General features: G+C 65.7%; 52 protein-coding genes, 1 tRNA gene and 1 rRNA gene (1 of these 54 only partly in view). 18 read left to right on the forward strand and 36 right to left on the reverse strand.

Translation table 11 applies throughout. The annotated features are described in order from the left end of the window. The 17 genes from O5O53_RS09615 to O5O53_RS09695 form a co-directional block, all read right to left on the reverse strand. Nucleotides 1-121, reverse strand: a 16S ribosomal RNA gene (locus O5O53_RS09615); the annotation flags it as partial. A 617-nt stretch (nucleotides 122-738) separates the two neighbouring features. Continuing rightward, nucleotides 739-2001, reverse strand: a complete 1263-nt coding sequence (gene tyrS / locus O5O53_RS09620; RefSeq protein ID WP_269511691.1) for a tyrosine--tRNA ligase — start codon at nucleotides 1999-2001, stop codon at nucleotides 739-741. A gap of 12 nt (nucleotides 2002-2013) precedes the next feature. Continuing rightward, complete coding sequence (locus O5O53_RS09625; protein WP_181888369.1) at nucleotides 2014-2193, reverse strand: Trm112 family protein; 180 nt, start codon at nucleotides 2191-2193, stop codon at nucleotides 2014-2016. Further along, a complete protein-coding gene (locus O5O53_RS09630) occupies nucleotides 2190-2840 on the reverse strand; it encodes a hypothetical protein (protein ID WP_269511693.1) in 651 nt (216 codons plus the stop codon). Before O5O53_RS09630 ends, O5O53_RS09625 begins: the two co-directional genes overlap by 4 nt. Continuing rightward, a complete protein-coding gene (locus tag O5O53_RS09635; protein WP_269511694.1) occupies nucleotides 2827-4419 on the reverse strand; it encodes a vWA domain-containing protein in 1593 nt (530 codons plus the stop codon). The genes O5O53_RS09630 and O5O53_RS09635 overlap by 14 nt, the downstream gene beginning before the upstream one ends. Next, the gene (locus O5O53_RS09640) at nucleotides 4416-5603 is read right to left on the reverse strand and encodes a hypothetical protein (protein WP_269511696.1); all 1188 of its coding nucleotides are present in this window, start codon (nucleotides 5601-5603) and stop codon (nucleotides 4416-4418) included. The genes O5O53_RS09635 and O5O53_RS09640 overlap by 4 nt, the downstream gene beginning before the upstream one ends. A 49-nt stretch (nucleotides 5604-5652) precedes the next feature. After that, on the reverse strand, nucleotides 5653-7089 hold the full coding sequence (argH, locus tag O5O53_RS09645; protein ID WP_269511697.1) for an argininosuccinate lyase: 1437 nt from the start codon (nucleotides 7087-7089) through the stop codon (nucleotides 5653-5655). A gap of 2 nt (nucleotides 7090-7091) precedes the next feature. Next, nucleotides 7092-8306, reverse strand: coding sequence for an argininosuccinate synthase (locus O5O53_RS09650; RefSeq protein ID WP_269511698.1), 1215 nt, complete (start codon nucleotides 8304-8306; stop codon nucleotides 7092-7094). 80 nt (nucleotides 8307-8386) lie between these two features. Further along, entirely contained in the window at nucleotides 8387-8884 is a 498-nt protein-coding gene (locus O5O53_RS09655; RefSeq protein WP_181888364.1) for an arginine repressor, read from the reverse strand. Next, on the reverse strand, nucleotides 8881-9822 hold the full coding sequence (argF, locus tag O5O53_RS09660) for an ornithine carbamoyltransferase (RefSeq protein ID WP_269511699.1): 942 nt from the start codon (nucleotides 9820-9822) through the stop codon (nucleotides 8881-8883). Before argF ends, O5O53_RS09655 begins: the two co-directional genes overlap by 4 nt. Nucleotides 9823-9826: 4 nt before the next feature. Continuing rightward, on the reverse strand, nucleotides 9827-11005 hold the full coding sequence (locus O5O53_RS09665) for an acetylornithine transaminase (protein ID WP_269511701.1): 1179 nt from the start codon (nucleotides 11003-11005) through the stop codon (nucleotides 9827-9829). Then, on the reverse strand, nucleotides 11002-11937 hold the full coding sequence (gene argB, locus O5O53_RS09670; RefSeq protein ID WP_302471114.1) for an acetylglutamate kinase: 936 nt from the start codon (nucleotides 11935-11937) through the stop codon (nucleotides 11002-11004). Before argB ends, O5O53_RS09665 begins: the two co-directional genes overlap by 4 nt. Before the next feature lie 12 nt (nucleotides 11938-11949). Then, the gene (argJ, locus tag O5O53_RS09675) at nucleotides 11950-13110 is read right to left on the reverse strand and encodes a bifunctional glutamate N-acetyltransferase/amino-acid acetyltransferase ArgJ (protein ID WP_269511705.1); all 1161 of its coding nucleotides are present in this window, start codon (nucleotides 13108-13110) and stop codon (nucleotides 11950-11952) included. Between the two features lie 51 nt (nucleotides 13111-13161). Continuing rightward, nucleotides 13162-14217: an N-acetyl-gamma-glutamyl-phosphate reductase gene (argC, locus tag O5O53_RS09680; protein ID WP_269511706.1), complete on the reverse strand. Its 1056-nt coding sequence runs from the start codon at nucleotides 14215-14217 to the stop codon at nucleotides 13162-13164. Nucleotides 14218-14271: 54 nt separating this feature from the next. Next, nucleotides 14272-16779, reverse strand: coding sequence for a phenylalanine--tRNA ligase subunit beta (gene pheT / locus O5O53_RS09685; RefSeq protein ID WP_269511708.1), 2508 nt, complete (start codon nucleotides 16777-16779; stop codon nucleotides 14272-14274). Nucleotides 16780-16794: 15 nt separating this feature from the next. After that, nucleotides 16795-17865, reverse strand: coding sequence for a phenylalanine--tRNA ligase subunit alpha (gene pheS / locus O5O53_RS09690; RefSeq protein ID WP_269511710.1), 1071 nt, complete (start codon nucleotides 17863-17865; stop codon nucleotides 16795-16797). A gap of 134 nt (nucleotides 17866-17999) precedes the next feature. Further along, nucleotides 18000-18812, reverse strand: a complete 813-nt coding sequence (locus O5O53_RS09695; RefSeq protein ID WP_269511712.1) for a TrmH family RNA methyltransferase — start codon at nucleotides 18810-18812, stop codon at nucleotides 18000-18002. Between the two features lie 37 nt (nucleotides 18813-18849). Here O5O53_RS09695 and O5O53_RS09700 point away from each other — a divergent pair, with 37 nt between their 5' ends. From O5O53_RS09700 to O5O53_RS09715, 4 genes are all read left to right on the forward strand, one after another. Continuing rightward, nucleotides 18850-19995: a histidine kinase gene (locus O5O53_RS09700; RefSeq protein ID WP_269511714.1), complete on the forward strand. Its 1146-nt coding sequence runs from the start codon at nucleotides 18850-18852 to the stop codon at nucleotides 19993-19995. Between the two features lie 135 nt (nucleotides 19996-20130). Further along, nucleotides 20131-20298 (forward strand): hypothetical protein, encoded by a 168-nt coding sequence (locus O5O53_RS09705; RefSeq protein ID WP_269511716.1) that lies wholly within the window; start codon nucleotides 20131-20133, stop codon nucleotides 20296-20298. A gap of 10 nt (nucleotides 20299-20308) precedes the next feature. Next, on the forward strand, nucleotides 20309-21001 hold the full coding sequence (locus O5O53_RS09710) for a response regulator (protein ID WP_269511718.1): 693 nt from the start codon (nucleotides 20309-20311) through the stop codon (nucleotides 20999-21001). Nucleotides 21002-21163: 162 nt separating this feature from the next. After that, complete coding sequence (locus O5O53_RS09715) at nucleotides 21164-22606, forward strand: hypothetical protein (protein ID WP_269511720.1); 1443 nt, start codon at nucleotides 21164-21166, stop codon at nucleotides 22604-22606. A gap of 140 nt (nucleotides 22607-22746) precedes the next feature. On the opposite strand, the gene rplT is transcribed toward O5O53_RS09715, so the two are convergent. The 4 genes from rplT to uvrA form a co-directional block, all read right to left on the reverse strand. Continuing rightward, nucleotides 22747-23130, reverse strand: coding sequence for a 50S ribosomal protein L20 (rplT, locus tag O5O53_RS09720; protein WP_070473163.1), 384 nt, complete (start codon nucleotides 23128-23130; stop codon nucleotides 22747-22749). A gap of 51 nt (nucleotides 23131-23181) precedes the next feature. Then, complete coding sequence (gene rpmI, locus O5O53_RS09725) at nucleotides 23182-23376, reverse strand: 50S ribosomal protein L35 (RefSeq protein WP_034999913.1); 195 nt, start codon at nucleotides 23374-23376, stop codon at nucleotides 23182-23184. Nucleotides 23377-23409: 33 nt separating this feature from the next. Continuing rightward, on the reverse strand, nucleotides 23410-23982 hold the full coding sequence (infC, locus tag O5O53_RS09730; protein ID WP_082855650.1) for a translation initiation factor IF-3: 573 nt from the start codon (nucleotides 23980-23982) through the stop codon (nucleotides 23410-23412). Between the two features lie 250 nt (nucleotides 23983-24232). After that, nucleotides 24233-27091, reverse strand: coding sequence for an excinuclease ABC subunit UvrA (uvrA, locus tag O5O53_RS09735; RefSeq protein WP_269511723.1), 2859 nt, complete (start codon nucleotides 27089-27091; stop codon nucleotides 24233-24235). Nucleotides 27092-27176: 85 nt separating this feature from the next. Here uvrA and O5O53_RS09740 point away from each other — a divergent pair, with 85 nt between their 5' ends. From O5O53_RS09740 to O5O53_RS09750, 3 genes are all read left to right on the forward strand, one after another. Next, the gene (locus O5O53_RS09740) at nucleotides 27177-27770 is read left to right on the forward strand and encodes an MBL fold metallo-hydrolase (protein WP_181888352.1); all 594 of its coding nucleotides are present in this window, start codon (nucleotides 27177-27179) and stop codon (nucleotides 27768-27770) included. An 88-nt stretch (nucleotides 27771-27858) separates the two neighbouring features. Next, entirely contained in the window at nucleotides 27859-28899 is a 1041-nt protein-coding gene (locus tag O5O53_RS09745) for a DoxX family membrane protein (RefSeq protein WP_269511725.1), read from the forward strand. A gap of 67 nt (nucleotides 28900-28966) precedes the next feature. Then, nucleotides 28967-31120, forward strand: a complete 2154-nt coding sequence (locus O5O53_RS09750) for a HelD family protein (protein ID WP_269511727.1) — start codon at nucleotides 28967-28969, stop codon at nucleotides 31118-31120. A 4-nt stretch (nucleotides 31121-31124) separates the two neighbouring features. Here the strand turns inward: O5O53_RS09750 and O5O53_RS09755 are convergent, their stop codons facing one another. The 6 genes from O5O53_RS09755 to rpsA all read right to left on the reverse strand — a co-directional run bounded on the left by O5O53_RS09755 (nucleotide 31125) and on the right by rpsA (nucleotide 36849). After that, nucleotides 31125-31568 carry a universal stress protein gene (locus O5O53_RS09755; protein ID WP_181888349.1) on the reverse strand — a complete coding sequence of 148 codons (444 nt, stop codon included), beginning with the start codon at nucleotides 31566-31568 and terminating at the stop codon, nucleotides 31125-31127. A gap of 59 nt (nucleotides 31569-31627) precedes the next feature. After that, the gene (locus O5O53_RS09760) at nucleotides 31628-32086 is read right to left on the reverse strand and encodes a universal stress protein (RefSeq protein ID WP_181888348.1); all 459 of its coding nucleotides are present in this window, start codon (nucleotides 32084-32086) and stop codon (nucleotides 31628-31630) included. 15 nt (nucleotides 32087-32101) lie between these two features. Then, nucleotides 32102-34201, reverse strand: a complete 2100-nt coding sequence (gene uvrB, locus O5O53_RS09765) for an excinuclease ABC subunit UvrB (protein ID WP_269511729.1) — start codon at nucleotides 34199-34201, stop codon at nucleotides 32102-32104. Nucleotides 34202-34267: 66 nt separating this feature from the next. Next, nucleotides 34268-34618 carry a DUF4259 domain-containing protein gene (locus O5O53_RS09770; RefSeq protein ID WP_269511731.1) on the reverse strand — a complete coding sequence of 117 codons (351 nt, stop codon included), beginning with the start codon at nucleotides 34616-34618 and terminating at the stop codon, nucleotides 34268-34270. Nucleotides 34619-34686: 68 nt separating this feature from the next. Beyond that, nucleotides 34687-35280, reverse strand: a complete 594-nt coding sequence (gene coaE, locus O5O53_RS09775) for a dephospho-CoA kinase (protein WP_269511733.1) — start codon at nucleotides 35278-35280, stop codon at nucleotides 34687-34689. Between the two features lie 105 nt (nucleotides 35281-35385). Next, entirely contained in the window at nucleotides 35386-36849 is a 1464-nt protein-coding gene (gene rpsA / locus O5O53_RS09780; protein ID WP_194990089.1) for a 30S ribosomal protein S1, read from the reverse strand. Between the two features lie 304 nt (nucleotides 36850-37153). Between rpsA and O5O53_RS09785 the strand changes: the two genes are divergently transcribed. Then, nucleotides 37154-38386: a YkvI family membrane protein gene (locus O5O53_RS09785; protein ID WP_269511735.1), complete on the forward strand. Its 1233-nt coding sequence runs from the start codon at nucleotides 37154-37156 to the stop codon at nucleotides 38384-38386. Between the two features lie 412 nt (nucleotides 38387-38798). On the opposite strand, the gene polA is transcribed toward O5O53_RS09785, so the two are convergent. Then, complete coding sequence (gene polA, locus O5O53_RS09790; RefSeq protein ID WP_437177856.1) at nucleotides 38799-41402, reverse strand: DNA polymerase I; 2604 nt, start codon at nucleotides 41400-41402, stop codon at nucleotides 38799-38801. A gap of 152 nt (nucleotides 41403-41554) precedes the next feature. Between polA and O5O53_RS09795 the strand changes: the two genes are divergently transcribed. From O5O53_RS09795 to O5O53_RS09835, 9 genes are all read left to right on the forward strand, one after another. Continuing rightward, nucleotides 41555-41628, forward strand: a tRNA-Leu gene (locus O5O53_RS09795). Nucleotides 41629-41905: 277 nt separating this feature from the next. Continuing rightward, nucleotides 41906-42115, forward strand: coding sequence for a helix-turn-helix transcriptional regulator (locus tag O5O53_RS09800; RefSeq protein WP_239357263.1), 210 nt, complete (start codon nucleotides 41906-41908; stop codon nucleotides 42113-42115). After that, the gene (locus O5O53_RS09805; RefSeq protein WP_239357262.1) at nucleotides 42115-42618 is read left to right on the forward strand and encodes a hypothetical protein; all 504 of its coding nucleotides are present in this window, start codon (nucleotides 42115-42117) and stop codon (nucleotides 42616-42618) included. The genes O5O53_RS09800 and O5O53_RS09805 overlap by 1 nt, the downstream gene beginning before the upstream one ends. A gap of 82 nt (nucleotides 42619-42700) precedes the next feature. Next, nucleotides 42701-43156: a MarR family winged helix-turn-helix transcriptional regulator gene (locus tag O5O53_RS09810; protein ID WP_239357261.1), complete on the forward strand. Its 456-nt coding sequence runs from the start codon at nucleotides 42701-42703 to the stop codon at nucleotides 43154-43156. 38 nt (nucleotides 43157-43194) lie between these two features. Further along, nucleotides 43195-44364: an MFS transporter gene (locus O5O53_RS09815; RefSeq protein ID WP_269511739.1), complete on the forward strand. Its 1170-nt coding sequence runs from the start codon at nucleotides 43195-43197 to the stop codon at nucleotides 44362-44364. A gap of 22 nt (nucleotides 44365-44386) precedes the next feature. Then, nucleotides 44387-45022: a hypothetical protein gene (locus O5O53_RS09820; RefSeq protein ID WP_269511741.1), complete on the forward strand. Its 636-nt coding sequence runs from the start codon at nucleotides 44387-44389 to the stop codon at nucleotides 45020-45022. 116 nt (nucleotides 45023-45138) lie between these two features. Continuing rightward, on the forward strand, nucleotides 45139-46044 hold the full coding sequence (locus O5O53_RS09825; protein WP_269511743.1) for an ABC transporter substrate-binding protein: 906 nt from the start codon (nucleotides 45139-45141) through the stop codon (nucleotides 46042-46044). After that, a complete protein-coding gene (locus O5O53_RS09830) occupies nucleotides 46041-47006 on the forward strand; it encodes an amino acid ABC transporter permease (RefSeq protein WP_269511745.1) in 966 nt (321 codons plus the stop codon). Before O5O53_RS09825 ends, O5O53_RS09830 begins: the two co-directional genes overlap by 4 nt. After that, nucleotides 47006-47779: an amino acid ABC transporter ATP-binding protein gene (locus tag O5O53_RS09835; RefSeq protein ID WP_269511747.1), complete on the forward strand. Its 774-nt coding sequence runs from the start codon at nucleotides 47006-47008 to the stop codon at nucleotides 47777-47779. Before O5O53_RS09830 ends, O5O53_RS09835 begins: the two co-directional genes overlap by 1 nt. Nucleotides 47780-47867: 88 nt before the next feature. Here the strand turns inward: O5O53_RS09835 and O5O53_RS09840 are convergent, their stop codons facing one another. From O5O53_RS09840 to O5O53_RS09870, 7 genes are read right to left on the reverse strand one after another with little or no spacing between them, the layout of a single operon-like run. Then, complete coding sequence (locus O5O53_RS09840; RefSeq protein ID WP_269511749.1) at nucleotides 47868-48605, reverse strand: TSUP family transporter; 738 nt, start codon at nucleotides 48603-48605, stop codon at nucleotides 47868-47870. Then, a complete protein-coding gene (gene coaD, locus O5O53_RS09845; RefSeq protein WP_269511751.1) occupies nucleotides 48605-49081 on the reverse strand; it encodes a pantetheine-phosphate adenylyltransferase in 477 nt (158 codons plus the stop codon). The genes O5O53_RS09840 and coaD overlap by 1 nt, the downstream gene beginning before the upstream one ends. Beyond that, on the reverse strand, nucleotides 49082-49666 hold the full coding sequence (rsmD, locus tag O5O53_RS09850) for a 16S rRNA (guanine(966)-N(2))-methyltransferase RsmD (RefSeq protein WP_181888329.1): 585 nt from the start codon (nucleotides 49664-49666) through the stop codon (nucleotides 49082-49084). An 18-nt stretch (nucleotides 49667-49684) separates the two neighbouring features. Beyond that, complete coding sequence (locus tag O5O53_RS09855; RefSeq protein ID WP_269511753.1) at nucleotides 49685-51787, reverse strand: ATP-dependent DNA helicase RecG; 2103 nt, start codon at nucleotides 51785-51787, stop codon at nucleotides 49685-49687. Then, nucleotides 51788-53320, reverse strand: coding sequence for a DAK2 domain-containing protein (locus tag O5O53_RS09860; protein WP_269511755.1), 1533 nt, complete (start codon nucleotides 53318-53320; stop codon nucleotides 51788-51790). 24 nt (nucleotides 53321-53344) lie between these two features. Further along, nucleotides 53345-53986, reverse strand: coding sequence for a uracil-DNA glycosylase (locus tag O5O53_RS09865; protein ID WP_269511757.1), 642 nt, complete (start codon nucleotides 53984-53986; stop codon nucleotides 53345-53347). Beyond that, entirely contained in the window at nucleotides 53986-54948 is a 963-nt protein-coding gene (locus tag O5O53_RS09870; protein ID WP_269511759.1) for a thiamine-phosphate kinase, read from the reverse strand. Before O5O53_RS09870 ends, O5O53_RS09865 begins: the two co-directional genes overlap by 1 nt. Nucleotides 54949-54982: 34 nt before the next feature. On the opposite strand from O5O53_RS09870, the gene O5O53_RS09875 reads away from it, so the two are divergent. Continuing rightward, nucleotides 54983-55918 carry a DUF3515 domain-containing protein gene (locus O5O53_RS09875; protein WP_269511761.1) on the forward strand — a complete coding sequence of 312 codons (936 nt, stop codon included), beginning with the start codon at nucleotides 54983-54985 and terminating at the stop codon, nucleotides 55916-55918. A gap of 11 nt (nucleotides 55919-55929) precedes the next feature. Here the strand turns inward: O5O53_RS09875 and O5O53_RS09880 are convergent, their stop codons facing one another. Next, nucleotides 55930-56886, reverse strand: the 3' portion of a protein-coding gene (locus O5O53_RS09880; RefSeq protein ID WP_269511762.1) for a D-alanine--D-alanine ligase family protein. 84 nt of this gene lie beyond the right edge of the window; the window shows 957 of its 1041 coding nt (coding positions 85-1041); its start codon lies beyond the right edge, outside the window; the stop codon is at nucleotides 55930-55932.

Raw genomic sequence — 56886 nt, forward strand, 5'->3', positions numbered from 1 at the left:
ACGTGTTACTCACCCGTTCGCCACTCGAGTACCCCTGCAAGCAGGAGCCTTTCCGTTCGACTTGCATGTGTTAAGCACGCCGCCAGCGTTCATCCTGAGCCAGGATCAAACTCTCCACAAAAACGTTTCAGCAGAAACAGGCCGTGAAAAGCCCAAACCCAACCAAAAACAAACCAACCAACACAAAGTGCTGGACTGGCAAAATCCAAAAATTACAAAGGTTCACACCAACCCCCAACCCGACGGGGCACAAAGGAGGCTGGCCAAAAAAATACGTGAAACATGTTCAACCACACCCCACGCACACCGAACCAAACAGATGACGCGATCCATCATTGGAATTCAACCACGCCACCACCGGCACACACCCACACAGGGCACACACCACACAGTGCACAAAACGAGGCAGGCAAACACACCCACGCAACAAAAGTACATTGGCACACTATCGAGTTCTCAAACAACACCAGCACACCCACCAACCAGAACCCAACACGATCCCAGCCGGAAAAAGCGACTTGATCAGAAGCTACACAACCAACCAACCAAAAGTCAAACTCACGTTAAACCCCGGTTAACCAGAACGTAACCCCTATTCACTTAAACCATTCCCTCCAAGCGGCCCAACCGCTCGGAAGCAACGGATGGATATATAACCACGAAGCCAAGCACAACACAAAACGCCCAGGCCAGATGGGAAATCCGGGCCTGGGCGGTAGCTCGTCGTAAAGCTGGGTGCTACACGCGCTTCGCTCCCGCGAAGTTCTTTTTGCCGCGGCGAAGCACCAGCCAGGAGCCGTGAAGGAAGTCGTCCTCGGTGGGCACCCACGTCTCGTCCTCGATGCGGACGTTGTTCACGTACGCGCCACCTTCCTTGATCGAGCGGCGGGCGGCACCCTTGGAGTCCGCGAGGCCAGCGCCCACGAGCAGATCCACGATGGTGGTCTCGCCGGAGAACTCGAAGATGTCGGTCTCGGAGACGGAGGCGGCGAGGGTCGCCTCGTCCAGGTCCGCAAGCTCGGCGCGGCCGAACAGCGCCTGGGATGCGAGCTCGACTGCCTCACGCGCCTCGACGCCATGGACCAGGTCCGTCATCTCCTGCGCGAGGCGACGCTGCGCCTCGCGCTTGAACGGGCGCTCCTCCACCTCGACCTCGAGGCGGGCGAGCTCCTCCTGGTCCAAGAAAGTGAACCAGCGCAGGTAGCGGATCACGTCGGCGTCCGCGGTGTTCACGAAGTACTGGTACCAGGTGTACGGGCTGGTCATCTCCGGGTCGAGCCACAGGGACCCGCCGCCGGTGGACTTGCCAAACTTCTTGCCCTCGGAATCCGTGACAAGCGGAACGGTCAGCGCGTGGGTCTGCGCGCCGTCGATGCGGCGGTTCAGGTCGACGCCGGCCACGAGGTTGCCCCACTGGTCGCCGCCGCCGATCTGCAGAATGCAGTCGTGCTCGCGGCGCAGCTGCACAAAATCGTTGGCCTGCAGCAGCATGTAGGAGAACTCGGTGTAGGAGATGCCGTCGTTTTCCAGGCGTCGCTTCACCGTCTCGCGGCCCAGCATGGTGGACAGGGAGAAGTGCTTGCCGATGTCGCGCAGGAACTCGATCGCGCTGAGGTCCTTGGTCCAGTCGTTGTTGTTGACCAGCTTCGCGGCGTTGTCGCCGTCGAAGTGCACGAAGCGCTTGAGCTGGCCGGAGATGCGCTCGGCCCAATCCTTCACGGTGTCCGCGGAGTTCATGGACCGCTCCCCTACGTCGCGCGGATCGCCGATCATGCCGGTGGCGCCGCCGGCCAGCACGATCGGTGTGTGGCCGGCCTCCTGGAAGCGGCGCAGCATCAGAAGCGGCACGAGGTGGCCGGCGTGCAGCGACGGGCCGGTCGGGTCAAACCCGCAGTACAGGGTAATCGGCGCTTGCGCGGCTTCGCGCAGGTTGTCTAGGTCGGTGGACTGGTTGATCAGCCCTCGCCAGGTCAGCTCATCAATGATGTTGGAGGAAGTCATGGTCGCTTTCTTCTAGTTCGCGGGGGTGTAGGGCTCTGCTTCGTCGATGAGCAAAACCGGGATGCCGTCGTCGATGCGATAGGCAATTCCGAGGCGTTCGTTGACCAAGAGCTGCTTTTCCTGGTTGTACTCCAGCGGGCCCTTGTCCTTGGGGCACGCGAGGACGCTGAGAAGCTTCGGATCCAGACTCATGGTTTCGGATCGTACCCGTCGCCGCCGCGGTAGCTGTCGTCGAGTCCGGGCAACTCCCCCAGCTCCTCCCGCAGGAACTGCGCTTGGGAGTCCATCGCACGCAGGTTGTCGTCCAAGATGCCCTGCCGCACCCTTCCTGCCGCGCGCGTGAGCGTGGTCAGCGAGTCCACGACAACCCGCACTGCGGAGGCGTCGCGGTACTGCGGGGCATCGAGATACGTATCGACGACCTCCGGGTAGTACACCTTCACCACATTCCATATCGTTTGGCGGTGCTCCGGAGTCGGTTCCAAGTGCTCCCACTCCGAGAGCACGAACCGGACAGTGTCTTCGAGCGCACGCGCCTGGGCCATCACCTGCCGCGGCGGGCGGGCGCCGCCCAAACGCCTGGAGGTCTCCTGCAGCGACCGCTCCAGCACCACCGGGGTGGGCTCCGCCGGCGCCACGGGCAGCTCCTTTGGGGTGCGCGCGGGAGTCAGCGCCGCGCCCGCGCCGTAGGCCGCCAGCGCCGCCACCGGCCAGTAGATGCCGATGCCCACCACCAAGTGCAGAACAACCACCAGGATGGCAAGCACCAGCCCGACCTGGTTCTTCTGCGACGCGAAGTAGCGGGCGAACGCGTTGCCTGAAACATTATTGGAATCCACGGATCTCCTTAAACGCCGCCGCGAGGTCGCCGCCGAGCGCGTCGAACACTTCGCCGCCGGTCAGCTCCGCCAGCTCGCGCATCTCCGACTCGCTGGCGTCGCCGTAGAGGATCACAAACACCGGCACGGACCGCTGTGCGGCCGGCAGCTGCTCGTATTCCTCCTTGAACTTGGAAAAGCGGGGCCCGACGGTGTCTTGGCCGTCGCTGAGCAGGACTATCGACGGAATCCCGCCGGCCGGATCCGTCTCGCGCAGTGCTTCAAGCAGCGTCTGGTACATCGCGGTGGAGCCGCTGGCGCTGAGCCCGTCGACGTACTTCGTCAGCTCCGCGACCGCCGCCGGGTCCTCGTGGGAGAACCGCGCCGTCACGGGGTCGTTCGGCCTGCTGTCGAAGGACTGCAGCGTGACGTTCTCCCGGTCGCGCAGGGAGACGTCGCCGGTGAGGGTGGAAGCGGAGCCGTCGATAAGCGAATGCATGATGTCTTTCAGCGACGCGATGCGCTGGCCCTCCATCGAACCCGAGGTGTCCAGCACAAACGTGGTGGTGCCGGGCTGGCGGTAGGAGTTGTCGTAGGCGTACAGCAGCTCGTCCACCACACTTTCGTTCGCGGGGAACGGCAGCTCGATGACCTGCTGGTCCGCGATCTCCGCGGGCAGGTTGTCCACCTGCGTCACCGGCCTGCGGAAGGTGTCCGCGATGTCGGGCTGGTGCTCCAGGAGCCAATTCGCAAGCTTTTCGACGCGCTCCCGTGCGTCCGTATTCGCCGGCTGCGCGAGCGCGGACAGCGGGTAATCCGCGGAGATCACGCCGTCCGCCGGGACCACGACCTCAATGGGCTGGCCCTGCTGGCGCATCTGGTGCAGCGTGGACTCGTAGTTGACGATCGCGTCCGCGCGCTCCGGGTCGTCGGCGAACGCCTCGGCCAACCACCCGGAGGACCCGGAGACCATGGTTTGGGCCTGGAACAGCTGCTCGAGGCGCGGGCCCACGCGCTCCAGGTCCGCCGGCGCGATGGCGTCGCCGGTGTCCGCCAGCGCGGTGGCAACGGCGACGAGCGCGGAGAACCCGGAGTTGGACGCCTGCGGGTTGGTCATGCCGAAGCTGAACTCCCCGGCCTCCGCGGCTGCGGCGAACTCCGCCCACGTGGGCTGCTTGGCGTCCCAGCCGAGGCGCTTGGCGCTGTCCTCCCAGACGCCGAACGCTATGGGGCTGGTGGCGATCTTCGTCTCGCCGTCGAGCTTGTCGGTGGCGCCGATGAGGTTGACGTAGCGGTTGGTGGCGAACCAGGTGGCGTCCACTTTTCCGTCGAAGTCGCCGCGCTTGAGCGTCTGCGAGTTGTCCAGGGTGCCGCCGGGGAATTGCATGTCGATGGAGAAGCCGAGGTCCTTGGCGGCCTGGTCGACCAGCCCCTCCAGGTCCTTCAGCTCGGTGGCGGCGACGATGGTCAGGTCCGCCGGCTTGCCGGAACCGGAGCCAGCGCCGGAGCCCGAGGAACCGGAGGTGTCGCCGCCGAGCGAGATGCACGACGCGAGCATGAGCGACATCAAGGCGGCGATGGCCGCGTAAAGGCGTTTCACTGGTCGTCCTCCTTCACCGGCGCGGGTGCTCCGGCGTAGCGTTGTCCCACTCCGTCGATGAGCTGCTCGAGCCTGTCGTAGGAGGGCGGGTCGATGGAATTGACGTAGTCGGATGGAGCGTCGAGACCGCGGTCCTCGAGTTCCTGTGCCAAGCTGCCGGAGTTCGCGGGCCGGAAGCCGTGTCGGGCGGCGAGCTGCTGCAGCTGCGGATCATTCGACAGCAGGCGCCCGAGCTCCTTGCCGCCTTCCGAGACGCCGACGATGCCGTGGTTCGCGAGCACGGTGGGGCTCAAGTGCAGCAGCACCATGTCGTCGCGGATGCGGGAGTGCGGGCGCATCTGCTCGCCCAAGAACTGCGCCTCGTAGACCATCACCATTGGCGCTGCACCCATGCCCTGGCTCAGGTAATCGGTGAACGGACCCGACGAGGACGCCTCGCTATATCCTTGCGCGGTGAAAAACGGTGCGATCTCGTCGATGAGGTACCCGACGTCGTCCCTGCGCTCCGGGTCGCGCTCGGCCACCTCCCACGCCAGCAGCGACAGGTACATCGCCGCTGAGTTGGAGGTGCGGATGTCCGTGGAGCGGATCTGCACATTGCGTGGCGACGGGTACGCCTCGCCCAGATCACGCCAACGTTTGCCGGAGCGGGCTAGGTCCATGTACTTGTTCACGTCCAGGGTGTAGGTGCCGTTTTGCTCGCTGACCACGCCTTCCGCCACGAGCAGGTCGGCGATCGGCTTCCAGCTCGCCACCGCCATCGGCGTAAAGAACGGGAAGTCCACGGAGTAGCCGCTGCCCTGTTCGCGCACCTTCTGTGTCGCGGGCGCCGACGACGGAAAGACGAAGTCCTGCTCCGCAATATCCGTGGTGGTGGCGATCTGGCGCGAGCCGGCGGTGGTGACGCTGACGCTGTACCCCAGCTCCTCCAGCCGAGCCACCACGTCGGGGTCTTCGAAGTAGGCCCGCTTCTCCGATCCGATGACGCCGTGCAGCTGCGTCAACTTGCCGCCGGAACCGCCGGCCGCTCCCCCGCCTCCGCCGTCGCCGTCACCGTCACCGAAGGGCAGCAGCCCCCGTCCCAGCGCGACGGCGGCGATAACCACCCCAACTAAAATGACGCCAAGCACCACGGAGACTTTCCGTCCCCGGGGCTTGGCGTCATGGCTGCTCGGCACACTCATATCTCACATGCTAAATGGCCGGGCCGACATGCGCGCCGCAATCGACGAACTACTGCGCGCGCACCGGCTTTGCCGCCCACTCGCGCGCGGCCTTGTTCGCCTCGCGCACGCGCTCGCGCTGCTCCTCCACGCGCGGGCGGGCGGTGCCGCCGCGGGTGTCGCGGGAGGCGACCGCGCCGTCGACGGTGAGCACTTCGCGGACCTCAGGGAGCAAACGCTTATCGACGCTTTGCAGTTCCTCGTCCGTGAGGTCGACCAAATCCACGCCGCGGGACTCCGCGATGCGGACGCAGGCGCCGGACGCCTCGTGGGCCTCGCGGAACGGCACCCCCTGGCGCACCATCCACTCGGCCAGATCCGTCGCCAGCGTGAAGCCCGCCGGGGCGAGCTCGCGCATGCGGTCCTCGTGGAACGAAAGCGTGGACACCAGGCCGGTGAACGCCGGCAAGAGAATCGACAGCTGGGTCACCGAGTCCACCAGCGGCTCCTTGTCCTCCTGCAGGTCGCGGTTGTACGCCAGCGGCATGGCCTTCAGCGTGGCCAGTAGCCCGGTGAGGTTGCCAATCAAGCGTCCAGCCTTGCCGCGGGCGAGCTCCGGGACGTCCGGGTTCTTCTTCTGCGGCATGATCGACGAGCCCGTGGACCACGCATCGTGCAGTGTGACGTAGCCGAACTCCGGCGTGGACCAGGCGATGATCTCTTCGGCGAAGCGGGAGACGTCGATGGCGATCTGCGCCAGCACGTACGCCGACTCGGCGGCGAAATCGCGCGAGGCGGTGCCGTCGAGCGAGTTGTCTGTGGCGGAGGCGAAGCCGAGCTCCTCGGCGATCGCCTCCGGGTCCAGGTGCAGTGAGGAGCCCGCCAGCGCACCGGAGCCGTACGGCGAAACGGCCAGGCGCTTGTCCGCGTCCTGGATGCGCTCCAGGTCGCGCAGCAGCGACTGGGCGTGCGCCAGAAGAGAGTGCGCGAGCAGGATCGGCTGCGCGGCCTGGAAGTGGGTCTTGCCCGGCATGATCGCGTCCGGGTGGGCCTCGGCCTGCTGGACAATCGCGTCGATCAGGTCAGAGACGTCCTGGGCCACGCCGCGGAGTGCGTCGCGCAGCCACATGCGGAACATCGCCGCGACCTGGTCGTTGCGGGACCGGCCCGCGCGCAGGCGGCCGCCAACCTCGGGGCCGACGCGGTCGATCAGGCCGCGCTCCATCGCGCCGTGCACGTCCTCATCGGTGGGCAGCGGGCCGAACGAGCCGTCGGCGACATCGCGGCCGAGCTTGTCGAGGCCGTCGAGCATCACCGTGAGGTCTTCGTCGCTAAGCAAACCCGCCCTGTTGAGCACCTTCGCGTGCGCCTTGGAGGCGAGCACGTCGTAGGGTGCGAGCACCCAGTCGAAATGGGTGGACACGGACAGGGCGAACATCGCCTCCGAGGGGCCGCCGGAGAAACGGCCTCCCCACAGCGCGCCCTCGTTGGTCTTGTGCTGTTCCATCCCTACTTCTCCTGGGAGGCGGCAGCCGCCCTGTCGCGCTTGTTCGCGATTTGCGACGACAGGCCGTGCAGGCGCACAAAGCCCTTAGCCAGGGTCTGGTCGAAGGTGTCGCCGGTGTCGTAGGTGGCCAGGTTGAAGTCGTACAGGGAGTGGTTGGAGCGGCGGCCGTTGACGGTGGCGGTGCCGGCGTGCAGCACCATGCGGATGTCGCCGGTGACGTGCTCCTGGGTGGACTCGATGAACGCGTCCAGGGAGCGCTTCAGCGGGCCGAACCAGAGGCCGTCGTAGACCTCCTCGGACCAGCGGGCGTCGATGACGCGCTTGTAGCGGGCCAGCTCGCGCTCGACGGTGACGTCCTCAAGCGCCTTGTGCGCGGTGATCAGGGCCACTGCGCCCGGGGCCTCGTAGACCTCGCGGGACTTGATGCCCACGAGGCGGTCTTCCACCATGTCCAGGCGACCGATGCCCTGGGCACCGGCGCGGCGGTTCATCTCCTCGATGGCCTCGAGGACGGTGACCTTGCGGCCGTCGATAGCCACCGGCTTACCGGCCTCGAAGGAGATGATCACCTCGTCCGGGGCGTTGCCCAGGGCCGGGTCCTCGGTGTAGGCGTAGAGGTCCTTTGTCGGCGGGTTCCACAGGTCCTCCAGGAAGCCGGTCTCAACCGCGCGGCCCCAGACGTTCTGGTCGATGGAGAATGGCGAAGCGGCAGACTGCTCGATGGGCAGGTCCTTGCCCTCGGCGTACTCGATAGCCTTGTCGCGGGTCCAGGCGTAGTCGCGGGCCGGGGCGATGATTTCCAGGTCCGGGTCCTGGTTGAGGAAGCCGACCTCGAAGCGGACCTGGTCGTTGCCCTTGCCGGTGCAGCCGTGGGCGACGTGGGTGCCGCCGTACTTGTGACCGGCTTCCACCAGGTGCTTGACAATCAGCGGGCGGGAAATGGCGGAGACCAGCGGGTACTCGCCCTGGTACATGCCGTTGGCCTTGATGGTGGGCAGGCAGTACTCCTCGGCGAACTCGTCCTTGGCGTCCACCACAATGGACTCCACAGCGCCGCAGTCCAGCGCGCGCTGACGCACGGACTCCATGTCCTCGCCGCCCTGCCCGAGGTCCAGGGAGACGGCGATGACCTCGCCGCCGGTCATTTCGGCGAGGTAAGGGATGGCGACAGAGGTGTCAAGGCCGCCCGAGTACGCGAGCACAACGCGGTTAGTCATGGTGAAAGATCTCCTTCGAATTCCAGGACGATTCAGAATTATTCAGTGTATGTAAAATTATGCGATCGGCGCAGCGATGTCTATTCGCCGACGTTTTCCTTCAGCCCGAACAGCTGCTGCGCCAGCTCCTTGCCGCTGATCGGTTCGCGGGCGAGCACGAACACCGTGTCGTCGCCGGCGATGGAACCGACCACTTGGTCCAGACCCACGCGGTCGATGTAGCTGGCCAAGTACTGGGCCGCCCCGGGCGGCGTGCGCACCACGGCCAGCTGCCCGGAGTAGTCCACGGAGACCACCAGCTCCTCGATCATGCGGCGCAGCTTCTCGCGCGGGCCGGAGTGCGCCGCTTCGAGCGAATCTGCCTCGCCGCCCACGGTGTAGTAGGCGCGCCCGCCTGCGCGCGGGCGCACCTTCTTCGCGCCGAGCTCGTCGAGGTCGCGCGAGAGGGTGGCTTGGGTGATGTCGATGCCCTCGTCCAACAGCAGCTCGGACAGCTGCACCTGGGAGGACACGCGGGTTGATTCGAGCAGCTCGAGGATTCTCGCCTGCCGCGCAGTGCGGGATACAGGTTGGGTCATACTTGGTGCTCCAAAAGCCAGGCCAGCAGCGCCTTTTGGGCGTGCAGGCGGTTTTCCGCTTCATCAAAGACGCGCGATTGCGGCCCGTCGATGACGTCCGCGGCGACTTCGCTCCCGCGGTACGCGGGAAGGCAATGCAAGAATATTGCATCCTCCGCCGCGCGCGACATCAGGGCAGCATCCACCTGGTACGGCAAAAACGGCGTGCGGCGGTCCTTGCCGTCTTCCTCCATGCCCATGGACACCCACGTGTCCGTGATGACCACGTTCGCGCCCTCCGCAGCCGCGATATCCGAGGTCACGACGACTTTCGCCCCGGTTTCCTCGCCGCGGCGCCGTGCGCGTGCGACGAACTCCTCGCGCGGCTGGAAGCCGTCCGGAGCGATGACGGTGATGTCCACGCCGGCGGTGGCGAACCCGATGAGGTAGGAGTTGGCCATGTTGTTGTCGCCGTCGCCCAGGTAAACGGCCTTGAGCCCCCTCAGCCCAGCCGGGCCCTCATCCGGGCAGAAGTTCTCCACCACGGTCTGCAGGTCGGCGAGGATCTGGCACGGGTGCAGGTCGTCGGAAAGCGCGTTGATGATCGGCACGGTGGCCGTTTCCGCCATTTCCCGCAGGTTGTCGTGGGCGTAGGTGCGCCACACAATCGCTTCCACGAAGCGCGACAGCACCGCGCCGGTGTCCTGGTAGTTCTCCTTCGTGCCCATCTGCGAGTTGCCGCTTTCGGTGACAATCGCGTGCCCGCCGAGCTGCGCGATGCCAGCGTCGAAGGAGTAGCGGGTGCGGGTGGAGGTTTTGTCGAACAGCACGGCGACGGATTTCGGCCCCTCCAGCGGGCGGCGCGAGAAGGGGTCCCGCTTCAGCTCCGCGGCGAGTGCGAGCACCTCGGCCTGCTCTTTCGGTGTGAGGTCGTCGTCTGCCAGGAAGTGTCTGACCATCGGTTTAGCTCCTTTCTTTCGCTGCGTCGATTGCACGGGCGAGGCGCTTCATCGCTTCTTCAATCTCATCATCGGTGATCACCAGCGGCGGTGTCAGGCGGATGACGTCGTCGCCCGGTGCGTTCACAATCAGGCCTTTTTCGAGCCCATGCTTGACGACGAGCTTCGCCACCGCCTCATCCAGCACCACCCCGAGCATCAGCCCGCGCCCGCGGACCTGGGTGACACCGGGGATCTGCGAAGCTGCGTCGCGAAGCAACTGCCCCTTACGGCGCACCTCGGCGAGGAAGTCCTCGTCGATGGCCCCAAGCACGGCCCCCGCGGCGGCGCAGGCGACGGGGTTGCCGCCGAAGGTCGTGCCGTGCGAGCCCGGGGTAAACAGCTCGGCCGCCTTGCCGCGGGCGATGGTCGCGCCGATGGGAAGTCCCCCGCCCAGTCCCTTGGCCATGGTGATCACGTCCGGCATGACGCCTTCGTGCTGGAAAGCGAAGAAGTCGCCGGTGCGGCCGACGCCGGTTTGGACCTCGTCGACGATGATGAGGATGCCGTGGGCGTCGCAAAGATTGCGCACCGCTGTGAGGAAACCTTCTGGAGCGGGGATGACTCCCGTCTCCCCCTGGATGGGCTCCAGGATGATCGCCGCGGTGTTGCCCGGGTCCTGCTGCACCAGGGCCTCGAGCGCCTCGATGTCGCCGTACGGGAAGAACTCGACGCCCGCCGGCATGGGTTCGAACGGCGCGCGCTTGTCCGGCTGGCCCGTCAGCGCGAGCGAGCCCATGGTGCGGCCGTGGAAGCCACGCTCAGCTGCGAGGATGCGGCGGCGGCCGGTCAGGCGCGCGAGCTTGAAGGCGGCCTCGTTGGCCTCGGCGCCGGAGTTGCAGAAAAACACCCGCGCGGTCTCGTCGCCGACGCGGGCACGCAGCGCTTCGGCGACCTCCACCACCGGCTGGGAGCCGAAGATGTTGGACACGTGCCCCAGGCGCGCCACCTGCGCGCTCACCGCCTCGACGACGGCCGGGTGCGCGTGGCCGAGCGCGTTTACGGCAATGCCGGCGAGCATGTCGATGTAGGTGTTGCCGTCTGCGTCGGTGACCGTGGAGCCTTCGCCGGAGACAAGCTCCACCGGCGGCGCGGGGTAGGTGTCTAAAAGCGCGGAAGTCCAGCGCGAAGAAAACTCGCTCATGCGTCGTCCTTTCTAAAGATCGTTCCGTCCGGGTAGTGCGCGCGGTCGTAGTCGTCCGGCAGCACCATGGTGCCAACGCCGCCCATGGTCAAAAGCTCCAGCAGCACGGAGTGTGCCACGCGGCCGTCGATGACGTGCGCTGCCTTCACCCCGCCCTGGACCGCGGTGAGGCAGGCCTCCATCTTCGGGATCATGCCGGTGTCCAAGCCGGGCAGCATCTTGGCCAGCTCGCCCGCCTCAATCTTGGACAGCAGCGAATCCTTGTTCGGCCAATCCGTGTAGAGCCCTTCGACGTTGGTGAGCACCACGAGGCGCTCGGCGCCGATCGCAGCGGCGAGCGCACCCGCGGCCTCGTCGGCGTTGATGTTGTACACCTCGCCGTGCTCCCCCGGTGCGATGCCGGAGACCACCGGGATCCGGCCGGCCTCGATGATGTCCATCACTGCCTCCGGGGTCACGTCCGTGATCGTGCCCACCAGGCCGATGTCCTGCGGCTCACCGTCAACGACCACCTCGCGCTGCTTAGCGGTAAACAGCCCGGCGTCCTCGCCCGAGGTGCCCACCGCGTAGGGCCCGTGGGAGTTGATCTTGCCCAGCAGGTCCCGGCCCACCTGGCCAAAGAGCACCATTCGCACCACGTCCAGGATCTCCGGGGTGGTCACGCGGAACCCGCCGATGAACTCCCCGCCGTCCAGCCCTAAGCGGGCGAGCATCTGGGTGATCTGCGGCCCTCCGCCGTGCACCACTACAGGCTTCGCGCCCACGGTGCGCAAAAACACCATGTCGGCGGCAAAGGCGGCCTTCAAGTCCTCGTCGATCATGGCGTTGCCGCCGTACTTGACCACCACGATCTTGTCGCGGTAATGCTGCAGCCACGGCAGCGCCTCCGCCAGCACAGTGGCGCGCTGCTCGTTGGTCAAGTTCGGCATCATCTCTCCCACCTCCTAGCTGCTGTAGGCCGAGTTGATCTCAACGTAGGCGTGCGACAGGTCCGTCGTGCGCACCGTCGCACGCCCCTCGCCGCCGGTGCCCAAATCCACCACCACCGCAATGTCCGACCCGCTCAGATCCACGTCCCGCGCGCCGGGCACTGCACCGGAGTACTCGCAGACAGTGTGCCCGTTGAAGGTCACCGAGATGGTGTCCGCGTCCATCTCCGCGTCCGCCATGCCCACGGCGGCGAGCACGCGGCCCCAGTTCGGGTCGGAACCGAACATCGCGGTCTTGACCAGGCTGTCGCGGCCGATGGTGCGCGCGGCGTTGAGCGCTTGGTCGTCGTCTGCGGTGCCTTCGACGGTGATGCTCACGCGCTTGGTCACACCCTCGGCGTCGGATTGCATCATCGCCGCCAGCTGCGCGCAGGCCTCGTACACCGCGGCGTCCAGCTCGTCCTGGTCCGGGCTCACCCCGCTTGCGCCGTTGGCCATCGCGATGACGGTGTCGTTGGTGGAGGTGGATCCGTCGATGTCCAGGGTGTTGAAGGTGGTTGCCGTGGCGCGCTCTAACGCGGTCTGCAGCGCCTGGGCCTCCACCTTCGCGTCGGTGGTCAGGCACACCAGCATCGTCGCCAGCGACGGCGCCATCATGCCGGCACCTTTGCCCATGCCGCCGACAGTCCAGCCGTCGCCTTTGACTAACACTTCCTTGGCGACGGTATCGGTGGTGCGGATGGCTTCGGCCGCGTCCGCACCGTGGTCACCGAGCTGACCGACGACGTCCGCGATGCCGCTTTCCACCTTCTCCATCGGCAGCAGATCGCCGATGATGCCGGTGGAGCAGACGGCCACCTGGGCGGGCTCTGCGCCCACGCCTTCGGCCGTGAGCCGGTGCATAGTTTGCGCGTCATGCAGCCCCTGCTCACCGGTGCAGGCGTTGGCGTTGCCGGAGTTGAACACCACCGCCTTCAGCTCGCCGGCGGACACCGCCGAGCGGCTGACTTTCACGGGCGCGGCGAAGACCTTGTTTCGCGTGAAAACGGCGGCCGCGGTGTATTCGGGGCCGTCGTTGACCACGACGGCCATGTCCGGGTTTCCGGATGCTTTCAGGCCCGCGCTGGTGGCGGCGGCGGAGAAGCCTTGCGGTGCGGTGACTCCAAGAGTGCTCATGATGGAGGGGGTCCTTTCAGGGAAAAGAGGTAAGGGGTGTCTCGTCGGCGGTTACGGAGCCACCGCGGCTCGCGACAGACCCGCCCCCTCGTTGAACCCAAGCGCAAGGTTCATGCACTGCACCGCCGCTCCCCCAGTACCCTTGGTCAGGTTGTCAATGGCGCTGGTGGCCACGACCTTGCCCGCCGCCTGGTCCACCTCAACCTGGACGTGGCACATGTTGGAGCCCACCACGTGCTGCGTCTGCGGCTGCTGGCCGGCAGGCAGCAGGTGCACGAACGGCTCCACGGCGTAGGCGTTTTCGTATGCCGCGCGCACCGCCTCCGCGTCCGCGCCCTGTGCCAGTGGCGCAGTAACGGTGGTGAGGATGCCGCGCGGCAGCGGCGCGAGCACCGGCGTGAAACTCACGGCGACTTGGCCGTCCGCTACTTCCTCGAGGTTCTGCGCGATCTCCGGCGTGTGCCTGTGCGCGCCGGCGACGCTGTAGGCCTTCAGCGAGCCCATCGTCTCCGCGCCGAGCATGTCAACCTTGGCCTTCTTGCCTGCCCCGGACACGCCGGTAATGGCCACCACTGTCAGATCCGGCTCCACCAGGCCCGCCTGCACCGCCGGCCATGCGGCAAGGGTGGCACCCGTGGGAAAGCACCCGGGAACAGCGATGCGCGTTGCCTTTGCGACGTCCTCCCGGTGCCCCGGTAACTCCGGCAGCCCGTAGGGCCACGCTCCCGCGTGCTCCGAGCCGTAGTAGGCGCGCCAGGCTTCGGCATCGCGTAGGCGGAAGTCGGCGGCGCAGTCGATGACGGTCACGTCCTCGCTAAGCGCGGCGCCGATGGCCGCGGAGTGTCCGTGCGGCAGCCCCAAAAAGACCACGTCGTGGCCGGAGAGGACCTCGACGGTGGTCTCTTCGATAACCCGGTCGGCCAGCTCCGGCAGGTGCGGCATGAGCTCGCCGACACGCTGGCCGGCGTTGGACGCGCCGGTGAGCGCGCCGATCTCCAGCTCGCCCGCAAGATACGCCGGGTGGCCCAGCAGCAGGCGGAGAATCTCACCGCCCGCATAGCCCGTGGCCCCCGCGACCGCTACTTTGACAACCTTGCCTTGTGACATGGTCGCAAGTGTAACAGTTATGCAGTCGCGTGGAAGTTATTCACGGAAATATTTTTAGCCGCGCATTTCTGCGCCGAAGCGCTCCTTGGCCAACTCAGCTGCCTTCAGGCGCGCCTCGGAGGCTTCTTCCTCTGTCAGCGTGCGGTCCGGGGCGCGGAACGCCAGGCCGAACGCGAGCGACTTCTTGCCTTCGCCGAGGTTGTCGGAACGGTAGACGTCGAAAAGCGTCACCGCTTCGACGAGCTCGCCGGCACCCTCCTGGACCGCGCGGCGCACGTCCTCGGCTGCCACCGCCTCGTCCACGACCAGGGCGATGTCCTGGTTGAGCAGCGGGAACGCAGACAGACGCGGCGCAGGCAGGCGCTCTGCCAGCGGGATGGCGGTCAGATCGATCTCCATCGCGCAGGTGCGCGCCGGCAGGTTCAGCTTCTCCAGGATCTGCGGGTGCAGCTCGCCGGCGTGGCCGACAACCTCGCCGTCAACCTTGAGCGCAGCGCAGCGGCCCGGGTGCCACGGCAGGTACTCGGCAGCCTCAACATCCAGGTCAACGCCGCAGACACGGGCGACGAGCTGGGCTGCCTCGATAGCGTCGGACCACTCGTAGGCGCGGCCCTTGCCCCACGGGCCCTCCAGCTCCGTGTTGCCCAGCGCAACCGTCGCGGTGTGGAGGTGCTGCTTCGGCAGCGACTCGACAAGCTCTGCGACAACCTCGTCAGCCGGGCGCTCGGACACGTCCGGCAGCGGCGAGGCGTCCGCGCGCTTCTCCGAAGTCTGCGCCACGGAGTAGATGGCCACATCCCCGCGGCCGCGCGCGACGTTTCGGCCCGCGGCCTCCAGCATCGGCGGCAGCAGCGTGGTGCCCAGGATGCCGTAGTCCGCATCGAGCGGGTTCTGCACCTTGACGGTGTTGCGGCGCGGATCGTCCGCGTCGAGGCCCCAGGCGTCGAAGGTGTTGTTGGCGATAAACGGCGTGGGGATGATCTCCGCGTAGCCGGAGTACGCCAGAGCGTGGGTCACTGCACGGCGGCGGCGCTGCAGCGGGCTCAAACCGCGGCCGCCACGGGGCGTGGGCAGGATCGACGGAATGTCGTCCAGGCCCTCCAGGCGCACGACCTCCTCGACCAGCTCCACCGGCACGGTGATGTCGGTGCGCCAGGTCGGCGGGGTGACCTGCAGCTCCTCGCCGTCGCCGGCGACCTCGCAGCCGACCTCTTCCAGACGGCGCACCACGTTCTCGCGTGCGTAATCCACACCGATCAGCTCGGCCGGGCGCGTCGCGCGCATCGCGATCGCATCACGCTTTTCGACGTCACCGACCAGCGTCCTGCCCGCATGAATCGTGCCGCCGGCGATGTCCACCAGCAGTGCGCACGCGATGTTCAAGGCGTTTTCCACCAGCTGTGGGTCCACGCCGCGTTCGAAGCGACGCGAGGCTTCCGAGCTCAGCTTCAGCCGGCGCGCGGTACGCGCCACGGTCAGCGGGTCCCAGGTTGCTGCCTCGAAGTGGACATTGACCGTCTCATCCGAGATCTCAGAGGTGGTGCCGCCCATGACACCGGCCAGGGACTGAATGCCGTTGTCGTCGCTGATCACCACATCTTCTGCTGTCAGCGTGCGCTCGACATGGTCGAGCGTTTCAAACTTCTCGCCGTCGGAGGCGTTGTGCACGCGCAGGCCGCCGGAGATCTTGTCGGCGTCGAAGGCGTGCATCGGCTGGCCGGTCAACAGCATGACGTAGTTGGTCACGTCCGTCGCGGCGTTGACCGAGCGCACACCAGCGAGCATGAGCTCGCGCTGCATCCAAAACGGCGCGGTAGCGTTCGGGTCGATGCCCTCGACGGTGCGCACGCCGAACCGCTTGGCCTTGGTCGATTCTTCCACGGTAACCGCGATGGTCTCGCCTGCCGGGGCTGGAACACCAGAGATGTCGATGCCGGCGATCGCCGGATCCCGCGCCACGTCGGCGAACTCGAGGTCGAAGGCCGAGGCGATCTCGCGGGTTAAGCCGCGGGCCGACAGCGCATAGCCACGGTCCGGAGTGACGTTGACCTCGAAGACTGTGTCGTCCGAGCCTAAAATCTCGCGGGCGTCCTGGCCGGGGGTAGCGGAGCCGTCGTGAAGAGTAATGATGCCCTCGCTTTTCGCGGTGAGCCCGAGCTCGGCCGCGGAGGCCATCATGCCTGCGGAGATGTGGTCGTAGGTCTCGCGCGCGGAGATCTCGAATCCGCCCGGCAGCACCGCGCCAGGAAGCGAGACGACGACCAGGTCGCCCTGCTTGAAGTTGCGGGCGCCGCAGATGATGCCCTGCGGCTCGCCGGTGCCGTTGGCCTGGCCCACGTCCACCTGGCAGTAGCGGATGGGCTTCTTAAATCCAGTCAGCTCCTCGATCTCGGCGACGCGGCCGATGACCAGCGGGCCGGTGACCTCCGGCAGCGGCTCGTAGCCCTCTGTTTCGAAGCCGACGCGCACGAAGCCCGCGTCGAGCTCCTCGTCGGTGGGGTTGAAATCCTTGTTACCTGCGTTCTGCAGCAGGCGGACGATCCAGTTTTTGGAAATGAGCATTATCGAGAGTCTCCTTTACGCCTGCACGCCGAACGGGATGGTGAAACGAACGTCGCCTTCGACCATGTCGCGCATGTCCGACAGACCATTGCGGAACTGGAGGGTGCGCTCCAAGCCCATGCCGAATGCGAAGCCGGAGTAGACCTCCGGGTCGATGCCTACGGCACGCAGCACGTTCGGGTTGACCATGCCGCAGCCGCCCCACTCGATCCAGCCCGCGCCGCCCTTCTTGTTGGGGAACCACACGTCCACCTCAGCGGACGGCTCGGTGAACGGGAAGTAATTGGTGCGCATGCGCGTCTTCGTCTCCGGGCCGAACAGCACCTTGGCCAGGTGGTCGAGAGTGCCGCGCAGGTGCGCCATGGTCAGCCCCTTGTCCACGGCCAGACCCTCCACCTGGTGGAACACCGGGGTGTGGGTGGCGTCCAGCTCGTCGGTGCGGAACACGCGCCCTGGGCACGCGATGTAGATGGGCACGTCGCGCTCAAGCATGGTGCGCACCTGCACCGGCGAAGTGTGGGTGCGCATGACCTGCTTGGAGCCTTCCTCACCGATGTAGAAGGTGTCCTGCAGCGTGCGGGCCGGGTGGTCCGGGATGAAGTTCAGCGCGTCGAAGTTGAAGTACTCCGCTTCCACCTCCGGGCCTTCCGCGACCTCCCAGCCCATGCCGATGAAGATGTCCGCGATGTGCTCGGACAGCGTGGTAAGAGGGTGCATCGCGCCAGCCTGCGTGCGGGAGGTGGGCAGGGTAACGTCCACTTTCTCCTCGCGCAGCTGACGCTCCCGGTGCTCCGCCTCGCGCTGCACGCGCAGTTGGGCGTACGCCTTTTCTGCGCGGCCGCGGGCCATGTTCACGAACCGACCGGCATCTTTGCGCTGGTCCTTCGGCAGCGTCCCGAGCGCGCGGCGGGCCTGCAGGATCGGGGCCTTCTCCCCCAGGTGCGCGCGGTGCGCCTCCTCCAGCGCAGCGAGGTCCTCGGCCGCCTCAAAGGCAGCGATCGCCTCGTCCGCTGCCTTGTTCAGGGCGTCCTCGGTCAGTTCAATTTCCGGAGTTGGGTTTGCGTTGTCGGCCACGCTCGTGTTCACCCGCACCTTTCCACAAGTGCGCTGCGCTGTTCATACAGACCGCAGCGGTGTTGGTTCAAAAGCGTCCACCACTTTACCTATCGGCCGACACAGCGACCGCGCGAGGGCGGGCGCTGCAAACCCAGCCGATAAAGCTAGTCCTCCGCGAGCGCCTTCGACGACTCCCACAGGCAGATACTCGCCGCAGTGGCCAGGTTCAACGACTCCGCCCCGCCCTGAATCGGAATGGAGGCGCGGTGGTCGGCGGTCGCGAGGATGTCGTCGCCAAGCCCATGCGCCTCGTTGCCGAACAGCCAAGCGGTCGGCTGCGCGAGCGTCTCCCCCGGCTGCGCCAGGTTCACCTCCCCGTTCATGGTGGTGGCGAAGGTGGACAGCCCGGCGTCTTCAAGCTGCCCGATGACGCGGCGCACGTCGCGGTCGCGCGCCACGGGGATGTGAAACAGCGAACCAGCTGTCGAGCGCACTACCTTCGGCGACTCTGGGTCGACAGTGTCACCAGCAAAAATCACCGCGTCCGCGCCCACAGCGTCCGCGATGCGGATGATCGTGCCGGCGTTGCCGGGGTCGTTGGTCTCCACGCACACCGCCACCAGCTTCGGACGGCCCTTAAGAATCTTCGGCACAGTCCACAGCACAGGGCGACACACCGCGAAAATGCCTGTGGACGTCACCGCGTCCGCGAGCGAATCCGCCGCCTTGTCCGTGATCGGGTGCGTGTAGACGTCCATGTAGCCCGCCGCCCGCACGATCTCCTCGAAGCGCTCGGCTGCGGCCTCGGTAACAAAGAGGTCCGTCGCCGCACCCGTTGCCACGGCGGCTTCCACAGCGTTCTCGCCTTCCGCCAAAAAAGCCTTTGCTTTACGACGAGCTTGCGCTCTCTTCAACTTCCCCGCATTAACCACACGCGGAGTGCGCTCTGTAAACGGCTGCTGGAAATCCAATGGCATAGCTCCAGACTACGTTGCAGGCACTACGCTGTTGGCCGTGCCTACGTTTTCGGAGCTCGTGCGCGCCCGCCTTCTTTCATCGGCGGCGCGCCGTTGGCGCATTGGCTTTGCGCTCGCAGCTCTTCTTTTCGCTCTTGGGCTGCTGGCACTGCGCGGGGCTCCCATTGCCGTCGAGTGGTCCCGGTTCGCGGTGGCGCTCTACGCGGTATTTCTCATCGTCGCCGCGTTTTTCGCCCCGGTCACCGCCGGGTTGGGATACGGCTTCCTGCTGCAATTTTCCAACGTTGCACCGGAGTACCGCAGCGCGATCATCATCATCGGCATGTTCGCGATCGCCACTGTTGTGGGGCTGCGTATATCTGCGCGCTATAGCCTGCCGTTGCTGGCCTATCTCTGGTATCTCGCACAGACAGACTTTCCCTCCGGGGTCTATTTCCCCATTTCCTTTGAAACGGCAATCTTTTTGTTCGTGCTGCTCCTTGTCGCGTGGGCAGTTGGCTGGATTCTGCGCGCGTTCCTCATCACTCGAGAACGCCAAGCAGATCGGCTAAAGGCGGAGCTGGAACGCGAAAGAGATCGAACCGTAAAGGCCTTGCACGGATCCGTTGCGTCGTCGCTGACCTCGGTTGTGCTCCGAAGTGAGGCCTTGGCGATGTCAGGTGACGACCAAACAGCAAAGGCGGCGAAACTCATCGCCGAGGACGCTCGACGGTCCATGCAGGAAGTCCGTCAGCTCATCCGGTTTATGCGTTCCGACGATCCCGCGGAGTTCAGCGAGAACAACGCCATGAGCACACCCACATTGGATGACTGCTTGCGGACCTTTTCGGACACCTTGCGCAGCCACGGCTACACGGTCACGGAAAGCGGCATGCACGGCGAGGGTCTGAACTCGATTGCCTTGCGCCACGCTCCAAGCGCGTTCCGTGAGATCCAGACTAACGTGATCAAGTACGCAGATAAGCATCGACCAGTGATCGTGGCCGCGGTCGAAGACGACCACGACGTGCAGATCTTGGTGCAGAACTTCGGCGCCCCGCAAGAGCAGAAAGTTGAGATGAGCACCGGCGTCGGCTTGGGGGAGGTCGCATCACTGTTGGCAGAAGACGGTGCCACTCTCGATGCGGGCTATCACGGCGAGGCGTTCCGCTACCACCTCACTGTGCCGAAGGAACGAAAGTAGATTGCCACGTCGGCATGAAGGATACTTTCGTACCAACTTGTCCCCTAAGCGCCCGAATTAATTGCACATTGTTACCGTATGCACCCATAATTCGATGTAGCGATTTACAGCTTTAGTTCACGAAAGGACAAGCAAATGCGCAAGTTTGCTCGCCTCGCCGCCTCCGCCCTGGTTGCAACCGGCCTCATCGCCGTCGCCCCTGCAGCACCTGCAGACGCACAGACCGTGGCAACTCCCTACGCAGCTGGCGCCATCGGCGACACCTTCGAGTGCGGCGGCATGCTCGGCCGTCTGTGGTGCTAATTGCACCGAGATGACAACCCCTGATCACCCAATCCGGGTTTTCCTCGTCGACGATGATCCGCTGGTCCGCGAGGTGCTGAAAAGCTACCTCGACAGCGCCGAGGGCATCACCGTCGTCGAAACTGCTTCGGACGGATCCGAAGCGCTCGAGCGCATCCCCGAACTAGACGTGGATGTGGTGCTCTCCGATGTCTACATGCAGCACATGGGCGGCGCAGAGCTGCTGCGCAACCTCGCCGCGCGCGGTGCCGCCCCGGCCTTTTTGGCGATTAGCTCGCTGGATAACGACACCGCGATGCTCGACATCCTCGACCACGGCGGCCGCGGCTACATTCTGAAGAGCCAACCGCGCGAGGAAATCATCCTTTCGGTGCGGCAGGCGGTCGCAGGCGGCACCGTGATCTCACCTGCCGCTATGAACAAGCTGCTCCCCCACCTCTCCCAGCGGGAGGTACAAGCACCGCAAGCTCCCGAGCCCTCAAAGGCAACGGTCAACGTGCCTGCGGGCGTTTCCGATACCGAGCAGAAAGTGCTTGAGCTGCTTTGCGACGGCCTGAGCAACGCCGACATCGCGAAGCACCTGAACTACTCCGAGTCCACCGTGAAGAAGATGGTCTCGAAGCTGCTTTCGGCCTACGGAGTCTCTTCCCGCCTCGACCTCGTGGTTACCGTCCTCAACGGTCGAGGACCACAGACGCGCTAGCCTCTCCCCGGTTCTGAACGAAAGTATCGGTATCGGGCACGAAGGTGCCGAGACACCAAATTTTCCTTGTCACTCGACTGCAACATCCTTACGTTGACCCCTGTAAGCAATCACCCCGACTGCTAGCGACGCTGGCGGTAGCTTCACAGGAAAGGACAACGTATGACCCGTAAGACCCGACGCATCACTACCGCGCTTCTCGGTACTCTGATGGCCGGCGCTGCCATCGCTCCCGCGAACGCGACCACCCTCGAGGAGTCCGCTCCCGAGACCCCGGCGAACAACGACAAACTCCCGATCGTCCACACCTACCGCGGCTCCGACCACTTGAAGGCCAACGTGCTCAACCCGCGCCCGGTGTGCAACTCCACCGAGGACTACCGCACCGTCGTGTACAAGGTGAAGGACAACTTCCTGCCGGTGGGCACCATCTCCACCACGAACCTGTCCGACGAGGCAATCCCGCTGCAGCAGGACCTCTCCCGCACCCAGACTGTCTCCGCTTCCGTCAACGGCTCCAAGACTGAGACGCTGAACCTGGGCGGTTCCGGCTCCAAGGACGGCATCGAGGGCAACATCGGCTACTCCGTGGCGAAGGCGCTCGGCTGGGACGTCTCCGCTGAGCTGTCCTGGAACGTCGGCCAGACCGTCGGCCCATACGATGTGCCGGCAGGCAACACCGGTGAGGCCACCTACGGCTTCCGCACCGTCACCATGACTGGCACCCAGCAGCGCTGCCGCCCGAACGGCACCTGGGCAACCCCGACCGCGTGGGTCGCAAACATGCCGGTGAAGAACGAGGTCCGCGTGAAGAACTTCGACACCCCGGCCGATTCCTGGGCGCCGAACAAGGGCGCACAGACCACCGAGGTCAAGGACGAGCCGAACGCTGAGTACGACCAGGACGTTGACGCCCTGAACAAGGGCGACAACATCGACGACGTGGAAAAGGTCGACGATAACAAAACCGCCGACGTCAGCAACAAGGACGTCAACCTCGCAGCCGAGAACGAAAAGGCGGCCAAGGAAGAGTCCGACAAGGCCGAGGGCGCCATCGAGGTCGATGCCGCGTCCGACAAAAAGAAAGAGTCCACCGACGAGTCCAACAAGGGCGACGAGAAGGCCGACCACGACCTGGACCTCGAGCCGTACTTCACCGTGTCCTCCGCGAAGGCGAAGGGCTTCGCCGGCTCCACCGCTCTGCGCGTGAAGAACGTCGGCAACGAGCGCTACTGGGGCGAGTTCCCGGCAGTGACCTTCCGCGTCGCAGTCCGCACCGAGGACGGCCCGGAAAACGTTGACCGCCTGATCACCACCACCACCCGCGAGGGCGGCTACGCCCGCGACCTGGGCTGGGACGAGGACGAGCAGGCTCGCATCTTCGAGGTCACCCTGTCCAACCCGATCAACCCGGGTGAGGAAGCTGACCTTGTCTCCTTCTCCTTCGGCGACGGCAACACCAAGGAAGGCCGTCTGACCAACTACATCACTGTTTCCCAGACTGGCCGTCTGGACGGTGACGACTCCGAGTACAACGACCAGGACGTCGACTCCCGCGACGTCACGCTCGACGACTTCGGCCGCGAGAACGAGGGCATCTTCTAAAACAGCCCCACCACAGCGATTCGCGCGCCCACCCCAGCGGTGGGCGCGCTCCCATTTGCGTGTCGCACACGAAAAAGCTCCCGCCACTTCCCCGATCAATGCGGGGATGGGCGGAAGCTTCGTCGTTAAGCGAAAGTGCTTTACGCAGCCTTCGGAGCGTTGACATCCTCCGGCAGAGCGTTCTTCGCAACCTCGCACAGAGCGGAGAAGGCAGCGAAGTCGCTGACAGCCAGCTCGGCCAGGATCTTGCGGTCGACCTCGACCTCGGCCAGCTTCAGGCCGTGGATGAGGCGGTTGTAGGTGATGTCGTTCATGCGGGCAGCGGCGTTGATGCGCTGGATCCACAGCTTGCGGAACTCACCCTTGCGCTTGCGGCGGTCGCGGTATGCGTAGGTCTGGGAGTGCAGCCACTGCTCCTTCGCCTTGCGGTACAGGCGGGAGCGCTGGCCGCGGTAGCCCTTCGCGGACTTGAGGATTGCGCGGCGCTTCTTCTTAGCATTGACTGAACGCTTCACACGTGCCATGAGTCAAACTTCCTTTTCTTTTCTCGTATCGGTTGATTGATCGGGCAGTGCTTAGGACATGCCGAGGAGGCGCTTTGCGCGCTTGACGTCAGCCTTCGCGACGTCGGTGGAGCCGGACAGCTTGCGGCGGCGCTTCGACGAGAGCTTCTCGTTCAGGTGGCGCTTACCAGCCTGCTCGCGGCGCAGCTTGCCCTTGCCGTTGACCTTGATGCGCTTTGCGGTGCCCTTGTGGGTCTTCTGCTTCATGGTGAAAGCCCTTCAGAGTGTCGATTGTTGGAACTACTTTTTGCCCTTGCGAGCCGGTCCGAAGACCATCGTCATGTTTCGGCCGTCCTGCTTCGGACGGGACTCGACAACGCCGAGCTCCCCGATGTCCTCAGCCAGACGCTCCAGCAGGCGGTAGCCCAGCTCGGGGCGGGCCTGCTCGCGGCCGCGGAACATGATGGTGACCTTGACCTTGTTGCCCTTCTCCAGGAAGCGCTCAACATTGCCCTTCTTGGTCTGGTAGTCGTGCTCATCAATCTTGGGGCGGAACTTCTGTTCCTTGACCACGGTCTGCTGCTGGTTCTTGCGGGCCTCGCGGGCCTTCTGATCCTGCTCGTACTTGAACTTGCCGTAGTCCATGATCTTGGCCACGGGCGGCTTGGCCTTCGGGGCTACCTCAACCAGGTCGAGGTCCGCCTCGTACGCCAGCTTGCGGGCGTCGTCCGTGCGGACGATGCCCACCTGCTCGCCGGACGGGCCGACGAGGCGAACTTCAGGGACGCGGATTCGTTCATTGATCCGAGCTTCAGCGCTGATGAGAACTCCTAGAGACTTAAAGAAACAATGCGTGCCGCACTTGAACCGCAATCAGGCTCATCCCACGCGAAAAACCCGCTCACCCTGACGGGTGGCGGGAGTTCGTCCATGGCACACTTAGACACAGTTGTGTCTTGCGCACCGTTTGACCCGTATCCAACTCACTTACGTGAGCGGCTTGGGGTGGGATTCACTCCTCTTGCGGCCCTCGCACCCGCATGACACGGGCACGCTGGGCGGTGTAGGCAGCAATATACATGCCCATGCCTGCACAAACCAAATCGGCGCGCCGCGGCATGCGCTAGGCCTTCGCCAGAACGTCCTGCAGGAACTGCCCGGTGAAGGAACCGGGCACCTTTGCGACGTCCTCCGGGGTGCCCTGCGCCACCACCGTGCCGCCGCCGGATCCGCCCTCTGGCCCCATGTCCACGATCCAGTCCGCGGACTTGATCACGTCCAGGTTGTGCTCGATGACCAGCACGGTGTTGCCCTTCTCCACCAGGCCGTTGAGCACCAGCATGAGCTTGCGGATGTCCTCGAAGTGCAGGCCTGTCGTCGGCTCGTCCAGGATGTAGATCGTGCGGCCGTTGGAGCGCTTCTGCAGCTCCGCGGCGAGCTTGACGCGCTGCGCCTCGCCGCCGGAGAGCGTGGTCGCGCTCTGGCCGAGCCGGACGTAGCCCAGCCCGACGTCCACAAGCGTTTGCAGGTAGCGGTGGATGGAGGTGATCGGCTCGAAGAACTCCGCGGCCTCGGAGATGGGCATCTCCAGCACCTCGGCGATGTTCTTGCCCTTGTAGCGCACCTCGAGCGTCTCGCGGTTGTAGCGCGCGCCTTCGCACACCTCGCACGGCACGTACACGTCCGGCAGGAAGTTCATCTCGATCTTGATGGTGCCGTCGCCGTGGCAGGCCTCGCAGCGCCCGCCCTTGACGTTGAAGGAGAAGCGGCCGGCCTTGTAGCCGCGCACCTTCGCCTCCTGGGTCTCGGCGAACAGGTTGCGGATCTTGTCGAACACGCCGGTGTAGGTCGCCGGGTTGGAGCGCGGTGTGCGCCCGATCGGGCTCTGGTCCACCTGCACGAGCTTGTCCAGGTGCTCCAGCCCCTCGACCTTCTTCACCCGGCCGGGCACCTGGCGCGCGCCGTTGAGCTGGTTCTGCAGCGTCTTGGCCAGAATCTGGTTCACCAGCGTGGACTTGCCGGAGCCGGACACGCCGGTCACGGCCACCAGCACGCCGAGCGGGATGTTTACGCTGACGTTGTCCAGGTTGTTCTCGCGCGCGCCGATGACCTTCAGTTGCCGTTGCTTATCGACGTCCCTCCGGTGCTCCGGCACCTCGATCACCTTGCGGCCAGCCAGGTAGTCGCCCGTGATCGAGTCCTTGGACTTGAGGATGCCCTCCGGCTTGCCCTGGTAGACCACTTCCCCGCCGTATTCGCCGGCGCGCGGGCCGATGTCGATGAGCCAGTCCGCCTCCCGGATGGTGTCCTCGTCGTGCTCCACCACGACCAGGGTGTTGCCCAAATCGCGCAGCTTCTTCAGGGTGGTGATCAGGCGCTGGTTGTCGCGCTGGTGCAGGCCGATGGACGGCTCGTCCAGCACGTAGAGCACACCGGCCAGGCCGGAGCCGATCTGGGTGGCCAGGCGGATGCGCTGCGCCTCGCCGCCGGACAGGGTGCCGGCGGAGCGGGCCAGGGCGAGGTAGTTCAGCCCCACGTCCAACAGGAAGTGCAGGCGCGCCTGGATCTCGCGCAGCACCGCGCCGGCGATCATTTCCTCGCGGTAGCCCAACACCAGGTTGTCCAGGTACTCGGAGGCTTCCTCGATGGACAGCTGTGTCAGGCCCGCGATGGACTTCTCGCCGTGCGTGGTCGACGCCAGGCGCACAGCCAGGATCTCCGGCTTCAGGCGCGCACCGTCACACGTCGGGCACGGCACCTCGCGGGTGTACGCGAGCAGGCGTTCCTTCTGCGTTTCAGACTCAGTCTGCTCCAGCTTGCGCTCCAGGTAGCCCACGATGCCCTCGTAGGCCGCCGTGTAAGAGCGCTGGCGCCCGTAGCGGTTCTTGTAGCGCACGTTGACCTTCGTGGACGAGCCGTGGATCAGGTGCTTGCGCTGCGTCTTGGTCAGCGAGCTCAGCGGCGCGTTGGCGTCGAATTTCTCCTCTTTCGCCAGCGCCTCGATGAGTTTGGTGAAGTACTTCTTGTTCGGGCTGGAGTTCCACGGCTGGAACGCGTCCACCGCGGGCGCGTCCGGGTCCGGGATGACCAGGTCCACGTCGATCTCCTTGCGCACGCCCAGGCCGTCGCAGGCCGGGCAGGCGCCGAACGGCGAGTTGAAGGAGAACGCGCGCGGCTCGTACTCCTCCACATTGAGCTTGTGGCCGTTCGGGCAGGCCATCTTCTCGGAGAAGATCTGCACGCGCTCCGGGTCATCGGCGTCCAGCTCCACAAAGTCGAAGCCGACCAGACCGTCGGCAAGCTTGAGCGCCGTCTCCACAGAATCTGTCAGGCGCTGCTTCTGGCTGGCCTTGACGGTGAGGCGGTCCACCACCACATCGATGTTGTGCTTGATCTGCTTTTCCAGCTTCGGCGGATCCGAAAGCTGGTAGGTCTCCCCGTCCACGTTCACGCGCGAATAGCCCTGCGAGGACAGGTCGGCGAACAAGTCCTGGAACTCGCCCTTGCGCTTGCGCACAATCGGCGCGAGCACCTGGAACTTCGTGCGCTCCTCCAGCTCGAGCACGCGGTCCACGATCTGCTGCGGGGTCTGGCGCTCAATCACCGCGTCGCACACCGGGCAGTGCGGGGTGCCTGCGCGCGAGTACAACAAGCGCAGGTAGTCGTAGATCTCCGTGATGGTGCCAACGGTGGAGCGCGGGTTACGGTTGGTGGACTTCTGGTCGATGGACACCGCCGGGCTCAACCCGTCGATGTAGTCCACGTCCGGCTTGTCCATCTGCCCCAGGAACATGCGGGCATAGGAGGACAGCGATTCCACGTAGCGGCGCTGGCCTTCGGCGAAGATGGTGTCGAAGGCGAGGGAGGACTTGCCGGAGCCGGACAGGCCGGTAAACACCGCCATCTTGTCGCGGGGCAGCTCAATGTCCACGCCCTTGAGGTTGTGTTCGCGCGCGCCGCGCACTGTCAGCTTTTCGGCCACGTCACTCTCGCTTTCGTCGATTAGTACTCCCAAGACGCTACCAACGCGCGATTGCGGGGAAACATTCCTGAGTAGCCTTGGGTGCATGCTTACCCTTCGTCATATCTCTGTCTCCGACATGGACAACAACTGCTACCTCCTCTGCAGCGAGGGGCAGGGGTTGCTTATCGACGCAGCTTCGCACGCCCCCGAACTCCTGGCCATGGCCGACGACGCCGGCGTGAAGATCACCGCGGTGCTGACCACGCACCGGCACTACGACCACACCCGGGCGCTCAAGGAAGTGCTCGAAGCCACCGGCGCGAAGCACTACGCGCCGTTCTTGGACGCCCCGGCGATCCCTGCCCCGGCCGATGTGGAGCTCAACGACGGCGACACGATCGAGTTCGCCGGCCACACGCTCCCCGTGACCATCCTGCGCGGCCACACCCCGGGCGGCGCCTGCCTGACTGCGGAGATTGACGGCACGGTCAACCTGTTCGTCGGCGACTCGCTGTTTCCCGGCGGTTTGGGCAAAACCCAGTCCGAGGGAGACTTTGTCCGCCTCTTCAACGACGTGAAGGAGAAGGTCTTCGACGTCTACCCGGACGAGGCCGTCGTTTGGCCGGGCCACGGCAAACCCACCACGCTCGGCGAGGAGCGCCCGCACCTGGACGACTGGTGGGATCGTCGCTGGTAACCGAAAAACCCACCACCGCGGTGGCGCAAAATCGCTACACTCGGCGGGAGCACATTCAGCTACAAAAAAGTAAGGATTGGGTAAAAGTATGATCCGGAAAATCGCACGCCCGATGCTGGCTTCGGTCTACGTGATCGACGGTGTCGAGACCCTGCTGAACCCGGCTGGCCACAAGGACAGCGCGGACAGCGTGTTGAAGAAGCTGCGCGCCCTGACCCCGCGCGAGTACCGCGGCTTCCTGCCGAAGAGCCCGGAGACCGCCGCGCAGATCGTCGGCGCTACCAAGGCTGGCGCTGGCGCGTCCTTCGCCATCGACAAGTTCCCGCGCCTGTCCGCCACCCTGCTGGCCGCCACCGCGCTGCCTACCGTTGTGGGCCGCCACGCGTTCTGGGAGGCAGAGGATGACGACGAGAAGGCACGCCGTCGCACCGGTGCCCTGACTGACCTCGGCCTGGCCGGCGGTGTGCTGCTGGCCACCGTGGACAACAACGGCAAGCCGGACCTGAAGTGGCGCGCGCAGCACGCTGCCCAGACCGCGCAGAAGAACGTCAAGCAGGCGCTGCCGACCAAGTCTGAGACCGAGAAGGCTTGGGACAAGGCGTCCGACTGGTTCTCCGACGCGACCGACCAGGTCACCGATTACGTCGACGACAACAAGGGCGACTGGAAGAAGAAGGCCAACAAGGCCAGCGACGCCGCGAACGACTGGCTGGGCGACGCCAAGAAGCAGGCCTCCAGCTTCCTGTCCGACGCGGGCGACTGGCTGGACGACGCTGCCGAGAAGGCCTCTGACAAGGCCGAGGACGCATACGGCGATATCAAGCCGTCCAAGATCCAGCAGTTCAAGGCGAAGCGCAAGGTCAACAGCGTCGTCGGCGACCTGCAGGGCCAGTTGGACGACCTGCAGCCGTCCGCCCTGGACAAGTTCAAGGCGAAGCGCAAGGTCAACAAAGCCTCCGCAAAGGCTCAGGACAAGGCGCAGAACGCGGTCGACTCCCTGCAGGACGCTTGGGACAAGTTGGACACTGACCCGAACTGGATCACCAAGCTCAAGTGGAAGCGCAAGGCCAAGAAGGCCGAGAAGAAGGCGCAGAAGCTGGTGAAGAAGGCGCAGAAGAAGTTCGCGTAACCACTCGGACTACTTAGCGGCCCCGGGGCTGGGAATATTCCCAGCCCCGGGGCCGTTTGTTGTGGGGATGCAGGAAACAGAACAGACGTACGTGGATCAGCTCTTCGCGCACCTGGATAGCGAGGTGGCACGGGCGCAAGCACGCCTTGAAGAGGTGCAGCGCGACGTGGACCCGGACAACCCGGACTCGGACGCGCTGGTGCGCCGCGAAACGGAGTACCACGGGCTCAACGCGAAGCTGGACGCGCTCAACGTCGCGGAGACCGGTTTGGTCTTCGGCCGCATCGACGTCGCCGACGACGACCCGGAGAACCCGGTGCCGGGGCGGCCCGATCTGGAGCGGCGCTACATCGGCCGCATGGGCATTGACGACCGGGAGGACAACTACCGCACCCTCCTGCTGGACTGGCGCGCTCCCCTCGCCCGCCCGTTCTACCTCGCAACCACCGCCCACCCGGAGGGCGTGGAAACGCGCCGCAACATCCGAATGCGCGGCCGCACCGTCACGGCGGTGGACGACGAGGTGCTCTCCGGCGACGGCGCGGAGACCTCACATGCCGGTGTCGGATCCGAGGCGGCGCTGCGCCGCGCGATGAACGAGGCCCGCACCGGCCACATGCGCTCCATCGTGGAAACCATCCAACGCGAGCAGGACGAGATCATCCGGGACGCCACCCGCGGCGTCATGGTGGTCCAGGGTGGGCCGGGCACCGGCAAGACAGCCGTGGCGCTGCACCGCATCGCGTACTTGCTCTACACCTGGCGCGAGCAGCTCACCCGCACCGGCGTGCTGGTGCTCGGCCCGAACGCAACGTTCCTCGAGTACATCTCCCGCGTGCTGCCGGAGCTCGGCGAGACGGGCGTGGTGCTGTCCACTACCGACCAGCTCGTGCCGGGCTTTGCCCCCACCGGTGAAGACTCGATCGCCGCGCGCGAGGTGAAAGGCTCCGAGGAGATGGTGACCATTCTCAAGCGCGCCGTGCAGGCCTACGAGACGTTGCCGGAGCAGCCCGTGCGCCTCACCTTCGATTCGGTGCCGGTGGATGCCACCCCGCAGATGGTCAAGGCCGCGCGCACAAGGGCGCGTCGTTCGCGGCGCCCGCATAACCAGGCTCGCGCCCACTTCGCGGAGCACCTCACCCAGCTGCTCGCGGAGGCGCTGGCGAAGCGCATCGGCGAGGACCCGCTCGGCGGGGCGAACCTGCTCTCGGATGCGGATGTGGACCAGCTTCACGACGATCTCGCGGACGACCCCCAAGTAGAGCAACTCATCGACACGCACTTCCCGGAGCTCGACCCCGTCGAGGTGCTGGGCGCGCTGCTGACCGACAAGGACGCCATCGCCGAGGTAGCTCACGACTACGACGACTACACCCGCGACGCCTTGTACCGCGCGCCCGGCTCCGCGTTCAGCCACGCGGACACCGCGCTTGTGGACGAGCTGGCCGTGCTCATCGGCACCGTCGACCCCGAGGAGCAGCGCCGGAAGGAAGAAGAGGAATGGCGCGAGCTCGTCGCCGAGGCGGAGGGCGCGCTCGACGTGCTGTCCTCGTCCGAGTCCACGGACAACGACGACGACCAGTTCGAGGCAGAGATCCTCTCCGCCGCCGACGTCATCGACGCGGAGACGCTCGCCAGCCGCCAGCGGGAGACGGACACCCGCTCCACCGCGCAGCGCGCACGCGCGGACCAGACGTGGGCGTACGGGCACGTCATCGTCGACGAGGCCCAGGAGCTGTCCCCCATGGAGTGGCGCATGGTGTTTCGCCGCTGCCCGTCGCGGTGGATGACGCTGGTGGGCGACACTGCCCAAACGTCCTCCCCCGCCGGCGTCGACGACTGGACCAACGCGCTTGAGCCTTTTGTGGGCAACCGGTTCCGCCTGCACGAGCTGACGGTGAACTACCGCACGCCGAAGGAAATCGCGGACTACGCCGCCGAGATCCTGGCTGAGATTGACCCGGAGGCCACCGTCCCGGAGGCGATCCGCGAATCCGGCGTGCCGGTGCAGTTCGTGGAGGACTTTAGCCTCGTCGAGAAGCGCGACGGCTTAACCGCCGTCATCGACGCAGACAACGTCGGGGAGATGAAGGGCCTCGAGTTCGACAACGTCGTCGTGGTGGAGCCGAGCAAAATTAAAGAGGCCTCGCCACAGGGGTGGCAAGACCTCTACGTCGCCGTCACCCGCGCCACGCAGACGCTGACGGTGGTCGGCGAATAGCGCCCTAGTTCACGGTGTGAACGATCATGACGTCGCAGTCGGACTGACGCGCGACGTCCGCCGGCACGGAGCCCAGCAGGCGGCCGGTCAGGGAGTTGATGCCGCGGTTGCCCACCACGAGCAGGTCCGCCTTGTTGTCGTTGACGATGGCCATCAGCGCCTGCACCGGGGTGCCCGGGCGGGTTGCGGTCTGCACGTCCGGTGCGCCAGCGGCGCGGGCGTGCTCAGCTGCGCCCTCGAGGTTCTCCAGCGCCTTCTGGTCGCCCAGAATGGTCACGGAATCCTGACGCAGGGTCTTCGCGGCCTCTTCCTCGTTCTCGTAGTACGCGGTACCGATGACGAGGGTGGAACCGAAGGCAGCTGCAATCTTCGCGGCGCGCTCAACGGCCAGCAGAGAGGACTTGGAACCGTCGGAGCCGACGACGATGGTCTTGTAGTTATCGGCCATGTGAAATCACCTTTCAAAAATGCGACGCGGTTAGCGTGGTCAGTGTACCCCTTGCGGGTTTAGTCGTGTCCCTCTGCCCGGGTATCAACGAGCATGACGTCCACTGGGGCCTTCTTGGCCACGTTGCCGGGGATGTTGCCGAAGATGCGCCCGGCCATGGAGCGCATGCCCTTGTTGCCCACCACGAGCAGGTCAACGCCGTATTCGCCGACGGCCTCCACCAGCACGTTCGCGGGCTGGCCGCCCTTGGACACCAGGTTGACCTTGCCGGCCTGCTCCTCCTTGGCAATCTCGTCCGCCTTGCGCAGAATCTCGCGCGCGTTGGTGGCGGTGACGATGTCCACGCGGGACAGCTCCGCGTTGGTGGAGTTCAGCATCGAGCCGGACGCGGTGTAGTGGGCGCAGATGATGGTCAGCTCGGCACCGTAGACGCGGGCGAGGCTGGCCGCGGCACGCACTGCGACCATGGAGGTGGCGGAGCCGTCGGTGCCGACAGCGATCGACTTGTAGGTGTGCAAAGCAGGTTCCTTTCGCTAATTGCCTGTGTCTTTAATACCACGCAGCTCCCGCTTGAGATCGGCAATCTCGTCTCTGAGTCTTCCAGCAAGCTCAAACTTCAGTTCCCCGGCGGCGTCGCGCATTTGGACCGTCAGGTCGTCGATAAGCTTTTGCACCTCGTCCGAGGCCATGGTGGACACATCCGGGCGCTCGGCGACGGCCGCATCGGAGCTCAAGCTTGCCGACGCATCCGCGTCCGCGTTCTCGTACACCTGGTCCAGAATGTCCGCGATAGCTTTGCGCAGCGGCTGCGGGTCGATGCCGTGTTCTTCGTTGTAGGCGATCTGCTTCTCGCGGCGGCGCTCGGTTTCGTCGATGGCCTCCTGCATCGACTCGGTGACCTGGTCGGCGTACATGATCACCTCGCCGGAGACGTTTCGTGCGGCACGGCCGATGGTCTGGATGAGGGATTTGGTCGAGCGCAAGAAGCCCTCCTTGTCCGCGTCCAGGATGGCGACGAGGGAGACCTCGGGAAGGTCCAGGCCCTCGCGCAGCAGGTTGATGCCCACGAGCACGTCGTACTCGCCGAGTCGCAGCTGGCGCAGCAGTTCCACGCGCTGCAGGGTGTCGATGTCCGAGTGCAGGTAGCGCACCTTGATGCCGTTATCCAGCAGGTAGTCCGTGAGGTCCTCGGCCATGCGCTTGGTCAGGGTGGTCACCAGGACGCGCTCGTCTTTGTCGGTACGTTGGCGGATCTCGTCGATCAGGTCGTCGATCTGGCCCTTGGTGGGCTTGACGGTGACCTTCGGGTCCACCAGGCCGGTCGGGCGGATCACCTGCTCCACAAACTCGCCCTGGGCAGCCTCGAGTTCGTAGTCGCCGGGGGTGGCGGACATGTACACGGTCTGGCCGACGCGGGCCTCGAACTCGTCGAAAGTCAACGGGCGGTTGTCCACCGCGGACGGCAAGCGGAAGCCGAACTCCACCAGGTTGCGCTTGCGCGACATGTCGCCCTCGAACATGCCGCCGATCTGGGGCACGGTGACGTGGGACTCGTCGATGATGGTGAGGAAGTCCTCCGGGAAGTAGTCGATGAGCGTCGCCGGCGCAGACCCCGCCGGGCGGCCGTCCATGTGGCGCGAGTAGTTCTCAATGCCGGAGCAGAACCCGACCTGCTGGATCATCTCCAGGTCGTACTCGGTGCGCATGCGAAGGCGCTGCGCCTCGAGCAGCTTGCCCTTGTTCTCCAGCTCCTCGAGCCTGTCCGCGAGCTCCTCCTTGATAGCCTCGATTGCCTTTTCCATGCGCTCGTCCGTGGCCACGTAGTGGGTGGCCGGGAAGATGCGCACTTCATCTTCCTGGCTGATCACGTCGCCGGTGAGCGGGTGAATGTAGTACAGCGAGTCCACCTCGTCGCCGAAAAACTCCACGCGCACAGCCACCTCTTCGTAGGCCGGGATGATGTCCACGGTGTCGCCCTTGACGCGGAAAGTGCCGCGCTTGAAGTCGATGTCGTTGCGCTCGTATTGCACGTCCACCAAAAGGCGCAGAAATCGGTCGCGCTCCACTTCCTCGCCCACGCGCAGCACAATAGAGCGGTCCAGGTAGGACTGCGGGGTGCCCAGGCCGTAGATGCAGGACACCGAGGACACCACGACCACATCGCGGCGGCTCAAAAGCGCGGAGGTGGCGGAGTGGCGGAGGCGCTCCACGTCGTCGTTGATGGACGAGTCCTTCTCAATGTAGGTGTCCGTCTGGGCGATGTAGGCCTCCGGTTGGTAGTAGTCGTAGTAAGACACGAAGTACTCCACCGCGTTGTTGGGCAGCAGCTGGCGCAGCTCGTTTGCCAGCTGCGCGGCCAGCGTCTTGTTCGGCGCCATCACCAGCGTGGGACGCTGCTGCTTCTCAATCAGCCACGCGGCGGTGGCGGACTTACCGGTGCCGGTCGCGCCCATGAGCACGACGTCGCGCTCGCCGCGGTTCAAACGCTCGTCCAGCTGCGCGATCGCCGTGGGCTGGTCGCCGGAGGGCTCGAACTCGGAGACGACCTCGAAGGGTTTCTCGCGCCGCTCAATCTCGCCCACGGGGCGAAACTCAGACTGCGCGAGGACGGGATGTTCAGCAGCAAAAGCCATAGCGGCCAGTGTATCGCCAAGAGCGTCGGCGAGGCATCGCTCGTCGATAAGCAATGCCGCGAGCGCCTAGGCGGCGTACTTGCGGGAGGTTTCCAGCCACTCCTGCAGCTCGCCGGCTTCCTCCCACATGGAGTACAGCGCGGAACCGCCCGGGCGCATCACCGCCTGAGCGCGGCGGCGGATCCACTGCCTGTCGTCCATGGTAAACGGGTAGTCGATCCTGCCCTCGAGCCCCTCCGGCAGATGGCCGTTGATCACTGCGGCGAGCGCGATCACGGATTCCGCTTCCCCCGTTCCCAGTGAGCCCAAACCGCATTCGAAGCGGAACTGGTCCATGCGGAACGTGCCGTTGACCAGCGCTGCCACGGCATCATTTGCGGAGTCGTTGTCGAACGGCCCCGTGTTCCACGTTCCCATGCACCGAAAGTTAAGGCAGCAAGGTAAATGAAACGTGTCACACCGGTTAAATTCCCCGGTACAGTTCACTAACCTTTGATTTTCTCAACCAGCGCAGCCACCTGCGGGTCGAGCGCGTCGAGCGGGCCGTTGTTGTCGATCACGACGTCTGCCGCCGCCAGCCGAGTCTCATCGTCGATCTGCTGCGCCATGCGGGCCCTCGCGTCGGCCTCGTCGAGCCCTCGCTTTGCGACGAGCCTCCGGACCCTCTCCTCCTTGTCCACATCCACGACAACGGTGAGGTCCATGTCTTTGTGCAGCCCGAGGTCCACGAGCAGCGGCATGTCGTAGATGACGGCCTGCTCCCCCGCTTCTTCCGCGGCGGCGAAGCGGCGCCCGGACTCTGCCCGGATGGCGGGGTGCGTGATCGCGTTGAGGCGCTTGGTGTCCTCGGTGGTGGCAAACGCGCGTCGCGCGAGCTCCCCGCGGTTCAGGGCCCCGTCGTCGCCGATGAGGTCCGCGCCGAACTCTGCGGCCACCTCAGTCAGCACGGGTGAGCCGGGTTCCATGATCTCGCGTGCGATTTGGTCGGCGTCGACCACGGCGAAGCCGGCGCGGCCAAGCATCCGCGCCACCGTCGATTTTCCGCTGCCGATACCGCCTGTCAGGCCCACTTTCTTCATGGGGCCGAAGATAGCAAAACGCCCCGCACACCTGTGTGGTGTGCGGAGCGCTCGTCGCTAAGCAAGATGCTTAAGAGTTTCTCCTAAGCACGAGCCTGCGAGTGCTTAGTTGCCAGCGAGCTTGTCGCGCAGAGCCGCGAGCTGCTCGTCGGAGGCCAGCGAGCCGATGTTCTCCTCAGCCTGCTCAGCTGCCGGAGCTGCAGCTGCAGACTCGGAGGAGTAGTTGGCCTGATCGCCCTCCTGCTCCGCGGCCTCGGCGGCAGCGGCGCGGTGACGCTCGATCTGGGCGGTGTGGGCCTGGTGGCGACGCTCTGCCTCGGCGTAGCGCGCCTCCCATGCCTGACGAGCCTCGTCGTAGCCCTCCATCCACTCGTTGGTCTCCGGGTCGAAGCCCTCCGGGAAGATGTAGTTGCCCTGCTCGTCGTAGGAGTCGGCCATGCCGTAGCGGGACGGATCGAACTCCTCGACGTAGTCCTCGTCAGCCTGCTTGAGGGACAGGGAGATGCGGCGACGGTCCAGGTCGATGTCGATGACCTTGACCATGACCTCTTCGCCGACGTTGACAACCTGGTCCGGGACCTCCACGTGGCGCTGCGCCAGCTCGGAGATGTGGACGAGGCCCTCGATGCCCTCCTCGACGCGGACGAACGCGCCGAACGGGACGAGCTTGGTGACCTTGCCCGGGACGATCTGGCCCACAGCGTGGGTGCGGGCGAAGACGCGCCACGGATCCTCCTGGGTCGCCTTCAGCGACAGGGAGACACGCTCGCGGTCGAGATCGACGTCGAGCACCTCGACGGTGACCTCGTCGCCCACTGCGACGACCTCGGACGGGTGGTCGATGTGCTTCCAGGACAGCTCGGAGACGTGCACCAGGCCGTCGACGCCGCCGAGATCGACGAACGCACCGAAGTTGACGATGGAGGACACGACGCCCTTGCGGACCTGGCCCTTCTGCAGCTGGTGCAGGAAGTCGGAGCGGACCGCGGACTGGGTCTCCTCCAGGTAAGCGCGGCGGGACAGGACCACGTTGTTGCGGTGCTTGTCCAGCTCGATGATCTTCGCCTCGAGCTCCTGGCCGATGTACGGATCCAGGTCGCGGACGCGGCGCATCTCGACCAGCGATGCCGGCAGGAAGCCGCGCAGGCCGATGTCGAGGATGAGGCCGCCCTTGACGACCTCGATGACGGTGCCGGTAACCGGCTGGTCGTTGGCCTGCAGCTCCTCGATGGTGCCCCAAGCGCGCTCGTACTGAGCACGCTTCTTGGACAGCATCAGGCGGCCTTCCTTGTCCTCCTTGGTCAGGACAAGTGCGTCGATCTCATCGCCGACCTCGACCACGTCTTCCGGGTCGACGTCGTGCTTGATGGACAGCTCGCGGGTGAGGATGATGCCCTCGGTCTTGTAGCCGATGTCGAGCAGGACCTCGTCGTGGTCGACCTTGACCACGGTGCCGGTGACGATGTCGCCATCGTTGAAGTACTTGATGGTCGCGTCGACTGCGGCGAGGAATTCCTCAGGGCCACCGATGTCGTTGATGGCTACCTGGGGTGCGTTGGAAGTGCGCATAAGTTCTATGTGCTCCGAAAAAATAGGAGATCGTGTTTGGACAGAAGCGTCTCTCTCGGCCACGTAAACCTGCAGCTTGGGTGCTATAGGCTCGCGTGCGCCGATCTCACGCTGCGACGGCCACCTCACCCTCCTATTACGGTGGGTGCCATCGCCCGCGCGTAGACACGCCCGCACGAGTGTAGACACTTTGCCCAGCTAGAGCAAATGATTCGCAGGTGCTTTCCGACGTCCCTCCGGTTTGCCCCGACCGCTAGCATAAGCGGAGTCTGATAGATACCAACGGTTTTGGGAGCAATCGTTTATGTGGAAACGCAGCCTCGCAGTCGCTGCATCATTTGTCGGCATTGTCGTCGGCGCCGGCTTCGCCTCCGGCATGGAGGCGCTGCAGTACTTTGTCGCCTACGGCACCAACGGGTTCTTCGGGGTGATACTGGCCAGTGTGACCATGCTGTTCGCCGCGACGGCGTTCATGACCTTCGGTTCGTATTTTCTGGCGAACGAACACAACGAGGTCTTCTACAACGTCACATCCAAGCCCGCGGCGTTCATCATGGATTGGTCCGCGGTGGCGTGCATGTTCTCCGTCGGGTTCGTCATGTTCGCCGGCGCTGGGTCGAATCTGCAGCAATCCTTCGGATGGCCGATTTGGGTCGGCGCCGTGGCCATGCTCGCGCTCATGCTCATTGTCGGCCGGTTCGACGTAGACAAGGTGTCCTCGGTAATCGGCTGGGCCACCCCACTACTTGTGGTGTTCGTGCTGATTGGCAGCATCTACTCGTTCACGCAGGTGGACGTGAATTGGAGTGAGGTGGGCGACTACGCCCAGCAGGAGGTTGCCCGCGCCGACGGCACTCCGTACTGGTGGCTGGGAGCACTCAACCACACCGGCCTGAACGCGCTGTGCGGCGTGTCCATGGCGTTGGTGATGGCCGGCGACGAGTTCGACACAAAGAGCACCCGGTATGGCGGGATCCTCGGCGGCGTGATCTACGCGGTCATGCTCGCGCTGCTGGTGGCATCGTTGCTGATTCAAGTGGAGTCCGTTAACGGCGCGGACATGCCGCTGCTCGCCGTCATCGACAACGTCGACCCGGTGCTCGGCTTCATCATGACCTGGGTCATCTTCCTCATGGTCTTCAACACCTGCCTAGGCATGTTCTACGCGTTGGCGAAGCGACTGACCAGCAAGCACCCGGAGCGCTTCTACCCCACCTACGCCATCGCCTGCGTTGTCGGTTTCGGGCTCTCCTTCGCCGGTTTCCAACCGTTGGTGAACAGCCTGTACCCGATTCTGGGCTACCTCGGCCTGTTCGTCATGGCGGTGATGACGGTGACCTACCTGCGCCACCGCGACGAGCTAAAGGACGAAGGCGAGCGCCGCGCCGACGCAGTGGAGGCCGAAGACGGCCAGGAAGTCGAGGATCTCGCCACCGAATCGAACCTGGAGGACGACGAGTTCAAGGACGCGGTCCAAGAAGAAGTTGAGTCGTCCGAAGACGACAACAAGCGCCGGTCCCTCAACGACCTGCTCTAGCACACCGGGGGTACAAATCGGGGGCGAAACACTCCGTTACGCGCAAGTGAACTGCGCGTAACCCGCCACCTTAAATTGCTGGCCAGCCGTCCAAGTATCCGTGTGATCCAGTTAACGCAGTGTTCGATCCTGAGGGTCTCCTGTGGGACCGTTGAGTGTTTCCTTACCCGTCGGTAAGGTCGCACTTGGCTTTCGGGGGACGACCTGGCCAGGGGTGAAATCTAAGCCCCAGCCCGGTCAAGGCCACCCCCGGCGGCCCCTTCCCCCAAGGGGAGGTCCACAACTGAATAAGCACTCGGAGCTGCTGGGGGAGGCTCCACGGGGGATCACGGCCGTGGGCGGGGTGCCGTGCGCGAGGCGGGTAGGAATCGATATCGTTCCTACCCGCCTCGGCGTTGCTCCAGCCAGATTCCTAGTGCGCGGCGGCGTCCCAGTTGGCGCCGGTGCCGGCGGAGACCTCCAGCGGGACCAGCAGCTCGATGGCGCCGTCCATCTCCCACTCCACAATTTCGCGCACCTCGTCCAACTCGCCCGGGGCAATCTCCACGACCAGCTCGTCGTGGACTTGGAGCAGCACGCGGGACTTTTTGCCTTCCAGCGCGGCGTCCACACGCAGCATGGCCACCTTGATGATGTCCGCGGCCGTGCCCTGGATCGGCGCGTTCAACGCGGCGCGCTCCGCGTTCTCGCGTGCCACGCGGTTGTCACTGTTCAGTTCCGGCAGGTAGCGGCGGCGGCCGAACACGGTGGACGTGTAGCCGTCGCGACGCGCCTGCTCCACCACCTCATCCAGGTAGCGCTTCACGCCGCCGAAGCGCTCGAAGTAACTGGCCATGATGTCCTTCGCCTCGCCGGCGGAGATGGACAGCTGGTTGGACAACCCGTAGGCGGACAGCCCGTAGACCAAGCCATAGGACATCGCCTTGACGCGGCGGCGCAGCTCCGGTGTGACCTGGTCGATGGGCACATCGAACACGCGTGAGCCGACGAAGTTGTGCAGGTCCTCCCCTGCCCTGTACGCCTCGATCAGGCCCTCGTCCTGGCTCAGGTGCGCCATCACGCGCATCTCAATCTGCGAGTAGTCCGCGGTGAGCAGGCACTCGTAGCCCTCGCCCACCACAAACGCGGAGCGGATCGCGCGGCCCGCTTCGGTGCGCACCGGGATGTTCTGCAGGTTCGGCTCCGCGGAGCTTAAGCGGCCTGTGGACGCCACGGTCTGGTTGAACGTGGTGTGGATGCGCTCGTCCGGCTGCACCGTCTTAATCAGCCCCTCGATGGTGGACTTGAGCTTCTGGTGCTCGCGGTGCGCCAGCAGGTGGTCTAAAAACGGGTGCGGGTTCTTCTCCGCCAGCGCCTCGATTTCGCCCGCGGCCGTCGAGTACCCGGTCTTGGTCTTCTTCGTCTTGGGCAGTTCGAGTTTGTCGAAGAGCACAGCGGACAGCTGCTTGGGGGAAGACAGGTTCAGCGAAGGCTCGTCCACAAGCGCCCGCGCCTCCTCCTCAACCCGCTCCACCTTGAGCGTGAGCTCCTTGCGCTGGTTTTCCAGCACGTCCAGATCCACGGCGATGCCGGTGTGCTCCATTTCCGCAAGCACGGTGACAAGCGGCAGCTCCAGGTCCGCGTAGAGCTCGTAGGAGTCGATCTCGCGCAGCTCCTTCGTCAGCTCCGCGGACAGTTCCAGGATCGCCGCGGCGGCATCGACGTCCGCGGTGTCGCCGAGCAGACTCATCTGGTCCGAGCCGACGTTGAGCTGGCGCTGCAGATGGCGCTGGTAAATGTCCTCCAGCGCGTATGTGCGCTGCCCCGGACGCAGCAGGTACGCGGCAATCGCGGTGTCGTGCGCGATGCCGGCAAGCTCGATGCCCCGGCCGCGCAGCATGTGGTACGCCGCCTTCGCCTCGTGCATGTACTTCGGCGCGTCCGACTCCAACCACTGCTTGAGCGCGGCGTCCTCGTCGGCGCTCAGGTCAGCGGCGAGCTTGGACACGCCATGCCTTTGCTTATCGACGATCGCCAGCGCCACCACATCCCCCTGCCCGGGAGTAGCGTTGCCCGAAACGTAGACGGCAAGGCCGTCGGTGTGACGTGGCTTAAGCCAGGCGTCCAGCGGCTCGTCATCGATGGTGACGTCTTCGAGTTCGACGGTTTCCGGCTCGGGCGCGGCGCCGTCGGTAGGCACGGCGGCGAGGACGCGCTCGCGCAGGTTGACGCCGAACTCGAGGTCGTCGAAGCGCGCCGCAACCTGGGTGACGTCCGCCGGTTTGAGCTCCAGGTCGTTCGGCGCGACCGGCAGCTCGACGTCCGTGACCATCTGGGTCAGCTCGCGGTTCAGCCGGACCTGGTCGATGCGCTCGCGGAAGTTGTTCGCAGCCACGCCCTTGAGCTCGTCGGCGCCCTCGATGAGCCCTTCGAGGCTGCCGTACTGCGAGATCCACTTCGTGGCGGTCTTCTCCCCCACCTTGGGCACGCTGGGCAAGTTGTCCGACGGGTCGCCGCGCAGCGCCGCAAAGTCCGGGTACTGCGCAGGCGTCAGCCCGTATTTGTTCTCCACTTCCTCGGGCGTAAAACGGGTCATGGTGGACACGCCACGGGTGGGATACAGCAGCGTGGTGGTGCCGTCCACAAGCTGGATGTAGTCGCGGTCGCCGCTGACCAGCACGATCTCGAAGTCGCCCTCGGCGCGGGCCTGGGTGACCAGCGTGGCGACGATGTCGTCCGCCTCGAAGTTCTCCTTGCTCAAGGTGGTGATGCCGAGATCGCCCAAAACGTCTTCGATGATCGGCACCTGGCCCTTGAACTCCGGCGGTGCCGCCTCGCGCTGCGCCTTGTACTCCGGGAAACGCTCAGTGCGGAACGTCTTGCGGCCCACGTCGAAGGCGACGGCGGCGTGCGTCGGCTTCTCGTCCGCCAGGATGTTGGCGAACATGGACAAAAACCCGTAGACCGCATTCGTGTGCTGTCCGCCTGAGGTGGAGAAGTTCTCCGCGGGCAGCGCGTAGAAGGCGCGGAAGGCCATCGAGTGGCCGTCGATAAGCAACAGTCGCTTCGTGTTCTCGGGTGTATCGCTCACGGTTGGTCAGTCTAGCGGGCAGCCCGACATGGCCCGGCTCGCCCATTGGCGAGGTGATTTCGTCGCAAGGGCTGCGCTGGGATAAACTTTCGCCCGACGCCCCAGTAGCCCAATTGGCAGAGGCAACGGATTCAAAACCCGTCCAGTGTGAGTTCGAGTCTCACCTGGGGCACGCTGTGTTGTCTCGAGACATCGTTCCTACGGTGTCTCGAGGCTTTTTGTTTTTCCGGGGTGGGCTGAATCCAGACCTCAGGCCGAGCTCACCTGCAAACCCCCAGGTCGCGCCTGCACTTGAGGTCTGGTTTTGCGCTGAGGTCTGGTTCATCCAGCACTCTCATTGAGGCAGCCACATCAAACAGTCCAGGTCGCCAAGTTCTATAACCACGATGTAAAGCGCTCTTGACACCCAGAACGCTTTACTTGACATTCTGTAAATGGAAGGAGGCCATATGGGCGACCACACCAACACAGTTCGCAAATGGCGGCGCTGGCACGAGTTGTCGCAACAGGAGCTCGCTGACCGCATCGGCGTTTCACGGCAGACCATCGCCAACATCGAGCGGGGAAACTACTCGCCTTCCGTCTACTTAGCGCTCGACATTTGCCGCCAGTTTGAAAAGTCAGTTGAAGAAATCTTTGGCCAAACCAAGGAGGAATGATGTTCAAGAATTTCGGAGACTCCATAGTTAATTACGTCGACGACACCGCCACCGACGAGTTCGAAGCCGCGACGTACCACAAAGCAAACTCGGTGGGCTTCTTCACCTCGCTGATCGGCATGGCGCTCGTCGGCGCGATCCTCGCGTGGGCGCTCCCGGCCCGGCAGTCCCTGTGGTCGGCCATCGTCTTGCTGATCCCCCTGATCAGCAGTGCGGCGAGCACACAGTGGATGCGCAACTACGTCGCAGAACCGATCTTCCAGCTGCGTGACACCCCACGCAGCGTCCTCATTACTTACTGGACACTGTGCGCGGTCTGGCTGGTGGGTGTGATCGTCACCGGCGGTTTCGACCCCTCCGGCAGCTTCGACAGCGCGGGCGCTACCGGCGCCATCGTCGGCGCTGTTGTGGGTGCAGTGGTGGCCGGAACCATGTTCGGGCGCCTCAGTAAAAAGCGTCGCCAGCGCGACTTGGAGCGCCTCGACGCGGAGGCCGAAGACTAGCGCCCGCACCTCTCGCCGACCCCGCAGACCGCGTCTGACCTGCGGGGTTTTCACATACATAGGCAACCTATATAGTCTCCCTATGCACTCCAACGAGGACCGCGCCGTGCTCGCCGTTGAGCTAATTGCGGCGGGCAGCCACTTCACTCGCGCCGCCTACCAGGCGTCCGGGATGGAACTCTCCAACGTCTCCATGCGCGCGCTTGCGGCACTCGAGCGTGAACCGGGGCTCCGGATTGGAGAGCTTGCAGCACGGGAAGGCATTCGCCAGCCCTCAATGAGCCAAGCCATGAAGCGGCTTGTGGACGACGGCTACGCCGCCAGGCACACCGTCGACGATGATGCTCGCGCAACAGCGCTCACCATCACCGACGCCGGCCGCGAGGCTTTGCACAACTACAGGACGGCAGCAGCCGAGGCGGTGGCCCCGGTTTTCGAGACGTTGAAACCGGAGGACGTCGCAACGCTTCAGCGCGCGGCGGAGCTCCTGCCGGAGCTGACAGAAGAATTGAGACAACGAGAAGGAGGACGCGCGTGACAGACACGCCGCACGAAAGATCCGCATCCCATTCCATTTTGAAACAGCCCGTAGCGGTATGGGCCCTTGCCTTCGCCTGCGCGGTGTCATTCATGGGCATCGGGCTGGTGGATCCCATCCTGCCTGCGATCAGCCGCGAACTGGATGCCTCCCCAACGCAAACGATGCTGCTGTTTACCAGCTACCTCCTGATCACCGCGCTGGCGATGTTCTTCAGTGCGTTTATCTCATCGCGTATCGGTGTCAAGACCACACTCCTGATTGGCCTAGCGCTGATCGTCGTGTTCGCGGCGCTCTCTGGCGCCGCAGGCTCCGTCGACGCAATCATCGGCTTCCGCGCCGGCTGGGGTCTAGGAAATGCACTGTTTATCTCTACGGCGCTGGCGGCCATCGTCGGCGCAGCGGCAGGGCACGCGGGCCAGGCAGTGATCCTGTATGAGGCCGCGATCGGTGTCGGTATGGCCATCGGCCCCCTCGCCGGCGGCGTGCTGGGTGAGATCAGCTGGCGCGCACCCTTCTACGGCACTGCAGTGCTCATGGCGGCCGGCTTTATCGCGATTGCGACGCTGCTGGCCAAGGCGCAGCGCAAACCAGAGCCCGTCGCGCTGACGGCGGGGCTCGCAGCAGCCAAGGACCCAGCCCTGCTCACTCTCGGTTTGGTGGCGTTTTTCTACAACTTCGGGTTTTTCACCCTGCTCGCCTACTCGCCCTACCCCATCGAGGAAGCTGCCGCGCTGAGCGGGCGCAACTTCGGCGCGACTGAGCTGGGCTACGTCTTCTTCGGCTGGGGCCTGGCGCTGGCTGTATCTTCGGTGTTCATCGCGCCTCGCCTGACCCGCGCCTTCGGCCTGATTCCGGTGGTGGTGACCGTGCTCCTCGGTTTCAGTGCAGTTCTCGCCGGCCTCGGCTTTGGCGCTCACCGGTTAGGCGTCGTAGTGGTCCTGGTCATTCTCGCGGGTTTCTTCAGTGGCGTTTTCAACACCGTGCTCACTGAAGCCGTCATGGAGGCGACGGAGATGCCGCGCAACGTGGCGTCGTCGAGCTATTCGGGCATGCGCTTCCTCGGCGGCGCTGTGGCGCCGGCTGTATCTGGCCCGCTGGCCGCGTCGTTCGGTGCTGGCGTGCCGTACTGGTTCGGCGCCGCTTCACTCGTGGTCTCGCTGGTGATCCTCTTCGCAGGTCGAAAGACTCTGCATCGCATTCTCTAACGGATTGGTTAAGATACGCCCCATGCGCAAGTCTCTCATCGCCGGCGTCACCGCCGGAGCACTCGTCCTTGCAGGCCTGAACGCACCGTCCGCCACCTCGCAGACCAAGCCGGAAGGCACCGGCATCACCGCAGAAGATGCCGAGGTTCTCCGCAACACCACGGACGCGTTTGAAAAACTTTCGGCTGAGGGCACCTCATCCAGCAGCGAGGAAGGCTCCTCCAGCAAGACCGACAACAAGAAGAAGGGCCCGCGGAAGCCGGGCGACCCGTCGCCGGACCTGGAGTGGCTGGACCAGGACCCCGAGAACGATCCGCTCTACATCGACCCGGAGAAGAACCCGCTCAAAGAGGTCTCCTCTTCCGACATGTTCTTGGAGTGGACCGACGGCATGGAAGAGGGCGAAGGCAAAGAATTCGTCCAGGCGTGGGCCCGCAACTCCTCCGTCCCGGACACCGCTAACCCGGTCGAGCTGTGGAAGCAGGAGGCCCAAGGCTCCGCGATGATGTCCTCCGGTTTCTTCACCGGCGATTTCGCGCAGTCATCGGCAGGTTCCAGCCAGGCCACCTCGGTGCTGATCCCCGTGTTCTTGGGGATGCTGGTGATCGGCTCGCTGATTGAGCTGGTTATGCGCGGTATTCGCATGGCGCAGCAGTAGCCAAAAACATTTGCTTATCGACGGCCCCAGGGGTGACCTTGGGGCCGTCGATACGCATTTGCACCCCGGTGTAATATACGATGGCTTGTAAATATTCATCGTGTATTGGAGCCGGTATGCAACACACCACCTCCCTGCGCGTCGCCGCGTGCCTGAGCGCGACAATGCTGCTCGCGGGTTGCGTGACCAACGAGGAGGGCGGCACCCCCGACGGCTGGGAACCAATCGTCCCGGACGCTGTGCCCGAAATCGCGGCAATGGTGCCGCCGGAGGTCGCCGCTGACGGCGTGCTCAACGTGGGCACGAACCCGCCGTTCGCCCCCTTCGAGTTCAAAGACTCGCAAGGCGAGCTCATCGGCGTGGAACTCGACCTCGCCCGCGCCGCAGCAGCAGTCATGGGCATGGATTTCCAGGCCGACGACATGGACTTCGCCATGATCCTGCCCGCCGTGTCCTCGGGCAGCCTCGACGTTGGCGCTTCCGGTTTCACGGACAACGAGGAACGCCGCCAGTCTTTCGACTTTGTCAATTTCCTCTATGCGGGCGTGCAGTGGGCCGCCCAGCCTGGCGCTGACGTGGACCCGGACAACGCCTGCGGGTTGACGGTGTCGGTGCAGCGCACCACCGTCTCCGACACCGACGACGTGCGCCCGAAATCCGAGGCCTGCGAGGCTGCCGGCAAGGACCCGATCACGGTGCTCGCCTTCGACACCGCCGACAACGCCGCCCTTGCAGCGCTGGTGGGCCGCGCCGACGCGTACAGTGCGGACTCGCCTGTCACCGCCTGGGCCGTGGAGCGCTCCGACGGCGTGCTGGAAATGGTCGGCGAGATGTTCGACGCAGCCCCCTACGGCTTCGCGGTGCCGAAGGGCTCGCCGCTGGCCGACGCGATGGCGGCGGCGATGCAGCACCTCATCGACACCGGCGACTACGAGCGGATTCTCGAGCAGTGGAACATCGACACCGGCCTCTTGGACCAGGCCCTGAAAAATGAGCAACCCCTGGGAGGACAGTCAGCATGAGCACCCCCTATTCCAAGTACGCGGCGAGCCAGAAAGAGCGCACCCGCCCCGAGCGCATCCAGGCCAAGCCGCTGCGCCACCCGGGCCGCTGGGCGCTGGCCGCCCTGCTCGTCGTCCTGGTGGTCTGGTTCGTCATCGGCGCCGCGCGTAACGACGCCTACGGCTGGGACACGTACTTCGCCTACCTCCTGGACACCCGCATCGCCACCGCGGCGCTGCACACCATCGCCATCACAGTGCTGGCCATGCTCCTCGGCGTCATCGGCGGCGTGCTGCTCGCCGTGATGCGCATGAGCCCGAACCCGGTGTTCAAGACTGTCGGCTGGATCTTCCTCTGGATCTTCCGCGGCACCCCGGTCTACGTCCAGCTCATGTTCTGGGGCCTGATCGGCGCGATCTACGACACGATCAACCTGGGCTTCACCGAGATCCCGCTGGACCCGTTCACCTCCTCTGCCTTCGCGCTCGCCGTCGTCGGCCTGGGCCTGAACGAGGCCGCCTACATGGCCGAGATCGTCCGCTCCGGCATCTCCGCTGTCCCGGAGGGCCAGGTGGAGGCCTCCAAGGCGCTGGGCATGAGCTGGGGCCAGACCATGCGCCGCACGGTGCTGCCGCAGGCCATGCGCATCATCATCCCGCCCACCGGCAACGAGTTCATCTCGCTATTGAAGACCTCCTCGCTCGTGGTGGCCATCCCTTACTCGCTGGAGCTCTACGGCCGCTCCATGGACATCGCCGCCGCGCTGTTCGAGCCAGTGCCGATGCTCCTGGTCGCCGCCACCTGGTACCTGGTGATCACCTCGCTGCTCATGGTGGCGCAGCACTACCTGGAGCGCTACTTCGACCGGGGTGCCACCCGCCAGCTCACCGCCCGCCAGCTGGCCAGCCTGGCGGATGCCGAGGGCACCATCCCCAACAACGTTGAAATCGTGGAAGAACCGCAGAAGAAGGGGCAGCGCTAATGACCGCCAAGCAAAGGCCAATGATTCAGGCCGTGGACGTGTGGAAGTCCTTCGGCAACCTCGACGTGCTCAAGGGCATCGACATGGAGGTCTACCCCGGTGAGGTCGCCTGCCTGATCGGCCCGTCCGGCTCCGGCAAGTCCACCCTGCTGCGCTGCGTGAACCACCTGGAGAAGGTCAACGCCGGGCGCCTCTACGTCGACGGCGAGCTGATCGGCTATCACGATCGCGACGGCGTGCTGCACGAGATGAGCGAAAAGGACGCCGCGAAGCAGCGCCGCGACATCGGCATGGTGTTCCAGAACTTCAACCTCTTCGGCCACCGCACGGTGCTGGACAACATCATCGAGGCCCCCGTGCACGTCAAGGGCCAGCCGGTGGATAAGGCCAAGGCCCGCGCGATGGAGCTGCTTGAGATGGTCGGCCTGGGAACCAAGGCGGACGCTTACCCCATTCAGCTCTCCGGTGGTCAGCAGCAGCGCGTGGCTATTGCGCGTGCGGTTGCGATGGATCCGAAGCTCATGCTTTTCGACGAGCCCACGTCCGCCCTCGACCCCGAACTCGTCGGCGAAGTGCTGCGCGTGATGCGCGAGCTCGCCGAGCAGGGCATGACCATGCTGGTGGTCACCCACGAGCTGGCGTTCGCCCGCGAGGTGGCCGACAAGGTCGCGTTCATGGACGGCGGCCAGATCATCGAGTACGGCACCCCGGAGCAGGTGCTGGACAACCCGCAGCACGAGCGCACCAAGGCGTTCGTGTCCACCCTGTTCTAGGCGCGCATTTTTGTACGAATCGACATTTTGCCCATTTGGTCGGAAACTGACCTGGGCAAACGCAAATCAGCTGTCGATTCGTACAAAATTAGGCCAGCAGGCCGCGCACTAGCGCCGTCACCCCGCCCGCGAAGGCCAGGCCGAGCGCGATACGGTGCGCGGTAGCCGGCGGCACGTGCGGCGCCAGGCGCTTGCCCGCGCCGATCCCAATTACCAGGGCGGCCAGAGTGGCGACCCACAGCGCAGGCTCGATCCCGGTCACGTCCGCAGCGCCGGCGAACACCTTCACCGTGAACGACAGCGTGCCGGCAACCAAGAAGATCGGCTGCAGCGTGGCGGCGTAGACCCGCTGCGGCCAGCGCGCCGCCTCCGCGAACACCGTGATCGCGGGGCCGGCCACCCCGGCCAGGGTGTTCATGAACCCGCCGATCACACCGGACGTGGCCGCGGGCACCACTCCTTCGACCCGGGGCACGTAGCGCTTGCCCAGCGTGACCACGGACAACGCGAGCAGCAACAGCGCCCCGACCAGCACGAGCAGCACGTTGGTCGGCGCGTTCGCCACCACCCAAGTCCCCGGGACCACGCCGAAGATGAGCGCGAGCGCGATCGGAGCGAACTTTTTCCAGTCCACGTCCGCGCGCATGCCCCAGGTGTTGGTCGCCGCGTTGATGACGGCGAGGAGGTTGACCAGCAGGATGCCGTCGACAGGCCCGAGCAACAGCGAGAGCACAGGCGCGGCGATCAGCCCCACACCCATGCCGGAGATGCGCTGCAGGCACGCGCCCACCGCGACGGCAATGCCGACGCCGAACGCGACGAGCACTAGCGGTACTTCTCCGCCATCGCCTCACGCACGGAATCCGGCACCAGGCCGGTGACGTCGCCGCCGTACTTGGCCACTTCCTTGGTCAGCGAGGACGAAATGTAGCCGTACTTCTCGTCCGTGAGCAGGAAGTAGGTGTCCACACCGGTCAGGCGTCGGTTCATCTGCGCCATGGGCAGCTCGTACTCGTAGTCCAGCGAGGAACGCAGGCCCTTGACCAGGGCGGTGATGTGGTGGGCGGAGGTGTAGTCCACCAGCAGCCCGCCCCAGCTATCCACGCGGACGTTGGGCAGGTGCGCGGTGGCCTCGCGGATTAGCTCGACGCGCTCGTCGATGTCAAACAGCCCCGAAGTCTTCGTCGGGTTGCCGGTGACCAGCACCACCACCTCGTCAAAGTGGCGCGAGGCCCGGGTGACGATGTCCAGATGGCCGTTCGTGATCGGATCGAACGAGCCTGGGCACACTGCGGTAGTCATTTATTCCTCCACCTCTGCTTCCGGGTCCGTGTACACGGCCATGTCCATGCGCGCGATGCCGTAGAGGCGCTTCTTCAGCTTCTGGCCGGTCGGGGTGAACTCCTGTGGCCATGCCGTCTCGGGGCTTTCGCGGTGGCGCTCGACGACGACCACGGCGCCGTCGTGAAGCGTTGGCTTCAGTGCCTCCACCATTTCCGCGACGGCCTCATCCGCGAGCTCGTACGGCGGGTCCGCGAGCACGATGTCGAAGTGGTTGCGCGGCGCGCGGGCGAGGTACGTCGACGCCTTCACCGGCTCGATGGTCACATTCGGGTGGCCGACCACACCGGCGTTGTACTCGATGACGCGCACGGCCTCCGGGTTATTTTCCACCAGCACCACCTCCGCGGCGCCGCGCGAGGCCGCCTCCAGACCCAGGGCGCCGGAGCCAGCGAACAGGTCGAGCACGTTCATGTCCACGAACCCGAAGCGGACCTGCAGCGAGGAAAACAGACCCTCGCGAGCTCGGTCCGAAGTGGGACGTGTGCCCTCTGGCGGCACCTTGATCTTGCGGCCGCGGGCCTCGCCGGAAATGATGCGGTTCATGGCCACAACTCTAACGCTCTAGCTCTTGTCCAAGTACTCGAAGTCTTCCGGAATGAAATCCGCGGTGGCGGCGCGGGCGAACTCGAGGTTGTCCGCCACAAGGCGCGCGGCGTCGTCGTAGGCGCGGCGCACCAGCTCGAAGTCCTCCACCAGGTTGAGCAGCTTCAGCGTGCGGTGCATGCCGGACTGCTGCGTGCCCAACACGTCGCCCTCGCGGCGGTTGAGAAGATCCAGCTCCGCCAGCGCGAAGCCGTCCGTGGTGGACGCGACCTGGCTCAGGCGCTCAAACGACGGGGTGCCCTCCTTCGCCAGCGTGTGGAACAGGCACAGCGACTGGTTGCCGCCGCGGCCAACGCGGCCGCGCAGCTGGTGCAGCTGGGAGACGCCGAAGTGCTCGGATTCGCGCACCATCATCACCGTCGCGTTGGGCACGTCCACGCCGACCTCGATTACCGTGGTGGCCACCAGCACGTCCACCCCGCCGGCGGCGAAGTCCGCCATGACGGTGTCTTTCTCCTCGCCCTTCATCCGGCCGTGCAGAAACGCCACGTTCAGGCCCTCGAACTCCGTGGACGCGAGCTCGGCGAAGACCTCAAGCACGCCGCCCTCGCCGTCGATGCGCGGGCACACCACGTACGCCTGATGCCCGGCGGCGACCTCCTCGCGGATCTTCTCCCAAGCGCGCGCCACCCAGCGCGGCTTGAACTCGGGCACCACCGCGGACTGGATGGGCTTTCGCCCGCCGGGCAGCTCGCGCAGGGTGGACACGGTCAAATCGCCGAAGACAGTCATGGCGATAGTGCGCGGGATCGGCGTCGCCGTCATCACCAAAAGGTGCGGGGTGGTCTCCCCCGCCTTGGCCCGCAGCGCGTCGCGCTGCTCCACGCCGAAGCGGTGCTGCTCGTCCACCACCACAAGCCCCAGGCGGAAAAACTCCACGCCGTCCTGGATCAGCGCGTGGGTGCCCACCACGATGTCGGCCTCGCCGGTGACGATCTTCAGCAGCGCGTCCTGCTTCTGCGCCGCCGTCATGGATCCGGTCAGCGCCACCACGCGGGTGGGCAGGCCAGCGTTCATCAGCACCTTCGTCATGGAGCGGGCGTGCTGCAGCACCAGCACTTCGGTGGGCGCGAGGAAGGCGCACTGCGCGCCGTTGTCCACGGCCTGGAGCATGGCGATCAGCGCCACGATGGTCTTGCCGGAGCCGACCTCACCTTGCAGCAGCCGGCTCATGGGCACGGTGCGCGCCATATCGCGGGTGATCTCCGCGACCACCTCGTTTTGGCCGGAGGTCAGCGGGAACGGCAGGCGCTGCACCAGCAGGTCCTGGTCGCGGCCTACAACCCGCGGCAGGGCCTCGGCGCTGCGCGCCTCCGCGTCGGCGCGCCGCACGCCCATCGCCAACGCCACGGACAGCGCCTCGTCGTACTTCAGCCGCTCCAGCGCACGCGCAGGCCCCGGCGGGCCCGGCTCGTGGATCTGGTGCACCGCCGAGTTCAGGGGCAAGAATCCTATTGGGGTGAAGCCGAGAGGCTCGTCGATAGGCGGAAGCTCTTTGAGCACCGCATGGACCGCGCCCATGATGGTCCAGGTGCTGACGTTTTTCACCGCCGGGTAGATGGGCAGCCACTCACGCCCGCTCATGATTTGCTCGATGTCGCCGAAGTGGCCGAGCTGCCGCAGTGCGCCGGTGGCCTGCGTGGGCCCGTCCAGAAGCACGAAGTCCGGGTGCGACAGCTGCGGCTGGTTGCGGAACACGTCGTACTTGCCGGTCAGCATCACCCGCCGGCCCTCTTTCAGCACGCGCTGGGCGTAGTGGGAGCCGAAGAAGGCGGCCAAAAACACCTGGCGTCCGTCGTCCACGTGCACCTTGTAGATGGGCCGCTTCGGCTGCTTCTTGGACGTGAACTGCTCGGTGCCCACAACAGTGCCGATGACGTTGAGCGTGTCGCCCGGTTTCACCCCGGCCAGATCGGCGCCGGTGCCGTGGTGCAGGTAGCGCCGCGGGTAGTAGCGCAGCAGCTCGCCGCAGGTGTGGATGTCGAGGTGCTTGCCTATCGCCTTGGCCTGTTTCAGCGGAATGACCAGGTTGAGCGGGCGCGTGTCCTCGAAACCCAGCATCTACTCCACCCCAATCTCCGCGCAGGCTTGCAGTCCGTCCGCAGGATAGACCATCACGTCGACACCCAGTTTGCCCGCGAGCTCCTCCAACGCGTCCGCGCGCAACTCGTTCGGGTCGAACAGGATGCTCACCTGCTCCCCGCCGTGCTCGAGCAGGCGGCGGCAGGCGCGCTCCACGGCCTCCATCGGCTCGTCGGCAATGAGCATGTGCTCGCCGCGGGAGGTAACCACCACGTCGCCCCTCGCAACGGCCCCGCCCAAGGTCAGCCCGCCCTTCTCGGCGCGGAACGCCAGCGCCGTGCGCATCTCGCCGGCCGCCTCAGACATGGCGAAGGCGGCGGTGGCCAACGGCTGCGCCGGGTCGTGCACGGACAGCGCCGCGATACCGGAGACCAGCCGCACCGTGGGCAGGATGGTGATCGACTGCTCCACCGCGCGCGCCGCGTTCTCCACCGCCGCGAGCTCGCTGTTGCTCAGCTGCCCGTTCGGCAGCACGATCACCTCGTTGCTGCCGGAGCGGGTGATCGCGTCGAGCATGTCCGCCGCCACGTTCGGCCCCGGCACCACCGTCACCGCACCGGAGGCGGCGTACAGGCTGGTCACGGACCCCGGCGGGGTCACCGCGATGATCAGGCGCTCCGGCGCGCCGGCCGCCACGGCGCTCGTGAGCACCTCCAGGCGCAGGTCAGACACCTCACCTGCGGCGAAAGCGGTCTCGATGACCTTACCGGCGTCGCGGGAGTGGATGTGCACCGTGGCCTCGCCGTCGTTCAGCGGCGCGACAATCAGGCTGTCGCCCAGCCCCGCCAGCTCGCCTTTCAGCGCCTCCAAGTCCCCGCGGAAGCTGAACATCACTTCCAGCTCGCCCTGGGTGCCGTGGGTTTCGGGCATGTGCTTATCGACGTACTCCGGTTCCCCCGCACCGTCCCCCTCAACCGTCAGCGTGCGCAGCACCGCCACCAGGCCCGCCCCGCCGGCGTCAACCACGCCGGCTTCGCGCAGCGCCGGCAGCTGGGTCTGGGTGAGCCGCAGCGCGTCTTCGGCGGCGGCGGTGGCGGCGGCAGCGACGTCGGCAAGCGGGAGGTGCGCGTTGGGGCGCGCGGCGTCGGCGGCGGCGCGCAGCACCGTGATGATGGTGCCCTCGACCGGCTCCGCGATAGCGCGGTCCACGAACCCGACGGCGTTGGTGAGCGCGACGGCGAGCATCTCGCCTTCCGTCACCCCGTAGCTGGCGGCTTGGGCGAAGCCGCGGAGGATCTGGGAGAGGACGACTCCGGAGTTGCCGCGCGCCCCGCGCACCGCGCCGACGGCCAGCGCCTCGGCGACCTCGGTCAGGCCCGCGCCGTCTTCCAGCTCCGAGGCGGCCTCGACCGCAGCTGCCATCGTGTGCGCCATGTTGGAGCCGGTGTCCCCGTCCGGTACTGGGAAGACGTTGAGTTCGTTGATCTCCGCGCGTTTGCGCTCTAGTTCGCTTAAGGCGCGGTGGGCCCAGGCGAGCAGGCGTGCGCCGTTAGAAAGCGGAGATGCAGACATGCTGAGAGAGTTTACAGGTTCTGCTTAGAGTGCCCAGTTGACCGGCTGGGCACCCATCTTCTCCAGCTCCTGATTCGCCCGCGAGAACGGCCGGGAGCCGAAGAACCCGCGGGAGGCGGACAGCGGCGAGGGGTGCGGCGACTCGATGCGCGGGGTGTCGCCCAAGAACCTCGCGGCCGTCTGCGCGTCGCGGCCCCACAAGATGGCCACCAGCGGCGTGCCGCGGGCCACCAGCGCCTCAACCGCCGCCTGGGTCACGGCCTCCCAGCCTTTGCCGCGGTGCGACGCCGGGGCGCCCGGGCGCACGGTGAGCACCCTGTTCAGCAGCAAAATCCCCTGCTTCGACCAGGAGCTCAAGTCTCCGTCCTTGCGCGGCGGGACACCCAGATCCGCTTGCAGTTCCTTGTAGATATTCACCAACGAACGGGGTGCGGCCACCCCTGGCTGCGTGGAAAACGCCAGACCCATCGGGTGCCCCGGCGTCGGGTACGGATCCTGGCCCAGGATAAGCACGCGGACGTCCTCGAACGGGTCCGCAAACGCCCGCAGGATGTCGTTGCCTCGCGGCAGGTACTCGCCCTCGGCGCGCAGGAAATCGCCCATGGCGTGGATCTGATCCTCCACCGGCGCCAGGGGCGCCTGCCAGGATTCGTGCACGGGCAACATTAAAAACTCTCCCATCCGGTGTCGGTGGCGGGCGCGGAGCCGTCGATACGCACGCCTTGCTTCTTGGTCACCGCGCCGATGGAGCGGAAGCCCACCGGCGCGGAGCCTTCGATGGTGCCGATGAGCGTGTGGTCCTCACCGCCGCCGAGCACCCACTCCCACGGGTCCACGCCGAGCAGCTCGCCCGCCTGCACCAGCAGCCGGTCGGGGGCGATCGCGTTGGACGCCAGGTCGATGCCCACGCCGGACGCCTCCGCGAGCTGGGTGAGGTCCCGGATCAGCCCGTCCGAGTTGTCCGTCATGGCACACGCACCCGCCGCGCGCGCCACCACGCCGCGGCCCGGGGTCAGCTCCGGCACCTGGTGCGCGGCGACCAGTGGCTCGAGCTGTTCGGGCACGTCCACACCCGCCTGCAGCAGCGACAGACCCGCCGCGGAGTAGCCGAGGCGCCCATGCGCGATCACGCGCTGGCCCGGTCGCGCCCCGTCCAGCGTCAGCGGCGGGCGGTTGCCGCCGAGCGCCCCCATCGCCGTGACTGAAACGACCAGGTAGTCGCCGCCGGTGACGTCGCCGCCGACGAGCTCGCAGGCGTAGTCCGACGCCATGTCGCCCACGCCGCGCGCGAGCTCTTCGAGCACCTTCGCCGGGGTGTCCGGGTGCGCGGAGACCGCCAACAGCGCCGCGATCGGGCGCGCGCCCATGGCCTCGATGTCCGCGAAGTTCTGCACGGCCGCCTTGCGCCCCAGCAGGTACGGCGTGGTGGTCTCCGCGGTGAAGTGGCGGCCCTGCACAAGCATGTCCGTGCTGGCCACCACGCGCGAGTTCGGCGCAGCTTGGGCGAGCACCGCGGCGTCGTCGCCGTTGAGCGCGGACGGCGCCTGGGCGCGGATCAGCGCGATGACTTCGCGCTCGCCGAGCTCGCCCAGCGTCGGCCCGCCGGTGGGAAAGCCTGTCTCGATCACGTCTGCGCGCACCCTTTCACTAGACTCAGCCGCCATGGGTTCCACGGCGCACGATGCTCAATTTAACCGCACCACCATCTACATCAGTCTTGGGCTGGCGGTGGCGCTGGTGCTCGGCGTGCTCGTCGGCGCGCGCGTGTTCTTCAACCGGGTGGCGCTGCAGCCGGTGGCGATGTCGCAGGTTCCCGCGCCCGAGGCATCTTCTCAGGAGTGCACATCGCTTATCGACGCCCTCCCGGCCACCCTCGCCGGCCTCAAACGCGCCGAACTGGCCGAGCCCGCCCCCGAAGGCGCCGCCGCGTGGCAGGCCTCCTCCACCGAGCGCATCACCCTACGCTGCGGCGTGGACGCGCCCGCGCAGTACACCCCGTATTCGCAGCCCGAGGACATCGACGGCGCGCGCTGGCTGCGCGTCAACGACGCCACCCCGGGATCCACCCTGGCCACCTGGTTCACGGTTGACCGCTCCCCCGTCCTCGCCGTCACCGCCGACACGCAGCAGCTTCGCGACGGCACCGCCCCCGTCGCCGGCATCGGCACCGCCGCGTTGACCGGCCCAGCCCCTGAGCAGCACCCCGCGCCGCTCGCGGACCTCGCCGCTGGTGGCGGCGCTGGCGCTGCTTCCTGCGGCAGCCTGCTCGCCGCGGCCCCCGACTCCATCGCCGACGGCTACACCCGCGTCGACGCAGTGAGCGAGCAGACCGTAGCCTGGTCTGCCGAAGGCCAGGACGCGATCGTGCTGCGCTGCGGCGTCGCCGACCCGGAGAACTACGGCCCGGGCGCGCGCCTGGACCAGATCAACGGCGTGCCCTGGTTCGAGGACGTGAAGCTGGCCAACGGCACCACCGCCTCCACCTGGTACGCGATGGGTCGCGACGTCCAGGTGGCGGCGTCGCTGCCGCAGGCGGAGAGCAACGAGGCGATCACGAACCTGACCAACCTCGTCGCCGAGCACACCGGGCAGGCCTAGGCCCGCACCCCCTACCGCAGCGCGGTGCGGATCAGCGTGCTCAGCAGCTCCGGGTAGTCCACGCCCGTGGCGGCCCACACCTGCGGGTACATGGAGATGGCGGTGAAGCCGGGCATGGTGTTGACCTCATTGAGCACCGGCCCATTCTCGGTGACGAAGAAGTCCACGCGCGCCAGCGACTTGCAGTCCAACGCCCGAAAGCAGGTCACCGCCATGTCCTGCAGCTGGGCGATCAGCTCGTCCGAGTACGGCGCCGGGATGGTGGCAGTCACACCTTCTTCGAGGTACTTGGTCTCAAAGCCGTAGAAGCCCTCCGCGGAGTCCTCGGTGCCGTTGAGCTTGGCAGGCACGGACGCGGCGACGGTGCCGTCGGGGCGCTCCAGCACCCCGACTTCCACCTCGTCGCCGACCAGCTCAGCCTCGACGATGACCTTGCCGTCGGACTCCAGCGCCAGCGACACCGCCGCCGGCAGCGCCTCCCAGCTGGTCACCTTGGACACGCCGATGGAGGACCCGCCGTTGGCCGGCTTCACAAACACCGGCAACCCCAGGTGCGAACGCTCTGCCTCGGTGAGCTCGCGCGCGCCGTCCAAGATCACCTCGCGCGTGACCGGGATCCCGGCAGCCACCACCAACTTTTTGGTGTACTCCTTGTCCATCCCGCACGCGGACGCCAGCACGCCCGGGCCGACGTACGGCACCCCGGCCAGCTCGAGCAGGCCTTGGACTGTGCCGTCCTCGCCGTACTTGCCGTGCAGCACCGGGAACACGGCGTCGACGGTGGTGATGGGCTCGCCGGAGGTGACGTCGTAAAGCAATCCCTTGCGCTGCGGGTTCAAGGAGAGCGCAACTTCGCGCCCATGCTTGACGACGGGAAGCTCCGCCCCCTCCGCCGGATTCGTCACACCCTCAACCCACACGCCTTCCTGCGTGATGCCGATGGGAAACACCTCGTAGTCTGCGGGCAT

Source organism: Corynebacterium faecium (genome assembly GCF_027257105.1).
GTDB lineage: Bacteria > Actinomycetota > Actinomycetes > Mycobacteriales > Mycobacteriaceae > Corynebacterium > Corynebacterium lehmanniae.

Coding starts and splice junctions, on each gene's coding strand:
- O5O53_RS09705 (WP_269511716.1), top strand. CDS start 20,131: ATGCGCAAGTTTGCTCGCCTCGCCGCCTCCGCCCTGGTTGCAACCGGC.
- tyrS (WP_269511691.1), bottom strand. CDS start 2,001: ATGACTTCCTCCAACATCATTGATGAGCTGACCTGGCGAGGGCTGATC.
- O5O53_RS09830 (WP_269511745.1), top strand. CDS start 46,041: ATGAGCACCCCCTATTCCAAGTACGCGGCGAGCCAGAAAGAGCGCACC.
- O5O53_RS09740 (WP_181888352.1), top strand. CDS start 27,177: ATGCTTACCCTTCGTCATATCTCTGTCTCCGACATGGACAACAACTGC.
- rpsA (WP_194990089.1), bottom strand. CDS start 36,849: ATGCGCACTTCCAACGCACCCCAGGTAGCCATCAACGACATCGGTGGC.
- O5O53_RS09745 (WP_269511725.1), top strand. CDS start 27,859: ATGATCCGGAAAATCGCACGCCCGATGCTGGCTTCGGTCTACGTGATC.
- O5O53_RS09640 (WP_269511696.1), bottom strand. CDS start 5,603: ATGAGTGTGCCGAGCAGCCATGACGCCAAGCCCCGGGGACGGAAAGTC.
- O5O53_RS09695 (WP_269511712.1), bottom strand. CDS start 18,812: ATGCCATTGGATTTCCAGCAGCCGTTTACAGAGCGCACTCCGCGTGTG.
- O5O53_RS09860 (WP_269511755.1), bottom strand. CDS start 53,320: ATGTCTGCATCTCCGCTTTCTAACGGCGCACGCCTGCTCGCCTGGGCC.
- argF (WP_269511699.1), bottom strand. CDS start 9,822: ATGGTCAGACACTTCCTGGCAGACGACGACCTCACACCGAAAGAGCAG.
- O5O53_RS09710 (WP_269511718.1), top strand. CDS start 20,309: ATGACAACCCCTGATCACCCAATCCGGGTTTTCCTCGTCGACGATGAT.
- argB (WP_302471114.1), bottom strand. CDS start 11,937: ATGATGCCGAACTTGACCAACGAGCAGCGCGCCACTGTGCTGGCGGAG.
- pheT (WP_269511708.1), bottom strand. CDS start 16,779: ATGCTCATTTCCAAAAACTGGATCGTCCGCCTGCTGCAGAACGCAGGT.
- rpmI (WP_034999913.1), bottom strand. CDS start 23,376: ATGAAGCAGAAGACCCACAAGGGCACCGCAAAGCGCATCAAGGTCAAC.
- O5O53_RS09715 (WP_269511720.1), top strand. CDS start 21,164: ATGACCCGTAAGACCCGACGCATCACTACCGCGCTTCTCGGTACTCTG.
- O5O53_RS09810 (WP_239357261.1), top strand. CDS start 42,701: ATGCACTCCAACGAGGACCGCGCCGTGCTCGCCGTTGAGCTAATTGCG.
- argC (WP_269511706.1), bottom strand. CDS start 14,217: ATGTCACAAGGCAAGGTTGTCAAAGTAGCGGTCGCGGGGGCCACGGGC.
- O5O53_RS09750 (WP_269511727.1), top strand. CDS start 28,967: ATGCAGGAAACAGAACAGACGTACGTGGATCAGCTCTTCGCGCACCTG.
- O5O53_RS09755 (WP_181888349.1), bottom strand. CDS start 31,568: ATGGCCGATAACTACAAGACCATCGTCGTCGGCTCCGACGGTTCCAAG.
- argJ (WP_269511705.1), bottom strand. CDS start 13,110: ATGAGCACTCTTGGAGTCACCGCACCGCAAGGCTTCTCCGCCGCCGCC.
- O5O53_RS09835 (WP_269511747.1), top strand. CDS start 47,006: ATGACCGCCAAGCAAAGGCCAATGATTCAGGCCGTGGACGTGTGGAAG.
- O5O53_RS09820 (WP_269511741.1), top strand. CDS start 44,387: ATGCGCAAGTCTCTCATCGCCGGCGTCACCGCCGGAGCACTCGTCCTT.
- O5O53_RS09770 (WP_269511731.1), bottom strand. CDS start 34,618: ATGGGAACGTGGAACACGGGGCCGTTCGACAACGACTCCGCAAATGAT.
- O5O53_RS09785 (WP_269511735.1), top strand. CDS start 37,154: ATGTGGAAACGCAGCCTCGCAGTCGCTGCATCATTTGTCGGCATTGTC.
- O5O53_RS09655 (WP_181888364.1), bottom strand. CDS start 8,884: ATGACCCAACCTGTATCCCGCACTGCGCGGCAGGCGAGAATCCTCGAG.
- uvrB (WP_269511729.1), bottom strand. CDS start 34,201: ATGGCTTTTGCTGCTGAACATCCCGTCCTCGCGCAGTCTGAGTTTCGC.
- O5O53_RS09875 (WP_269511761.1), top strand. CDS start 54,983: ATGGGTTCCACGGCGCACGATGCTCAATTTAACCGCACCACCATCTAC.
- O5O53_RS09855 (WP_269511753.1), bottom strand. CDS start 51,787: ATGCTGGGTTTCGAGGACACGCGCCCGCTCAACCTGGTCATTCCGCTG.
- O5O53_RS09825 (WP_269511743.1), top strand. CDS start 45,139: ATGCAACACACCACCTCCCTGCGCGTCGCCGCGTGCCTGAGCGCGACA.
- O5O53_RS09805 (WP_239357262.1), top strand. CDS start 42,115: ATGTTCAAGAATTTCGGAGACTCCATAGTTAATTACGTCGACGACACC.
- rplT (WP_070473163.1), bottom strand. CDS start 23,130: ATGGCACGTGTGAAGCGTTCAGTCAATGCTAAGAAGAAGCGCCGCGCA.
- O5O53_RS09650 (WP_269511698.1), bottom strand. CDS start 8,306: ATGACTAACCGCGTTGTGCTCGCGTACTCGGGCGGCCTTGACACCTCT.
- O5O53_RS09625 (WP_181888369.1), bottom strand. CDS start 2,193: ATGAGTCTGGATCCGAAGCTTCTCAGCGTCCTCGCGTGCCCCAAGGAC.
- O5O53_RS09865 (WP_269511757.1), bottom strand. CDS start 53,986: ATGTTGCCCGTGCACGAATCCTGGCAGGCGCCCCTGGCGCCGGTGGAG.
- argH (WP_269511697.1), bottom strand. CDS start 7,089: ATGGAACAGCACAAGACCAACGAGGGCGCGCTGTGGGGAGGCCGTTTC.
- O5O53_RS09665 (WP_269511701.1), bottom strand. CDS start 11,005: ATGAGCGAGTTTTCTTCGCGCTGGACTTCCGCGCTTTTAGACACCTAC.
- O5O53_RS09800 (WP_239357263.1), top strand. CDS start 41,906: ATGGGCGACCACACCAACACAGTTCGCAAATGGCGGCGCTGGCACGAG.
- coaE (WP_269511733.1), bottom strand. CDS start 35,280: ATGAAGAAAGTGGGCCTGACAGGCGGTATCGGCAGCGGAAAATCGACG.
- coaD (WP_269511751.1), bottom strand. CDS start 49,081: ATGACTACCGCAGTGTGCCCAGGCTCGTTCGATCCGATCACGAACGGC.
- rsmD (WP_181888329.1), bottom strand. CDS start 49,666: ATGAACCGCATCATTTCCGGCGAGGCCCGCGGCCGCAAGATCAAGGTG.
- polA (WP_437177856.1), bottom strand. CDS start 41,402: ATGGCCTTCCGCGCCTTCTACGCGCTGCCCGCGGAGAACTTCTCCACC.